Raw genomic sequence first — 57,671 nt, 5'->3', positions numbered from 1 at the left:
AATATGAAAACAGAGACCGCAATAAGCATACTTGAGAAAACAATAGGTAATCCTTTAACGAGGAGTGTGCTGAGGCCAATGAGTAAATTCTGCAAAAAAGATGGCAAAAACAGTATAGAAGTGGCGGTTGAGCTATATGTTGGCAAAAGAGAAAAGGCTTGTTTTTCTTGCAGATTAGCGGAAAAAATGATAAGGAAAGTAATAAAGAAAGGTGGCGAGGCATTTGGAGTAAGCGAGAAGGAGATAAAAGAAAAATTCAGCCATTCATACTGGGCAAAAGCCCTCGCCTCAACAGTAAGGGGCATAGCAATTTTTGGAGTGCGCAGGCCATTCACCGCGGGCGCCCCCTTTCAGGTTGTTTGGGATGTGACAAAGGCTTGTAATCTTAAATGCAAGCACTGCTATTCTGCTTCTGGGAAAAAGGGAGAGGATGAGATGGATACAGAGCAAGCGAAGAGGGCGATTGATATACTTGCAAATGCGGGAGTTACAATTCTTGCTTTCTCTGGAGGGGAGCCACTTGTCAGGAAAGATATATTTGAGCTTGCAAAATATGCATCTGATAAGGGAATGTATGTTGCAATGGCGACAAATGCAACTCTTATAACAAAAGAAGTTGCGAGAAAAATGAAGGAAAGTGGAATAAGCTTTGTTCAGATAAGCTTAGATGGCTCAACTGAAGAGATTCATGATGATTTTAGAGGTGTAAAGGGAGCATTTAAGAAAACTGTAGAAGGAATAAAGAATTGTGTTGAAGAAGGATTTTTTGTTGAAGTATCCACGACTGCCACACATTTCAATTATAAGCAAATTCCAGATATAATTGATTTATGTGAGAAGCTTCATGTGAATTGGTTCATGGTCTTTAATTTTATTCCAACCGGGAGAGGACAATTTATTTTTGAAAATGATTTAACTCCTGAAGAAAGAGAAGAGTTGCTGAAAATGCTATGGGAGAGAGGAAAAAATTCGAGCATAGAAATTTTATCCACCGCCCCTCAATTTGCAAGAATTGCACTTGAACAGGAAAGCAAGGAAGAAATAGTTATGCCAACTCATTTTTACAATCCCAAGTTAAAAGGTAAGCTTGTTAATCTGGCGGAGTTCATCGGAGGATGTGGGGCGGGGCGCTTCTATCTTGCAATGGAGGCAAATGGTGATTTACAGCCTTGCGTATTCTTTCCATTGAAAATAGGGAATATATTTGAAGATGATTTTGAGAAATTATGGATTAAGAATAAGGTTTTGGAGGATTTGAGAAATAAGGATAAGATTGAAAAATGCAGGAAATGTGATTATCGCTATTATTGCGGTGGCTGTAGGGCAAGGGCTTATGCATATTTCAAAAATTATCTAAAACCTGATCCTGGATGCATAAATAACAGGCAGGAATATGAGGAAGCAATACGACGTTTTACTCACATGTGATGAAACATTAATGAGCAATCATAGAGGAAAGGAATTCCTCGGGTTTGCAACTTCGGCTCCTCCAAACTGGATACCAGAATTTATATTCAAAAGGCTTTTTTTCCCGAGAATGAAAAAAATAAATGGGTTTCCATGGCAGGCTCCTTATGGACTCAGAAAAATTGAAGCAAAATTAGTGGATGAGGGAATAAATGCTGTGGTTGTTTCTCCTGAAGATTTAGGAAAATTCAGGGCAAAAGCAATTGGAATATATGTAATGGATGCATTTGGATGGGGGCCATCATCAACAACTTTTGCTGGGCTAATGAAAACTGGAGAACCCTATAATGCAAAATATTTTCGAAAGCTTTTGGAAAGCAATGGCTATAGGAAATTAAAAAAAGAAGGAGCAAAAACAATAGTTGGCGGCCCCTCCGCTTGGCAGTTCCGCCACAGGCAGGAGTTTATGGAAAAATATGGGATAGATTGTGTTTTTGATGGAGAGGGTGAGATTGCAATAGAGATTTTAAGGAGAGCAATTAAAGGAGAAAAAATTGAGAGATTTTATGAAAGCGATGCATCTCCTTCACTGGAAGAGATATCCGAAATAAAGAGGGCGAGCATAAATGGGCTTGTTGAAATTGGGAGAGGTTGTCCTAGAGGATGCAAATTTTGCAGTGTGACTTTGCGTCCATTGAGATGGTATTCATATGAGAAAATTGAGAAGGAAATGGAAGTAAATGAAAAATGCGGGGTTAGAAGTTGCGTAATTCATGCGGAAGATGTTTTGCTTTATGGGCAGAATGGAGTTATTCCTGATGAAGAGAAAGTCTTGAAAATTAATGAAATTGCAAAAAAACATGCAAAGTTTGTTACCTGGAGTCATGCATCTTTTGCAGCTGTTTCAGCAAATCCAAAAATTATAGAGAAATGCTCAGAAATAATTATAGATGATAGCCAAAGATGGTGGGGAGCGGAAATGGGTATAGAAACTGGCTCTCCAGAGCTCGTTAAAAAAGTAATGCCAGCAAAAGCAAAGCCATTTAAGCCAGAAGAATATACGGAGATTGTTAAAAAAGCAATGGGGATAATGCACGATAATGGCCTGATTCCCGCATGCACGCTTGTTGTTGGCCTGCCAGAAGAAAGAGAGGAGGATGTAATAAAAACAATAGAGCTTATTGAAGAGCTGAGAGAATTCAAAAGTCTAATTGTTCCATTGTTTTTTGTTCCTCTTGGAAAATTGAAAAAAGAGGACTGGTTTAAGAGCGAGGAGATGAGTTATTTGCATAAAGAATTGCTTATAAAATGCATGACGCATGATTTAAAATGGGGGAAAGAAATATCAAATGAATATTTCCAGGAAAAATATTCATTGCTTAAGCCATTATATATCCTTTTCATGAAATTAATTGAATGGCAGGCAAAGAAGAGGGGAGTGGTTAGCTAATTCATCAATTTTATAATCTCAAAATCATTTATCTTCATGTATTTTCTTGTAATAACCACATGCAAAAAAGAAGATGAAGAGAAAATAAAGAATGCACTGCTAAACGAAAGGTCTGCAGCTTGCATAAGCTCATTTGAAGTGAAATCAAAATATATATGGGAAGGCAAGATCGAGGAAGAGAATGAAATAATGCTTTTTATAAAAACAAATGATTACAAGAGGGTAGAGGAGATAATAAGAAAAAATCATTCATATGAAATTCCTGAAATAATATCTATTGAAATTAATGGATATGAAAAGTATCTCAGCTGGATAGATAGTGTGGTCAAATGATAATCACTTTAACTACTGATATAGGTTGGGAATATGCTGCTGAAATGAAGGGAAAGATATATTCAATAAATCCAGATGCAAAAATTGTTGATGTTACCCATGAGATAAAGCCCCAGAGGATAGTGGAGGGAGCATTTATAATTTATTCCATCTCTCCTTACTTTAAAAATGCGATACATGTTGGAGTTGTTGACCCTGGAGTTGGAACAGAGAGGAGGCCAATTATAATTGATTGCGGAAACTGCTATTTTGTTGGTCCAGATAATGGATTGCTAATTCCTTCCGCCAAAAGAATGGGCATAAAAAATATATATGAGATAATTATAAATGAAAGGGTTTCAAGCGTCTTTCACGGAAGGGATGTTTTTGCTCCAGCCGCCGCCCGCCTTTCCAAGGGGGAGGATGCAGGCAAGTTGGGGAGGAAGGTGGATGAGTATGTTGATTTTGATTTCGGGGAGCCACTTGAGGAGGGAAATAAAATAAAGGGTAAAATTTTATTCATTGATCGATTTGGGAATATAATAACGAATATTAAGCTTGAAGAGGAAAAATTTGTTGTTAAGATTGGGAAAATTGAGAGGGAAGTAAAACTTTATCCTTCATATGGATATGCAAAAGTTGGGGAAGTAATAGCGGTTTGTTCAAGCAGTGGTTTTCTTGAAATTGCAATTAATCAGGGAAATGCGGGCAAATATTTTAATGCAAGGGAGGGAGGGGAAATAGAAATATTTTTGTAAAAGTTCTGTATTTCTCATCATGAAGAAAATAATAATTATTATTCTATCTGCTTTTTTAGTGACGAGCGCATTTGCAAGTATAAGCAATGAAAGGAAAATATCAACTGAAATGAAATTTGAAGAGCCAGTTATAGTGCAAGGAGAGGAAACAAGAATTTTAATGGAAGGAAAGGAATATATAATGCAAGCGGGGGAGCCAATTCTTCCATATGAAAATAAAGTTTTGGTTTTGCCAATAAATGCAAAAATAGAAAAAATAGATTTCACTGTTTCTGGAAAAAAGGAAATTAAGATTAGCTCACCAGTTGCAATTTTTGAGCCAATTTGGAGCAATGGAAAATATGAGGAAAAAATTGAAAAAATATATCCAGAAAACTGGATTTCATATAATATAGGAGTGGGGCTGAATGGCGAGAGTAGAGCTATATTTGTTTCAATAAATGCTTATCCAGTTCGCTATTTACCAGAGGAAAAGAAAATAATATATGCAGAAAAAATAAAGATTGAAGTTTCATATAGCTTGGGAAAGAGCATATTTACAAATGATGTATATGATTTACTCATAATAACTCATAAAAATTTTGTCGAAGAATTGGAGCCATTGGTTGAGCATAAGGAGAGCTTTGGTATAAAGACAAAGATGGTAACAACAGATGAAGTTTATGCTCATCCATCAGCTATGCAGGGAAGAGATGATGCAGAAAAAGTGAAGTATTTCATAAAGAATGCAATTGAAGAATGGGGAATAAAATATGTAATGCTTGTAGGTGGTTTATCTTCTCCTATAAAAAGTGAAACATGGCTTGTTCCAACAAGAGATTCAAATCTTGATGATGGAAGTGAGAGCAATTATACAACTGATTTATATTTTGCGGATATATATAAATATGAAAATGGCTCACTTGTCTTTGATGACTGGGATAGCAATGGAAATGGAATATTTGCGGAATGGAAGGGAATGAGAGTTGATAAAAGAGATTTTTATCCAGATGTATATGTTGGCAGATTAGCTTGCAGAAGTGAAAAAGAAGTGAGGGATGTGGTAAATAAAATAATCAACTATGAAAAGAATACTTATGGAAAGGATTGGTTCAAAAGAGTTGTTTTGGTTGGTGGTGATACATTCAATGATATAAGTGGAAATAATTATTATGAAGGAGAAATAGCAAATCAAAAAGTTGCAGAAATTTTGAGTGATTTTGAAGCAATCAAAATATGGTGGTCTCAAGGAAATGTTAATCAGAGAAATGTTTTAAATGCTCTTAGCCAGGGATGCGGATTTGTTCATTTATCGGGACATGGAAGTCCTGAAGCATGGTTTGTTAAAGATTTTGTCCAGAATCCTCATGGAAAATACATATGGGCACTTGATGTATATCATATTCCGATGATTAAGAACGGGGAGAAATTGCCAGTGGTAATAATAGGAGGATGTCACAACAGCATGATAAATACCTCTCTTTATAAGAGTACAACAGATGTCATAAAAACAATAATAATTAAATACATTCTTGGCAAGCCATATCAGACATGGTATTGGTTGCCCTCGCCAGAATGCATGGGCTGGTGGTTTGTCAAGGAGCCGAGCGGAGGGGCAATAGCAACTTTTGGATGCACTGGTCTGGGTTATGGGACAATTGGAGATAGTGATAAAGATGGCATACCTGATTGCATACAATATTTGCTCACATGGCTTGAATTGCGCTTCTTTGAAGTTTATAAGAATGGAGATGAGATTCTCGGTAGGGCATGGGGAAATGCAATAAAGGATTATATAAATAAATTCATGAGTGGAAAGATTGGTCAAACAGATGCAAAGACTGTTGAAGAATGGATTTTACTCGGCGACCCAACTCTTAAGATAGGAGGCTATGTGTGAAATATGGTCCGCTAACTCTTGCAAAAATTCCATTACTATACATCTCAGATATTGATAGGCTGTTTGAAAGTGAGGAGAAGATAGAGAAATACAGGAGTAAATGCTTTAAAAAAATAATAAAATATGCAATGAAAATTCCATTATATAAGGAAAAATATAAGGGAATTGACATAAATTCAATATCTCTTGAAAACATTGAAAATTTACCAATACTAAAAAAAGAAGATATAAGAAAAAATTTTCCAGATAAAATTATTCCAGATAAAAGAAAAAAATACAGCATTGTAAGCACATCAGGCTCAACAGGAAAACCGGTTAGCATATATGTTGATTTCTATACAATAATAAAGGCATTGATGGGCTTTTTAAGGGAGCTAAGGGAATATGATGTAAATTGGATGAAGGACAGGATGAGCATAATTGCGGATCTAGCCCCTGATGCAATTGAAGAATTTTATTTGAGGAGATGCTTGCCATTTAAATTAAATAATCTCCAGATTCTTCATGTGGGCGAGGAAGTGGAAAAGATGGCTGAAAAAATTGAAAAATTTGATCCAAAATTCCTAGGTGGATATCCATCCTCGCTTAGGGCTCTTGCAATAATTAAAAATAAGAAAGGGCTTAAAATAGAGCCAGAAGTTATGGCATCATCAGGTGCGGTGCTGGATGAATATACAAAGAAGTATATTGAAGAAGCATTCAATGCAAGAGTATATGATGTATATGGCTCAACAGAAGGCGGGCCTATTGCCTATGAATGCAAGAGAGGAAAATATCACTTGCATTATGATATGGTCCATGTTGAAGTAGTTGATGAAAATAATGAGCCAACAGATAAAACAGGAAGAATAGTTGTTACAAAGCTATATGGAAATGCAACTCCTATAATAAGATATGATGGCTTAAATGATTTCATAACTCCCATCAAGAGTAAATGTGGATGTGGAATAAACTCTCCAATTATAGAGAGAATAGAGGGAAGAAAAGCAGATTCAATTATATTGCCAAGTGGAAAAATAATTCCACCTTTTACAATAACTGGAATTCCAGCAAAAGTAATGTATTCATTTCAAAGATTTTCAATTGATCAATTCCAGATTGTTCAGGTTAGCGAGGATGAGATAATAATAAATCTTGTAATTGATAAAAGCGAAGACAGAAAGGAAATTTTAAAGAAAAAAATAAAGGAAGAATTTGAGAAAAAATTGCAGGGAATGAAAATAGAAGTAAGGGAAGTAAATGAAATAGAAAAAAATAAACCAGTTGTAATATCCAATTTAGCATGAAAGCAATCGCATTTACCGGCATGCCGGGCGCAGGGAAAACAGAAGCAATAAATGTTGCTAAGGAGATGAGGATAAAGGTAATAAGCATGGGTGATGAGGTAAGGGAAGAAGTAATTAAAAGAAATTTGCCTTTGAGTGATGAAATCACTGGAAATATTGCGGATGAAATGAGAAAGAAATATGGGCTAGATTATTGGGCAAAAAGGTGCTTATCCAAAATTAAGGAAGATTTTTTTGTTATAGATGGAATAAGAAGCATGGAGGAAGTCAATGCCTTCAAAGAAAAAATAGATGAGCTAATAGTTGTTGCAATACATGCCTCCCCAGCTACAAGATATGAAAGGATTTGTAAAAGGAAAAGATATGGAGATGAGATGAGCATTGAAAAATTCAGGGAAAGGGAGAAAAAAGAACTTGCATGGGGGCTTGGGGAGGTGATTGCTATGGCGGATATTGTTATAATCAATGAAGGAAGTTTGGAGGAATTTAGGGAGAGGGTTAGGGATATTCTGCGTAATTAGGGAGAAGTATACAATTCTGGAGTGAATTAAAATTTCTTCTTCATTCTTTCAGAGTCTCGCTTTTTAAATCTTTATTATTCCATGAAAGAAATACAATATTTTTGCTTACTTTATCTCTCTTTCCAAGAGTTTAAGATTGGGTTATAAGGACAGAGGATAGCTCTGATTCTATTTCATTATAAAAACAGCAGTCAATGACATCGCTTCAGCAAAATGCACCTACCAAATTTTTATAGAGAATGGAATTTATCACTATCATTTTATTATTAGCGAATTAACGAATAGTTGAATATTACATCCATCTTTCTCATAAACCTCACAATCTTCTACTCTATAAAATTAGCTATGAGAATATGCCCCTCTTTGCAAGGAAAGCATATGCCCATAAGAATTCATTTAGGGATTGCGCAGGCAAATGCGAATTTTTCCATTTGTTAGATGAGAGATATATGATGCTCTCCACCCTAGATACATTTCCTTATATGCATCTGTATTTTCAATAAAGTATCGCCTTTGTTCCTGAGCTGCTTGCCCCCTTCAGACTTAAATTGCTCATTTCCATTTATATGGATTGGGGAGAGTATATGCATTTACCTTGCTAAAAAGAATATCACTACTAGCCCCATAGAGTTAGATCTTTTTCATCAATCTTATTTCCTTATATTTTTTATGACTTTAACTTTATCTTATAAACATATATTGCTTCAAAGAAAAATCTTTTTTCAGAGATTTTCTCAAATTCATATTCCCTGAATTTTCCTATAATTTTTTCTATTTTATTAAAACTGCTCATAACCATATATATCACTCCTCCCTTATTCAAATAATTTTTTGCTTCTTTCAAAAATTTTTCTATTATTTCCTTTCCATCCTTTCCCCCATCCCATGCAACATCCTCCTTTTTTGTTGGCAGATAGGGAGGATTAAATGTTATCATATCAAATTTCTCATTTATATCCTCAAATAAATCGCTTTTAAAACATCTCAAATTTATTCCATTAATTTTTGCATTTCTGATTGTATTTTCAACAGCTTTTTCATTTATATCCACCGCAACAACATCACAACCATTTTTTGCAAGATGAAGGGCAATTATTCCGCAACCACATCCCATATCAAGAGCCTTCCTCCCGCTTATTTCTATGCTCCTTAACAGCAAATAGCTATCCTCCTCTGGCTTATACACTCCTTCCATAAATTCAATTTTTATTTCATCGCTTATTTCCACAATAGAAAAATTTTTCTTATTTTTCTATTTTATCCTCATGAAAATCAAATGGCTCGGTCATTCCTGCTTTATAATAGAAGGGAGGGACAGGATTATAGTTGACCCATTTATAGAAGGAAATCCTCTCTGCAAGGAGAAAGTGAGCAATATAAAAGTTGATATAGTTGCGGTTACACACAGCCATGATGACCATTTAGGAAATGCAATTGAGATATCAAAAATGAATAATGCAAAGATTGTCGCAATTCATGAAATCGCATGCTATGCCCAGAGCAAGGGGGCGGAGGCGGAGGGAATAAATATAGGAGGAGGAATCAAAATTAAGAATACTGAAATTTATATGGTTCCCGCTTTTCATTCATCTGGTAATACTTGCCCCGCTGGCTTGATAATAGATACTGAAAGGCCTGTTTATCATGCGGGCGATACTTCAATTTTTTCAGATATGAAAATTATAGGTGAGATATATAAGCCATATGTTGCCCTTTTACCGATAGGGGGACGCTATACGATGGATGCAAGGCAGGCTGGGATTGCGGTCTCGCTTTTAAAGCCAAAGATAGCAATTCCAATGCATTACAATACCTTTGATTTAATAAGATGCGATCCAGAGGAGTTTAAAAAATCGGTAAGGGAAGCGGAAGTAATAATAATGAAGCCAAATGAGGAGATAGAAATCAAATAATTTTTCTTCTCTTTATTTCTTCTAAGCATTCATTCACTATTTCATCTATGCTTTTTTCCGCATTTATCAAAAAAAACCTCTCCTCCTTTGCCATCTCCAGATAATTTTTCTGAACTTTTTCCAAAAACTCCTCATTTTCAAAAAAAACTTTTTTCCTCTTTATCCTTTCCATTGCCTTTTTTGGCTCTATTTTTAGCAAAATAGTTAAATCTGGTTTTATTAAAAACGGTTGCAAGTTTAAAAGCCATTTCTCCGCATTTTCAAATTTCAATTGCTCTTTCTGATATGCAAGGGTTGAGTCAAAGTAGCGATCGCATATAACAATTTTTCCCTCACCAAGCCATTTTCTTATTTCTTTTAAATGCTCATTTCTATCCGCACAGAAAAGAAGGGAAATTGTTATTCCATCTACATCCTTACTTATTGCTCCTTTTATCATTTTTCCAATCCATCCATCTGTTGGCTCATATGTTAAAACACTATTGGGAATTTTTTCATGCAAAATTTTTGCAATTGTTGTCTTTCCAGAACCATCTATTCCTTCAATTGTTATAAATTTTCCTTTCATGAAGTAAAATAAAAATGCTTTTATATTTTATCGCAATTTTCTTGTCTCAAGCTCAACAATTTTTTGCTTTCCGCTTATTTTTTTTCCATTTAAAAAAATCTCTGCATCTTTATATCTCTTTTTTATCCTTTCTATTTCCTCTTCTGGCAAATTCCCATTTATCTCCACCACTGTTTTATCTCCAATCTGCTTTATTGAAATGCTGTATCCTTTCATTTTCTCACTTCAGCATTTCCTTTTCTAATTTTTGCAGATATGCAACAGATTGCTTCACATCAACAAACAGCTGTGAAGCTCTTTTAACATCTTCTCTTGTTATCTTTTTCCTCTTTGCCTCTTTTGCTATTTCATATGAGGGTGCAAGCAACTGGATGCAATGCCTCAATGATGTTTTAGTGCCAAGCTCTGTAAGGAAATCTAAAGCTTCCTCATCCATTTCTATTTTTTCAATTTTTGCTCTCTCCTTTATTATTAGTCTTATTTCCTCCGCAGAATATGGTTTTGTATTTACTATTAAAACTCTATCAAGCAAATCAAGAGGCATTCCATGAGCCTCTTTTATTGTTGTCCCTCTTATTTCTGTTATTCCCCTATTTGTTGCAAAAATTATTATAGGAGCAAGCTCCTGCTCCATTGCTCTGTTAAGAAAAGCAAAGGTTTCTATATCAAGCATACTGCATTCATCTATAAAAACAACGCCTGGCAATATTTCCGCTCTTCCTTCCTCAACCACTTTTTTAACATTTTCATCTATAGCCCTTCTCAATTCTGAATCTATTTCCTTCTCTCTTTCTCCAAAAAATAAGCTGAAAATATCCCCGCTTCGCCTTGAGTTTATCATATCCATGTGATGCAGGCTTAATGTATAGACAAATTCTTTATTTTTTACAACAGGCCCATCTGGTACTGGCAAAGCTTTTGTTGAAGATAAATCAAGACCTTCCTTTTTTACATATTCCTCCGCCTTTCCCAGTTTAGCTACTCTCACTCCATCAACATCAATTTGAATAATATCTCCCTCTCCTATGTTCTGCTGGATAAATTGAAGGGCAAAATCTTCATCCATTGATAGCTTCTTCTCTTCTTCAGTTGTTGCTATTGTTACAATTGCGGAAGAGGGTATTCTCTGATAAGGATTATAGGGATGTGGTTGAGTTTTTATATCAATTCCCTTAACAACTCCTTCATAAACCTTCCTCATCTCCCTTATTTTTACACCTATTGCCTTCCTCAGCACCTGAGTTAAAAACTCCGTCTTCTTCATTTCCGCAGAATAGATTTCTGAAGCAGCAAGCGGAACAAATGGAACATCCTTCCCAAGCTCCTTTGCTACAGCAAGTGCCAGCGCAGTTTTTCCAGTCCCAGGTGGCCCCGCAATTAAAACCGCCCTCCCCGCAAATTTCCCTCCTTTTACAAGTTTAACCAGTATTCCAGCAGCTTCCCTTGCCTCTTCTTGTCCAATCATTCCATCAGCGACAGGAAGTGCTTTTCCATTTTTTAAACCAAGACCCTGAATGTGTGAATGAGAGGAAATTCTTTCCCACTCTCTCAGAGCCACTTCCCTTATTTCAGGCATATTTTTATTTATAGAACTACTATAAAAATTTTATTCCAATGGCTAGCACTTCTTTAAAAGAGAGCAAAAACAAGTTTTTAGATTATCAGTTAAGAAGACTTGCGGAAACAGGAGTGTTTTGCCAGAGATTAAAAACATTCTATTCACCCATGTGGGAAGGGATTCTAAAAAAACAAGCTTATAATTTGGTTGATGGAAAAATTAAAAGGGTATCTGAGAGAATAACAGAATTACCCATTCAAATCTTCTTATTTAAACATTCGGAAATTCTCAGAAGTTAATTTTTAATATTAAAATTTTATTCCCAAATAATGGCGATGCGGGATAAAATATTGGCACATTTTAAAAAATATCTGGCAAGAGCAAAAGTAGCCAGAAAATTGCTTGATTATGGTTTAAGAGTAGAGAAAGGAAATATCTACTGTGGGGAAATAAAGATATCTAAATTAGGAATTGCGAAATCAGCGGGTGTAAATATAAAGAGTGTGGATGTGACAATAAAAATGATAGAAGAAGATCCCTATCTTCAAAAAATATTTAGTAAAATAAAGCCAAAATGTGATTTGAAATCCTTGGCATCACTTATTGATAATTGGAATGTACTGGAAATATATGTAGATGACCCTCATAGACCGGGAATATTAGCTCCAATTGCCAAGCTAATTGCGGAAGAAGGGGTTAGCATAGCGGAAGTGATTATAGAAGAAAAAGATGAGAAAAATTGCGCCTATATAATTACTGAAAACCCATTATCCCCTGCAACAATTAAAAAAATAGCAAAATTAGATGGAGTTAAGGAAGTGCATCATCTTTATTTATAGTCCGCACAAATTTTTCAGAAATGTTTTATTTCTCCTGTAAAATTTTCTGATATAAGAATAAAGTAAAAATTGGAAATATTTTACCTACATTGAAAAAAAATTGCCATTTTCTCCTATATTTTCCCAATAAAACTTATATATTTTTTTGTTAATTTATCCTAACGGAGGCAGATAAAATGAAAGGAAAAAAAGCAGGAATAAGCGTATGTGTTGTGTTGGCGTTAGTAATGAGCTCTATGGCATTGCCAATAAATGCGATTGAGCCACCAAAAGAAGGCACAGTAATAACAAAACCAGAGCCAGCAAATGCAATAAGAATGCAATTTGAATTTACAAAACCAAAATTGGAAGCTGTATCTATTGATGGACAGGAATATGTAAATATTGCTATGGATTTGCCAATTGTAGGTAATGCTGGCGAACCCGCAATTCCTGTAAAGCCAGTGAATGTATTGCTACCCTATGGAGCAGAAGTAAAGGAAATAAAGGTTGCTGCGAGGGAAGCGGTTTTAATAGGAAAGGCAAGGATTGCTCCAAGGTCAATGCCTGTTCCGCTTGGAATTGATATTTGCGAGGAACAGGCAATAAAGGAAAAAGAGGAAATATATGGCTCAAGTGAAATATATCCAGGTCGCCTTTATGAAGAAGTAACAACTCAATATGTAAAAGGCTTTCCAGTAGTAACTCTAAACCTGTATCCCGTACATTGGAATCCATCAACAAAATATATCTATATACAACGATGGAGCTGATTGTTGAATTGAAAGAAGGGGAGATAAATGAATTATATAGAGGTATAGAAGCGGATAGAGAATTAGTTACAAAAATAGTTAATAATCCAAAAGAAATTTTAACATACCCAAAATATGCCACCCATACATGTGAATATGTTATTATAACAAATGAAGAATTAAAAAATGCACCTGGCCCTTATAACTTTACCACATTGATGAATTCAAAGATTGCAAAGGGAATGAATGCAACAATTGTAACAGTTGAATATATTTATTCAAACTTTGCTGGCAGGGATAATCCAGAAAAGATAAGAAATTTCATAAAGTGGGCATATCAGGAATGGCATACTCAATATGTATTGCTTGGAGGAGATGTAAGTGTTGTTCCTCATAGGGCGTTATATGTTGAGGTACGCCCGGGAGATCCTACAAGTAGCCGTGCAGATATAGAGTCGGATTTATACTATGCCTGCCTTGATGGAGACTATAACAGCGATGGAGATAGCTACTGGGGAGAGCCAAATGATGGGCCAGGAGGAAGAGACGTCGACTTAGTAGCAGAGGTATATGTTGGAAGGGCACCAGTTGAAAATGCGGAAGAGCTTTCAAACTTTGTTAGGAAAACGCTTGAATATGATGCTTCCCAGGATCCATATCTTAACAATGTATTGCTTTGCGGAGAATACCTTGGATTTGGAGGAATTGCCCGATATGCATCTAGTTATAAAGAAGAGATAAGAAATGGCTCAAATGCAAATGGCTACTATACAGTGGGTATTCCAGGGGATGAATATAATATAAGCACATTGTATGATGCGTATGGCTATAGTTGGGGTGTAGCGGATTTAGCGGTCAATATTAATAGAGGAGTTCATATAATAAACCATTTGGGACATGGACAAGTTGATAGAGTAATGAGATTCACTGATAGAGATCTGCATCTTTTGAGAAATACAAATTATTTCTTTGTATATTCACAGGCCTGCCTTGCGGGACACTTCACAATCGATGATTGTATTGCGGAAAAACTTGTTAATCATCCAAACGGGCCATTTGCAGTTATAATGAATGCCAACTATGGATGGGGACGACACCATTCCACAGACGGCCCGAGCCAGGCATATGACAGGGCGTTCTTCCATGTAATATTTGGAGAAAATATAAGGGAGTTAGGAAAGGCGAACCAGCTTTCAAAAGAATATAATTTATATCGCTTGCAAGAAGATTGTATGAGATGGTGCTATTATGAGATAAATCTACTTGGTGATCCAGAGATTGCGGTAAAGCCAGGAACAATACGCGATAATGATGTGAGGGTAAAAAGCATAAATGAGCCAAAACCAGGACAAATTATTGCACCTGGAACTTATAGAGTAAATGCAACAATTGAAAATACAGGATTAAATGACCAAAGCAATTTCAGTGTAGAGCTTTCAATATATAAGCTAACAAAAGTAATTCATTTCTTTGATGATATGGAAAGTGGCTCCACCAACTGGACAGCAGTGGATGGAAATGGTGATGGAGATACATGGACAATTTCAACTGCAAGATATAATAGTCAAAATCATTCATTTAAGTGCACGTCTCAACTGCAGTATGGTAGAAATGCAAATGATAGTTTGATTTCAAAACCAATTAATTTGTTAGGCAGGGATCATGCAATTCTTGAAGCATGGATCTGGGCGGATGGAGAATGGAGATCAACTGCTTATGACCCTTCAGGATATATGGATTATGGAACAATATATCTCAGCGATGATAATGGTTTAACATGGAATGAGGTTAAAACAAACATCTCATACTGTATTGGAAGAGGAGGATGGGTCAGAATTCCGATAGAAAAATATATAGATTTAACACACCAGGTAAGAATTAAATTTACATGGGTATCAGATGCTAACAATGAATATGAAGGAATGTATGTTGACGATGTAATTGTTTATTCATGGAATGCAGAATTGGTTCATTATGATGAGAAAACAATAAGCTTAGAGTCAGGAAAGCAAACATATGTTGAATTTGATCCATGGAACGCAAGCAATGGATTTTATGCAATAAATGTTACAACAAAACTTGAGGGAGATGAGTATCAAGACAATGACTGGCAAAATTTAACATTCGAAGTAAGAAAGGTAATAGATGTTGGAGTAAGCTCAGTAAATTCTCCAACAGGAGTTAAGCCAACAGGCTCATATTCGGTAAATGCAACTGTAGCAAATTACGGAAATACATACCAAACAAATTTGTCGGTCCATCTCTCAGTGTACAATTTCAGCTTCAAAGAACAACCGTTGCTAAATGAGAATTTTGATTCAGGATCTGCGCCAGGGTGGGCGGTTGAAGACACAAACAGAGACCTCGTAACTTGGAGTTTATCCACAGGCGGGCGCAGTCCTCCTTATTGTGTTAATTATCCTGGATCTGGTGCAGTCATTGATGCGAATGATTGGCTTTTCACTCCTGGTTTGAATTTGAAAGCGGGTTATGTTTACAATCTATCATTCTGGTGGGTAACAGCCTATCCAATGGGCTTGGAGAGCATGGATATCTGGTTTGGAAGTGCTCAAAATTCTTCAAGCATGACAACAAGGATTTGGAATGGTTATCGCATGGCCGTCCCTTCTTATAGACAGACAAATGTTTGGTTTACTGTTCCGAGTGATGGAATTTATTATATCGGTTTCCACTGCTACAGTGTTAAAGAAACAGCTTGGAGCCTGTCCGTAGATGATGTGATGTTAAAGGAGAGCAGTGAGCTTACCCTGATTTTTGAAGACGAGAAGCAAGTTAATTTGAACTCCAGGGAATATAAATATGTTGAATTCAGTCCATTTAACTTTGAGCAAGAAGGGTATTATGCGATAAATGTTTCAACAAACTTAGCGGAAGATGAAGATGCAAGAAATAACTACAAGAATACTTCATTTAATGTACAGAATATATATGATGTTGGTGTTGTTTCAATCAATTATCCACCTGATGCAATATCACCTGGCTATCATACATTGAATGCAACAATAAAGAACTTTGGAAATGTTCCTATTGACAATGTTCCAATAAATTGCACGGTTTATAAATTTGATATATTCCTTAATGAAAGCTTCGAACATATTCAATTCCCGCCGCCTGGATGGACAAGAGGAGTCATCAGCGGTACAACTCAGTGGTGGTGGAGTGGCTCTTCTTACGCTGATGGAGGATACTCCGCGGTATCAAATTCTACTTTAGGAGATAGATATCTCCAATCACCCCCAATAAGTTTGCCACCTGGAACGCTAACAACTCTTGAATTCTATTTGCGAAGATCCGGCACTCCAAATGCCAGTGAAGTTTTAAATGTGGAAGTTCAGCCATCTGGAGGTAATTGGGAAACTGTGCTAACCATTAACAGCACTGTATTAGGTGCGATGTCGACAGCATGGTATATAATTACTGTTGATTTATCTTCATATGAGGGGCAGGGCATTTCAATAAGATTCCGCAACTATAAACCAGGAACTGGTGCCTTCATTTATATAGATGGAGTAACTGTTAAATCAAAATCATTAGCTCTTGCGGGTGATACAAATATTGGTCCAATAGCTCCTGGGGAAATAAAATATGTTGAGTTTGGCCCAGTGCCAATTAATGTTGAGAGCCTTTATTTAGTAAGGCTGGAGACAAGATTCAGCCTAGATGAAGACGCAGGAAATAACTACAAAGAAAAATTTGTTGAAGTAAGGAATATATATGACGGAGGAGTAAAAGAAATAAATTATCCACCAGCAGGCATAATAATATCATCTGGCCCACATATAATAAATGCAACAGTAAAGAATTATGGAACTGTATCTACCTATATTCCAGTAAATTGCTCATTATACAAGATTGACTCCACAATATTAAATGAAGGATTTGTTAACACTACATTCCCACCACCGGGATGGTTAACAGGAAGAATCAGTGGTAGTGTTAATTGGGGAAGAGTCGCAATACCCTATTTCTCTACCCCTGGCTCTGCACAGGGCTATCAAGCAGCTGGAGAAAGATACCTAACAACTCCTCAGATAACATTGACGAGCGGGAAAGGTTATATCCTTGAATTTGGGCTTTATAATTATAATCAAAAGCGTAAGATTGGTGAATTCCTCAATATAAGCATTAGCACAACAAGTCAGAATGGGCCATGGGAGAATTTGTTGGTTCTCGGTGCCAGTGAGCTAAATAAATTGGGGACTAATGTATGGTATTTAGTAACACTCGATTTATCCAAATATGCAGGAAATAATACATGGATAAGATTCAACTGGCTATCAGGAAATACAGGAAATATCCTCATTGATGATGTGAGTGTATACTCCGCGGATTTAGTATTTGGAGAAGATAAATCAGTTTACCTGAATGCGGGTGAAGAAAATTATGTTGAATTTGGCCCACACAACTTTGCGGAAGGAATCCACTATATAAGGATAAAGACAAGATTGGAAGGAGATACAAATATTGTAAATGATGTATATGAGAGAGCGATAAAAGTAAAGGATATTCATGACGTCGGAGCGATATCAATCAATTATCCAACTGGCTCAATTCTACTGCCAGAATCGCTGAAAGTAAATGCAACAATAAAGAACTTCGGAAACATTCCACAATCAAATATTCCAGTAAACTGCACAATATACAAGATTATTACACCTTCAATAGTGTTATTCGCAGATTTTTCAAATGGCTTGCCAACTGGCTGGACAATTGTTAATGGTGGCTCTCCAGGAAACTACCCAGGAACAGATATTCCCGCAACCTGGACACACTTGAACCCAGGATTGAAACAACCAGAAGGAGGATGCCTGCCGCCATTCATGATTGTTGATAGTGATTACTTCGGCCCACCAAATCCAGCATTACCGGAATCAGATAAAGAAATGTTTGAGCAATTGATTACCCCAGAGATGACCTTTACTGGTGCACAAAAAGTTTTGCTTGAATTTGATCACTCTTATAAGCATATTCCTTTGGGCCATGGAAAAGTTAAGATATTGGAGAAACCAGTGGAGCCAGGTGACCCATGGAACGAAGTCACATTGGTAACTTATACCTCAGATACCGAGGGACACATGGCATATGATATTACTCCATATGCAGCAGGAAAAACAATAAAGATAATGTGGGAATACTGGGACTTTGGACTCTGGGGATGGTACTGGATGATAGATAATGTAAAAGTATCAGTAAATTACACACTTGAAGAAGTATTCTCTGCCGAGGAAGATTCACCAATTACACTCCCACCTGGAAGTGAGGAATTTGTTGAATTTGAGTGGATTATTAAAAGCGGGGCGGGCGTTTACCTGATAAATGTGACAACAATGCTGAGCCAGGATGAAAACCAAACAAACAATTATACAACAAAAATAATAGCCCTGCAAGGTGTGAGTGATGTGGGAGTTAAAGCAATAAATTCACCATTAACTGGAATTTATAACTTAAACACATCATTCAGAGTGAATGCAACAATAGCAAATGAAGGAATAGCGAATTTATCAGATATAAAAGTAAATTGTACAATAAAGAATTCAACGGGTGGGATAGTATTCACAGAGGAGCAAATTATTCCAGGCTTATCTCCAGGCGAAGAAATATATGTTGAATTTGGTGAATGGATAGGAGAAATTGAAGATACATATAGGATAAATGTTACCGCATTCGTAGAGGACGATGCCAACCCACATAATGATTACCAGGAAATAACAATTGAATTGAAAGACTTTTATGACATTGCGGTTGTTTCAATTAACTATCCAACTGGAACACAATTCACTGGAACATATGAAGTAAATGCAACAGTTTCAAACTATGGAAATATGCCAGCAGGAGAATTCATTGTAAATTGCACAATAAGGAATTTATCAGATAATATAGTATTTACAGATGAAAAAGTTTTCAGTGGCTTGGCTGTTGGAGAGCAAATATATGTAATATTTGACCCATGGACAGTAACTATTGAGGATACATATGCAATAAACATAACTGCGGAATTAATTAATCAATCTGATGAATATCCAAATAATGATTACAGAGAAATAAACCTTATAATAAATGACATAGATGATGTTGGAGCAACCGCAATTAATTATCCATCCTATGTTGAGCCAGTTGGCTCATATGCGGTGAATGCAACTGTAACAAACTTTGGAAATATTGGAAAGACAAATGTTCCAGTAAATTGCTCAATATATCGCGTTGTTTCCAAAATATTTAGCGAAGGATTTGAGGGTACAGTTCCACCAGATGGGTGGATATTTGGAATAGAAAGTGGAACCAAATATTGGGTACAAGTCAGCGCTTATAAGCACAGCGGAAATTACTCAGTATATTCAACACAAGCTTACGAGGGAGAAAGATATATGATAACTCCTGGAATAAACATTCCAAGTGGAGCCCTGCTTGAATTCTGGCTGATGAGATATCCTTCTGCAAAAAAGGGTGATTTCTTCAATGTGAGCGTTTCCACAAGTCAGAGCGGGCCATGGACATTATTGCTCAGCATGGATTACAATATGATAAATTCATTAATCTATCAGCAATGGTATGAATTTGTTCTTGATTTATCTCAATATGCTGGACAAACCATTTATATAAAATTCAATCATAAAGTAAATCTTGCGGGTGCTCACATATTCATAGATGATGTAGCGGTTTATAATTCTACATTCCTACAAGGAGAAGAAAAGATAATTGATTACCTGAATGCATACACCTCAACATATGTTGAATTCAGCCCGTACAACTTTGAGCAGGAAGGAAAATATGTTTTGTCTGTAAAAACATTGATGGAAGGAGATGAAAATAGTGGAAACAATGAAAAAACAATGATTTTGGATATAGACAATATATATGATGCAGGGGCAATATCAATTAATTATCCATATGAAATTGTATGCACTGGCTATCACGCGGTAAATGCAACAATAAAGAACTTCGGAAATTTTGATTTAACAAATATTCCAGTTAATTTATTAATAGGAAAGAAAGATATTAAATTAAATGAGAGCTTCGAAACTTCATGGCCACCTGCAGGATGGAAACTGGGTTACTGGGGATCGCAGGTAACCCAATGGGTAAGGAATTCAACTTATGCTCACAGTGGAATGTATTCCGCATCTACAATTCCAACATATCCGGCAGGAAGCTACATGGCATCCCCAGTTATCTCCATACCAAGCGGAACCATTGTTTTGGAGTTCTGGCTACTCAGAAAAGGTACCTTCTCCTCTGGAGAGTACTTCAATGTAAGCGTTGCTCCAACCCAGGAGGCTGAAGAGTGGACGGTATTAATGCAACTAAATCAAACAGAAGCTAATGAATTAGCAGACAGCGCTTGGTATAGATTCACCATTGATTTATCTTCATATGCGGGGCAGAGCATTTCAATAAGATTTAATTACTATAAGACCCAGTGGGGAGAAAGGGGAGTTTGTCTTGATGACGTAATTTTATATTCTCCAACCTGGTTGTTTGAAGAAAATAAAACAATTCCAGGCATATCTGCTGGAGAAACCGTATATGTAACATTTAGCCCGTTTAACTTTGCGGAAGAAGGAGTTTATTACATAATTAATGTGGAAACACGCTTGCCAGTAGATGAAAACAATACAAACAATGCAACAGAGGCTTTAATTCAGATATTGAACATAAGGGATGTTGGAGTTAAATCAGTAGATTATCCACCACGCACCATAGCCCTGCTAGATGAAAAATTTGAAGGAACATTCCCGCCCGCTGGCTGGAGAGTTGTAGAAAATGGAGATCCTGGAGGAAGATGGAAGAGAAATGATGAATGGGGCAGAACAAACTATGCGGGAGGAGATGGCTATTGCGCTCTTGCTGATAAATATAAATTTGGCGCAGGAAAGACAATGGACACAGAGCTATGGTCCCCGCCAATTAACTTAACTGGATATAAATCCGCATTTTTAGAATTTGTAACCGCATATAATGACGCATCAGATACTGTAGTAGGTCCAGGAAAGGACTATGCAGATGTAGATATAAGCACAAACGGTGGATTAACATGGACTAACTTGTTGCACTGGGATGAAAGCCACTCGCCCTATGGACCAGGAGAACTCGTAACAATTGATTTAACACCATACCTCGGCCAGACTGTAATAATAAGATGGCATTATTATGGCCCCGCTATGCAGTGGAATTGCTACTACTGGGAAATAGACAATGTTAAAGTTACCGCAGAACTCCTTTACGAGCCAGGTAACTATCCAATTAAGGCAACAGTAAAGAACTATGGAACAACAACAGAAACATTTGATGTCAGATGCAAGATTTATACAACAAAAACAACCACAGTTTTCAGTGATGATGTTGAAAGTGGGGAAGATGGATGGTTCCATCTTGATGCCTATGGAAATCCACAATATGATTTGTGGCATATAAGCACAAGAAGGTATGCAAGCCCAAGCCATTCATGGTATTGTGGAAATGAAACACTTGGAAGATATCTACCTAGTATGTTTAACTGGTTGGTATCACCTATGATAAATGTGGGCGGAGCAGTGCAGGTGATATTGAAATGGAAGCAATGGTACGAGATAGAGGACAACAAAGATTATGGAATATTGGCGGTAAGCGCAGATGGCTATCGCTTCACCCTCATCAGGTATTATACAGGCAGAAGCATTGGCGGCGGATGGGAGGAGGAAAAAATTGATATAACGCGCTATGTAAATAAGACAACAGGAAGGATAGCAATTGCATTCTTATTTGTCAGTGATGATACTGGAAATTATGAAGGATGGTATATTGATGATGTTGAAATAATAAAAATCACAAAGGAAGATATTGTTTACCAGGAAACTTTGAGAGTAAATGATTTAGAGGCAGGAGAAGAAAGACAGATCACATTCCCGCCATTTACCGCTTTGGTTGAGAGAGTTTATTCAATAGAAGTAACAACATTGCTCACAGGAGATATAAACTCAACGAACGATTATAAAGATAGCACCATATCAACAAAAACAGGCTTCCCACCAGTAACAACTTGCTCATGCTTTGGACCACTTGGATGCAATAACTGGTATATTGGACCAGTTACAATTTATCTGGATGCAACAGATGCGGATGGAGTTGCATATACAAGATATAGAATAAATGGAGGAGAATGGCAAAATTACACTGGGCCAGTAACTGTTTCAACAGAAGGGCTTTACACAGTTGAATACTATTCAGTTGATACCTTAGGAGCAACAGAATCAATTAAATCCTGCAGCTTTGGAATCGCATATTCAATGCCAGTAACAACTTGCATAATAGATGGAACAATGGGTGAAAATGGATGGTACACAAGCAATGTGCAAATTAAACTGGTAGCAAATGCTTACATATGCGGAGTTAAAGAAACATATTATCGCATTGATGGAGGAGAATGGCAGAATTATGTTGGACCATTTACATTTACATCAGAAGGAACACATACAATAGAATATTATTCAGTGAGCAACTCATGCATTGTTGAAACACCAGCAAAGATAACTGTCTTCAAGATAGATAAAACAGCGCCAACAGTTAAAGTAGTATATCCAAATGGTGGCGAGGTATTAGGAGGAATAATAACAATAAGATGGACAGCAAGCGATAATATAGGAATTGCAAGCATTGATTTGCTATATAGCAATGATGCGGGCTTAACCTGGAATGTAATAGCAAGCAATATTCCAAATACTGGATCATATAATTGGAATACCACAGGTTTACCATATGGAAGCAACTATATGGTTAAAATAATTGCAAAAGATAGTGCTGGAAATAAGGCAAGTGATACAAGTGATGGAACATTTACAATAACAGCACCAACCCCACCAACAGTAAGCATAGTTAAACCAAGAAATGCATTGTATATCTTTGATAGAGAAATAATTCCATTGCCGATTCCAGTAATAATAGGAGGAATAACAATTGAAGCAACTGCAACCTCAACAACAGGCATAGCTAAAGTAGAATTCTATATTGATAATGTTCTTAAATTCACAGATACAAGTGAGCCATATTCATGGACATGGGATGAAAGAGCAATAGGAATGCATGAAATAAAAGCGATTGCATATGATAGCAGTGGCCAGACAACGACAGATAGAATAAGCGTATTCATAATAAACTTCTAACCCTCTTCCCTTTTTATATTTTTAAAAATTTTTTATTCTATATAAATAGCGGGTCTGTATGGCATTGATTGCTTTCTTTTATCTCCTTTATCAACTCCTTCATTTTCTCCATATATTTCCACTTTTGCATCCAGCTCTTTTTCAATGAAATCTTTTGCATTCTCAAAATACTCTTTTTCATCTATGTAAAAGAATTCCTCTTTTTTTACTTCTTCAACAATTTTTGATATGAATTTACTCGCTTCTTTCATATCAACATTCATTTCCCTTGCCTTTTCAAACAATTTTTTAATATCTAATTTACCTTCTCTACTCATTTCTGTGGCCATTTCTGCAATTTTCCATTTCCATTTTGGAGCAATATAAATATATATTTTTTCTCCTTTAATTAGAGTAACTTTCCTTATTTCCTCAATATCCTCAATCGTTTTAATCAAAATTTCCTCCGCCTTTATTATTCTTTCATCAATTTCTTCATGCTCTGGAAATTTTTGAAGAGAAACTAAGCCATTGCCAATTTTTTCCCACATCTCCTCTGCCAAATGGGGGGTAAAAGGAGCCATTGTTGCGACCCATTTCCTCAAGAATTTAACCATATTCGCTTTTCCCCCTCTCCTAACATACCAGGTAAAAATATTTGGAATATCAAAAAATATTATCATTGATGCCCTCCTCAAATCAAATTCATTCATTGAATCAATAATTTCCTTCAATTTTTTATTAAAAGAAGACGCAAGCCATTTATCAACCTCACTTTCTTTTCCATTTAAATTAATAAGCTCATTGAACTGCTGATACAACCTTATCAACCTCTTTTTATACTGCTCAACCTGGCTACCATTCCATTCTAAATCCGCAAATGGCGAGCTTGCATTTGCATAGTATAGTCGCATCGCATCCACTCCATAAATTTTTGCAGCATCAGGAATCGGCTCCGCCCCCCCTTTTGATTTTGAAATCTTTCCCTGCTTTTGGGTGATCCACCAGTTTACAAATATTCCCTTTGGATAAAATTCTGGAGGAAATATTGCAACATGGTTCATTATAAAAACAGGGAAATGCACTGTCTTATGCTCCTTTCCTCCAAGATTTATATCAACAGGATACCAGTAAATGAAATCCTCCCTTATTTTCCTCCATATTTCATTTTTTTCCTTTCCTATACCGAGAAAAACATAATCAAAGAATTCATCATTTATCTCTTCCTCTCTTATTTTTCCCTCATTTACATACTTTGAGATGATGTAGTAAGCGGGATATATTGTTGAATCTGAAATTGGCTCAATAATCCATCTCTCATCAAAAGGAAATGGCGTACCCAGCCAGGAGCCCTGCCTCACACAAGCCCTGTCCCCAAACCATTCAAGAATTTTTGGCAATTCTTCCTTATATTCATTTGGATATATATTCATATTTTCCACGCATTTCTTGCTTTTTTCAGTTAGCTCAGAATCGCTATACCTTATAAACCACTGTTCGGGTATATTTTTTATCATTACTTCCTCCCCGCATCTGCATATCACTCTTTTTGAAAATTCCCTCATTATCTCCGCATCACCATTTGCCAGCATTTCCTCCTTTATTTCATCCTTCGCATCATTTATTTTTCTTCCCGCATAAGCCCCGCAATTCTCATTTAAAAAACCCTTATGAAATTCTTCCTTGTATATTATCTGAGTTGCTTCATCAAGCTTTTCTTTTTCCATCTGATTCTTTATATCCATTTTTTCAACAATATCTTTTGCAGGAATTTCATATCCATGGAGATCAATTATTTTAATTGGTTCAATCCTCATACCCGCATCAAGCAATGCAATATAGTCATAAGGAGCATGAGCGGGAACACTCATTACAACACCTGTTGCAATGTCCACATCAACAAAACTTGCATCTAGAATTGGAATTTCTCTATTCACTATGGGGGCAATGCATTTTTTCCCGACAATTTCCTTGCCATCTATCTCACCAATTTTTTCAACATTTTCAAACTGGAAAGATATTTTCTTAAAACCTTTCTCAGATAAAATCCATTCTTCTTTCCCAACTTTTGCAATCACATATTTCTCATTTCCATTTATCCACATATTTGTTACTCCAAAAATTGTCTCAGGGCGAAGTGTTGCTGCGGGCAGTATTTTTCCATCCATCTTAAATTTTATAACAATAAATTCGAGAATTTCCGCATCTCCTCCCTCCGCTATATCTGTTTCTGATCTATCAACTGCAACTGGCCCGCAATTCGGACAAAATGGAGCGAAATGGGGCTTTTGAACAAGGAGATTTTTTTCCATAAGCTTCCTGAACTGCCATTGAATAAATTTTTTGTAACCTTCAGATATTGTATTCATAAGGCGGGTGTAATCAATTAAAAAACCAAACCTTTTCCAGTAATTTTCAACATATACATTGCTGAAATATTTAACAACTTCCCTCGCATCAGAAAGCTTTTCTATCACTTCTTCAGGGCAACCATTCCTTCGCAGATATTCAATTGTTCTCTCATCTCCCTGCGCAACCTTCTTCGCCAGGCTTACCGCGGGCAGGCCAGTCGCATGAAATCCAGCGGGAAAAATTACATCATATCCCTGCATTCTCTTATATCTCGCTATTATATCCGCATAAGTGAAGCCCCTCATATGTCCTACATGCAAGTAGCCAGAGATTCCAGGATATGCAAAATGTATGAAAAATTTTTTATTTTCCTCCCTTTTTGCCTCATAAATCTTTTCTTCATACCATTTCTTTTGCCATTTAGCTTCTATTTCTTTAAAATCCATCAAAAAGGAAAAAAAGCGTATTATATAATTTTATTCCCATTTTTTTATCCCCATTTTAAAAAGATGAAAGAAGAAGTGATCGGCTCCCACTATATAATTTACTTTTCCAAAATAGTGCTCTCTTTCTATAAAAAGTGAAGAAATGCTTAAATGCATGATCAATGGAATTATTCCCAGTCGAGCAATCTCTTCTCCCCTTCTATCTTTTTAATATCAGTAATATCCTGAGTAACTTCTATTGTTCCAACATATTCTCCATTTCTCCTTACCGCAAAATATCTTATCAATATTTTCCTTCCATTCATATCAATCCAGAAGCTTGCTTCATTTCTTTTTCCTTTCTTGAATTCATCAATTATTTTATTTACAATATGAATGCTCTTGCTCGGATGGCAATTCTGCACTTTTCTTCCAATTATAGCTTTTGTCCTCACAAAAATTCTATCCTTTGATTGGTTGAAATATTTTACCGTATCATCTTTATCAACAAAAGTAATATCAAAAGGAACATTATTTAAGATTGCCTCAATTTCCTCAATTTTCATTTCCCCTGTTTCAAAATTTATAAATCCTTCTTTGATTTCCTTCCTCATTTCTCCTCTTATTTTTTCTGGCTCAAAAGCAAAATATCCGATTTCATCAAACTGAAGCCTTATCTCCTTCCATTCTTCCTCACTTATAACATCAATTGCGGTCGGGAATAACACCTTATTTTCCTTATAAAAATGGCTCTTTAAAATTTCCTCAAGCTCCTCGATTTTATCCTTTCCTCTAAAAATCTCCTTTTCTATCTCCCTTATTCTGTCATGCTCCCGCCACATTATTGCGGATGGCTCAACTATCCCATATTTTTCTAAATATGGGAAGAGAACATTTTCCTCCCTTAAATAATGCCTTCCTGAGTTTTTTATTAGCTCTAAATCACCATTTTTTACCGCTTCCTCTATTTTTTCATGCTCTTTCATAAGGATTTTTACTGGATGCCAATCTGGCAAATGGATTTCTTTTTCAAGTTTTTCTTTAAAAAGAGAGAGATGCACATCGCATAACTTATGAATTTCTTCTCTTGGTATTCCTTCTTTTATCAATTCCTGTTCAACTTCAGCAATCTCACTCGCCTTTAAATCCTTCATAACTTCCTTTAACTTTTCTCTAACTTCTTCAATGCTCGCTCCTTCATGAATTTGCTTAATTATGCTTTTCAAAATACCTTTCTTATTTCCAATTGCTTCCATGAATAAAAATTAAAAAGAGGTATAAAATCTTGATCAAAAAAAATTTATATGGTATTACAATAAACAAGTATGAAAATATGGATTGCTTTATTTATTGTGCTTGCCCTGCCCCTTGCGACCGCAATTGATGCGCCGAGATGGAGTGTAGGCGATTCGTGGAATTATAAGGGGGACATGAGCTATTCTGTAAAAATGACTGATGAATCAATTAATCTTAGCATAGATGGTGAGGTAACAATATCTATAAATGTTGAAGCAAAGATAAATGATACTGTTTTGAGATTTTTCAACAATACACCCGTTGTTTGCTATTTAGTTGGTGTAAATAGTTATATAAATGGAGGTGGCTTGTTAAGCTTAAAATTGCCTTATGAGGATAAGGTTTATAGGATATATGTAAATCTTAATATGAATGTAACTGCAAATGGTGAAACATATATTACAACTAAAGAAATTGCGGTATCAGAGAGCAATTTGCTAACTGATGTAAAGATAGATATCATTTTAGATGCGCCAGGTGTGCCGGATTTTGTTTTAGCGTTCTTTGGATTAAAAAATCAGACAATAAGGGCGAGAAATGAAACAAAAGTTTCATACACTCCTCCTCTAGACTTTTTGAATTTCCCCATAAATGAGGGCGAGGAATGGTGGGCAAATTGCTCCGCAAAATATGTCAGTGATGGCTCTGAAGAAAGTGTTCCTGTTGAATTAAAATTTAAATGCCCGGATGCTGGAAGAAACACCGCAACAATATTATCTGATTATATTCCATTTATAGGAGAAATAACAATAGATATAATGGGTTATCCTGTCCCGATAATGAATTTTGAAAATACAACATTGCTCTGGAATTCAGATAAGGGAATGATTGAGAAAATGGTAAATAGAGATGTTATAGATGATGAAGGCTTTAAGATATCAACAAACCTGGTTATTAATCTTACAAACTTTAATTACAATCCCCGCATAAATAAAGCGGGTAAGGCAAGTATAATCTGCAACAATACTTCAAAGGTTAAAGAAAGCATTTCATTCAAGGCGGATGCAAGCGATGAAGATGGTATTATTTGTTATTACTGGGACTTTGGGGATGGAACAACAAGCAATAAGACAAATCCAACCCATGCATATAATAAGGCGGGTAAATATACTGTGAAGCTAACAGTTATAGATAAATATGGAGAAGAAACTGTAGCAACAAAAACAATAGAAGTAAAAGGCGAGGAAAAAACACCGGGCTTTGAGATTCTATTCCTCCTTATTGCATTTTTAATTGCAATTAAAAAAAGATTTTAAATAGAAAAATAGGATAATGGTATCGATGCTATATGAATACCTATTTAAAAGACCAAAAACTGTAGTTGCTTTATTTACACTCATTACTATAATCATTTCAATTAATGGATTAAGAGTAGCGATTACTCCAGATATTGAAGTATATATGCCTTCTGATCAGCCAAGTGTTAAATTGCTCGAAGAAATAAGAAAAGAGTGGCCAATTGATTCCCTTATGATATATATAAATTCAACAAATATAACAGAGATATCTTCACTTAAAGAAATTTATGCGGTTGAAAAGGCATTAAATCCAAAAGAAGGTTTAGAAGATGGAGTTTTTTATACATCAAGCATTTCATCTCTTTTAAAATCAACAAATGCATATCTTCCAATTTTTGGCAAGGATGAAATACCGCAGAGTCAGCTTGCGGTAAATTTTTTACTCAATTTTATACCAGATGAAATAAAAAAAATGCTAATTTCTCAGGACAATAAAAATGGTGTCATAATAGTTACAACACAGAAAGGAATAGATGTGAATTCATTGCTTGATGAAAGGGTTTATCCAATAACCAGCTCAACAACAAATACAAAATTTTACCCAACAGGAATGCTTACTTTATATGCGGAAACAATAAATTGGATAATGGAAAGAATATATCCCATCTCTATCTTTTCTCTTTTGTTCATAACAATAGTTCTCTTTTCCTTTCATAGGGATTTGAAAATAGTAATCATTTCAATTTTACCAGTGCTATATTGCATTGGCTTAACTTTTGGAACAATGGGGCTGATGCCAATAAAATTCGCTCCAACTGTAATAGCGGTTATTCCACTCCTTGCAGCATATGGTATTTCCTATTCATTGCATGTAATAAATCACTATCTCGAGCTAATAGAAACAAAGAGCGAGGAAGAAAGCATTAAAAAAATGATCTCCACAACAGGAATGGCAACATTTCTCTCCGCAGTAACAACTGTAATAGGCTTCGCCTCCCTGCTCACATCGAGCATGCCGCCCATCGCGAATATGGGGCTTGCATTTTTCATAGGTGTTGTTTATTGCTTTATTGCGACAATTGTACTAGTGCCATGTCTTTTGCTTATTTTTAAGCCGAGAAAGGCAATGAAAGTTGAGTTTGGAAGGTTTGCGAATTTGACAAAATACAGGAAGCATATCTTCTTGATTATTTTAATAATTTCAATAATTTCAATTGTTTCTCTTCCAAATGTTGAGACAAGGAATTCTGTATGGGAAATGATGCCCGAGAAAATGGGGAGTATGCAAGTAATGATGGAATATTCAGAGAAGTTTAATAGCGGGCAGAGTGGGGTAATTCTTATAGAAAGCAAAGAGGAAGGGCTGCTTGAGCCATCTTTCCTCAAAAAAATAGATGAGATGGAAAAAATAATTAATAGTGGGGTTGTAAATGTATCTGTTTATTCAGTGGTGGATGTAATAAAAAGATTGAATAGTAATAAAATTCCAAATACAAAAGAAGAAGTTAAAGATATTGTTGAAAGAATGCCAGAGCAATATAAGGTAATGATGTTTAATAAAAATTATAGCAAATCTTTAATGTATGTGGAAATGCCAGTAATGTCAGTTGAAGAAACAAAAAGAGTTGTTGCAACAGTGAATCAGATAATAAAGCAGATAAATGAAGATGTTAAAGATTATGGGGAAATAAGCAATCTTGCTGGCTTATCCGCAATTACTGTTGAAATAAATGAAATGCTGATGAACCAGCAATTCAAATTCATGTTTATTTCATTAATTGCAGTATATCTTACCCTCCTTATCATATATCGCTCCTTCAGATATGCTTCATTTACCGTTTTGCCCATAGTTTTTCTTATATTTTGGCAACCAATTTTACTTTTCTCCTTTAATATACCTTTAAATGTCTCAACAGTTACAGTTGCATCGATTGCAATTGGCTCCGGGATAGATTTTGCATGCCATATTACGGAAAGAGTTAGGGATGAAGTAAAAAGCAAAAGTGGTTTGCAAGCAATAAAGACCGCTCTTTCTAAAAAAACACCATCGCTTGTAGAAGCTACAATAGCACTTGTTGGGGGAGGAATTCCTATATTATTGATGGAATATAAGATGATAAGTCAGTTCATAATTCTTGTTCTATCGATGCTCGTATTTGCATGCATTGCGTCAATATTCACCCTCGCTTCCTTCTATTCATTGAGAGACGGGAAATTAATTGAAGAATGGAAATAAAGCAGGCGCCCCGGCCGAGATTTTCATGCATTTGCAATTTGAACTCGGGTCGTGGGCTCGACAGGCCCACATGATAACCGCTACACCACCGGGGCTAAATGTATATGCAATCAAATTAAAAAATTTTGCCAAAAAATTATTTTATATGAATCTCTTTATTTTCATGAAAAAATTAATAACTTTCTTCCTTTCCTTAGCATTAATTCCTGTAAATTTGCCCTTAAAAAGTGGAAACGATGATTTTTTCCATGACTGTATGCGAGAATGGTGGAATGTTGATGCATTCATAAAAGCGGATAAAAATTATAGCATAACCGCATCTTTTGAATATGAAAAAGAGACACCCGCAGCAAATCTTTTCTTCACAATATTTGATCATGACGATAAAATAGTTTATAATCTCAGCAGCTATGAAGATGATATAGATGAAATAAAGTTTGGAGAAGGGCTGAATATAACATATAAAAATTCCTCTCTTCATGGTGAATATCCCTACTATATATTTCATCTTGAAAATAAGGGTGTTGCGGTTAGAATATATCTGGAAGCAATTTCTCCAAAGAAAATTGTATCTGATGGAGCAATTCCTATTGGGTTTGGCTCCTATTATTATCTTTTTGTGCCCGAATGCAGGGCCTGGGGCTGGATAGAATTTTATGGGAGCAAGAAGGAGTTTGAGGGAATTGCCTATTTTGAGCATGTATGGGGAAACTGGAGCTATAATAAGCCATTATCAAATTTTTCAATTGAAACAATTAAAAATTATGTAAGAATATTTAGATGGTGGGCGGGAAATGCAAATTTATCATTTTCATCTTTTAGCATTTCTTCAGATAATCCCTTTGGTTATGATTGGAGCTGGGGATGGCTTTATGATGGAAGAGCAATTTTCTTTGGAAATATTCCTTTCTGGATAAATGAGCTGAATTTTGGAGTGCTGTATATTTATGATGGTGAGATAAGGGAAGTAAAAAATTTAAAAATTGAATATTTAGATGGGATTTATTTTGAAGGAGCTTTTATACCAAAAAAGATAAAAATCAGCAATGAGAATTTTTCCATTGTGCTTGAGATGGGAGATATTTGTCATGTATATTTAGATAATCTTCCCTCTTTTTATTGGAAGAAATTAATTCTTTATGAAGCCCCTGGAAAAATTTATGAGAATGGCAAGGAGATAGGGAAATGTGAAATAGAAATAGAGAGGCAAGTAAGTATTTTTGAATATTTCCTACTGAAACTATATTTTTCAAATTCTTCACTAAACTTTATCTTTATTTCATATCTCTTGAATTTAATTTTTGGAATAAATATAAGCATAAATCCTTTTAGCTTCTCAATTTACCTTTCAAAAATAAGAAAAGATTTAATGGGTTAAGATTTTTACATTATGGGCATTATAGTTGTGAATACAAAGGCATATGAGGAGGCAATAGGCAAAGAAGCTCTGGAAATCGCAAAAATAATGGAGAAAATAGGGGAGAAATATGGCATAGAGATGGTTATAGCGGTTCAGCCAACAGATATATATTTAATAAGCTCAAATAGCTCAATAAAGGTTTTCTCCCAGCATATGGATGCAATTGAAAGCGGTGCATATACTGGCTTCATCTCTCCTTTAGCAATTAAGCGGGCGGGAGGAAAGGGGAGCATCCTCAATCATTCAGAGCATAGAATGAAAATTGAGGATGTTGCTAAATGCATTGAAATAGGAAAAAAAACAGGCTTAACAACCATTGCCTGCGCGGGCAATCTAGCGGTTACAAAATCAATTGCATGCCTTACTCCAGATTATGTTGCAATTGAGCCACCCGAGCTTATTGGAGGAGATGTTTCTGTAAGTGAGGCAAAGCCGGAAATTGTAAGAAAGGCGGTTGAAATTGTAAAAGGATTTGGATGCAAAATTTTATGCGGGGCGGGGATAAAAAAAGAGGGGGATGTTGAAAAGGCAGTTGAGCTTGGAGTTGATGGGATTCTTGTTGCGAGCGGGGTTGTTAAAGCAAGAAATAGGGAAAAGGTTCTGGAAGAATTTGCCAGGGCGATGATATGAGGCCTTATGTAATAATAAATTGTGCCTCCTCTTTAGATGGAAAGATATCTCTTGCAGAAAAAAAGCCCTTGAAAATATCAAATGAGGAAGATGAAAAAAGGGTTCATCATTTGAGGAATGAATGTGATGCAATTTTGGTTGGAATTGAAACTGTTTTGGCTGATGACCCAAAGCTTACAGTAAAAGAGAAATATGTAAAAAATCCAAAAAATCCGATAAGAGTAGTGCTTGATAGCAAATTCCGCTTGCCTGAAAATGCCAGCCTGCTGAAGCAGGAAGGAAAGACAATTGTTGCCACAACCTGCAAGGAATTTAAGAAAGGAAATTTGGAAGTAATAAAATGTGGAAATGATAGAGTAGATATAGTAAAGCTTATGGAGATTTTATATGAAAAAGGAGTAAGAAAGTTACTTGTTGAAGGAGGGGCGAGGGTAATAACAGAATTTTTGAAAAAAGGAATTGTTGATGAAATGCAAATATTTTTTTCACCGATATTTATCGGTAAAAATGCGACTTCATTAATAGATGAAATTCAGGAAATAATTAGAATGGAAATAAAAGAAATTAAAAGGATAGGGGATGGTTTTCTTGTTATTCTCCAAAGACATGGACAATAATCTTCCTTTCCCTTCTCCTTACATCGCATTCAACAAAAACTATTTGTTGCCATGTTCCAAGAACAATTTTTCCATTTTCCACTGGTATGGCTAAGCTTGGCCCTATTATGCTTGCCCTTATATGGCTGTGACCATTTCCATCATGCCATCTTTCCTCATGCTTATAATATGCATTTTTTGGAGCAATTCTTTCCATGGCATTTTTTAAGTCATATATCAATCCATCCTCATATTCTATTGTTGTTATTGCCCCTGTTGAACCAGGACAAAAAATGCAAACAATACCATCTTTTATACCGCTTTTCTCAACTATTTTTTCAATCTCGCCTGTTATATCAACTATTTCATCGCTCTCTGTCCTTAGATAAATTTTATCTTTATAAATCATTCATAGCCTCCTATTCTCAAGCTCGGGTCTCCCAGCAAAATCCATTCCTGAACTGTTTTGCAGTCAATTGAAGAGAAGCTTCCCGCTGGCTGGCTCCAGTCAATGGGATATTCTTTTAGGAAATTAGCTATTACCTTTCCCCATATCTCTCCAAGATATTTTGTTCCATTCATTCCATATTCCCAGAAGAAGTTGGTGTCGAGCCATTCAGTTGCCTCTCCAGTAAAATTCTTATCTTCTTTTGTATAGCCAAGCCCGGAATAGCCAAGAGTAGCTATAGCCCCGCCATTTATTTTACGGGTAAGCCACCAGCTCCAGCATTCATAACCAGTTTCCCCCTTCCATATGTATTCAATCCATTTACTGAAGCCTTCAAATATTCTAAGCCAGTTAAATATTGTTATATTGAATTGACTGTTATGGCATCCTCCAACAACGCAAACAGGATACATTCCTTTATTTCTCAGAAATATCATATTTCTCGTATTCAGCCCATCAATCCACTCCTCGCTGTTTGGTGCATGAGTCGCCCAGCTCATCGGGGAGCCATGCCCGTCAAAGAAAAGGAAGCCAGCGCCGCCATTTATTGCATTTATAACATCTTTCGGGCCAGTGAATGTGCCAAGGGAAGCGTATAGTTTAATTGGCTCGAAGCCAGGCATCCACTGGATTGCTCTGTCGCATCCTTCCTCTCCTTCATATCCCTTCCATTCAGGATTGAATATTTCTGGATATGTATCTCCCGCAATGCATATGAATTTTTTAAACCATTCCTTTCCATAAGTATTTGTTTCATATTCTATTGTTTTTGATACCATTATCTCTACTTCAAAAGCATTTTGAGCTGTCCATCTTCCAACATAAACATCTGGAATCAGATCTATTCCATAATCTTCAGCAGAGCTTCCTTTCCATTCTCCATATATTCCATTTCCATTTGTATCCCATGAGGAAAATGAGCCATTTGAATCATATATATCCGCAAAATATAGGTCGCTTAGATAGCGGTTTTCCCAATTGCTTTTATCATCAAGATATACATATCTAACTGGCATATACCAATCCTCTTTCAGCCCAGCTTTTCTTCCTCCAATAAGTAATACATACTTTATATTCCATTCATCATAAGCATTTTTTATGAAATACTTCACCTTTTCCGCATCATCCCTTCCCTGCACAGCGGATGGATGAGCATAAACTTCATTTAGCCCCACCGCAATTGTTTTTATTCCCTTGCTTTCTTTATGGGAAATAAATGGAATTAAGGGAGCATAGAATTCTTCAGGATATATTATAAGGAGGTCATATTTTCCATAATTTCCATATTTTGCACTGCTTTTTATTCCTGCAAGCGCAGAAGCTAAAAATATTCCCACAATCAATATAGCAACAATTTTCTTCATGATGTTAATATAATCGGGTTATAAATTTTTGTTGCTGAAGGAGGAGAGAATTTAAATACATAAAATAATTTCTACTCATGAAGAGATTAATAGCTTTTGCAGTAATTTTCCTTTTCATATTTCCAAATTTTTCAATATCAGAAGCACATGATATAATAACAGAAGCCCGGGATGGCATAATTGAAGAAATAACAGAGGAAATGATGGGTGAGTATATCCTTGCTTTGCAGAATTTCGGGCCGAGAGTAACTGGCACAAAAGCTTGTTTTGATGCGGGAAATTATATCCTAAATGAATTTCAAAAATATTCTTCTGCTAGCAAAATTGAATGGGAGTATTCAAGCTATAAAGATTATAATATTGAAGGCGAAATCAAGGGCGATGAACAAATTTTCATAGTCTGTGCCCACTATGACACCGTGCCAAACTCACCGGGCGCGGACGACAATGCGGGAGGGGTTGCAGCTGTGATGTGTGCAATTAGGGTTTTAAGTAAATATAGTTTTGAACATACTATAAGATTTGTTGCTTTTTCTGGAGAGGAAGAGGGTCTGCTTGGCTCTCATGAATATGCTAAAAATGCCAGGGAGAAAAATGAAAGCATAATTGGAGTTTTAAATGCGGATATGATAGGATATGCAAGAAGCGAGGAAGGGAGAAAAAAGGTAATTATACAAGAGACAAGCTCCTCAATGTGGATCACGAATATATCAATAAATGTGAGCATGAAATATGATATTGGATTGGAAATAGAAAGGGAGAAAAGCCAGCCATATAGTGATCATCATTCCTTTATAAGATATGGATACAATGCTACATTTTTCTTTGAATATGAATTTAATGATTATTATCATAGCCCCCAGGATACAATAGACAAGATGGATTTGAATTATGCAACCCGTGTGGCAAGGTTAATTGTTGCAACATTAGTTGAGCTTGCAAAACTTAAAGAAGATTACATCAAGCCAAGCATAACCATAGAGAAGCCAAAGGCGGGATTGCTATATATAAATAATAGAGAAATTATACCCCTGAAAATAAATCACTCAATTATAATAGGAAGGATAACAGTTGAAGCAATTGCATTTGATAATGAAAGCGGGATAGAAAGAGTTGAATTTTATATAGATGGAGAAATGAAAAATGTTGATTATACCTCACCCTACAATTTTTCAATGGAAAAGATGCTGTTTTTCCATGAAATAGAGGCAAAAGCATATGATTTTTATAAAAATGAAAATTCAAGCAAGGTCAAGATTATCATTTTCTCAATTTAAGGAATTATCTCTGTAGTATTATTGTACTCAGGATATCTTATTTCCGGAATTCTTTCAATATTTTCATAAATTTGATCTATCAAAAATTTTGTTAAATTGCATACTTCATTGAAGCCATCATTGCCCCAAAGCCTTTCCTTATAAAAAAATAAACATCTCCCTCCACAAATTCTGTAATATTTACAACTCTTGCAGGGCTCACCTATCTCAACTTTTTTAAATTTTCTGAAGTCTCCTAAAATATTCCAGTCAAATTCAGGAGCAATAGGGCATGCAAGAATTTTTCCATCTGTTGTTATAGTTATTGCTTCTTTGCCCGCTCCGCATGGCGGGCAGATGCCATTATTTAAAATTCTGGTTGCGATGCCGAGAAATGGAATTATGCCAGGCAATTTTCCTTTATCTATTTCATTTAGCCAGAAATTGAGCAATTTTTTAATTCCTTTTTTATATGATATGCTCCATTTTTTAAATTCATTTAGCTCCCATAAATTGCTCCATATTACATCAAGTTGCCAATGGACGAGAGGAAAAAAATTTAGTAAATGAATTACATCTTCATATATATCTGTTTTATATGATACAGCCATTCTTGCAATTATCTCTCCTTTATATTCAGATTTTTTTAAAAAAGATAAAGCTTTCATAACTTTTTCATAGCAGGCTTCAAAGCGATAAAAATCCGTTACCTCTTTTCTTCCATCTATTGAAAGCAGAATTGAATCAAATTTATGGATATAGATACCTAATTTCTCAATTAGCAGGCCATTTGTCTGCAGAACAAATCTTTTTGCGGGCAGAATATCGAGAAACTCCTTGATTTTCTCTGATTTAAGCAGTGGTTCACCTCCATAAAAAGCAACTATTGCCTCCTTATCTTTAGATATAAGCTCTAGGATTTCTTCATTGCTATAGCTTATTTCATCTGGCATTCCATGTAGGCTACCACCACAATATCTGCAATTATAGTTGCATAAAGGAGTTACAATCACAATATAAAGCACAAATAGAAAAGCTAAGGGAGTTAAAAAATTTTTATCCTTGCTTTTTAATTTTTATTCTTGTTTTTAAATATTTTTTATTTTATCTTCAAAATAATAAAAGTCATCTCAGCTATTTTTTAAATTTTCATAGACAATTTCATCATCAACTTTTGGTATATCTATGAATTAAAACATTTCTAAAACCCCTCATTTTCTTTGCTTTTTCACACATGTTTTTATCCAAAATTTTGTTTTTATATAGTAAATCAAAAATGTTTTCTTCTTCAGTAGAAATCCAAGCTTTTCTGCTGAAACGATCAATGCCCCAACATCTATCATTGCTTCAATTGCAATCTCTATTGTTTTTTCACATGCCCTTCTTTTAATTAAATCATTCATGTATCCCTCTTTTGATGGGAGCATTAATTTAAGTTCCTCTATATAATTTATCATCTCATTTAACTTATTCAGAATTCTTTTCCTTTCTTCCTTCATTTCATACCTCTATACTTTCATAAAATATTTTCAGGCGAGGTTTAAAACATTCAAATTCCTTCAAAGTTCTTAGAAAAATTGAGAAAGTTTCATTGAAATCCTTTTAATATAATATATTCCCCTTGCTGATTACTTCCTTTTTTATATAGATAGGTAAATCTTGAAAAATTTGGATATCAACATTTTCGCTAATATTTCCCAGCACTTCTATTCTAAATTTAAACCTTTCCTCTCTTATATCATCATAATAAACTGAAATATCGATATCCGATAAAGGTGTATTTTTTTCCCTTCGCCATTGAGCCATAAATTGAAATAAATTTTACCTTATTCCCCCTATTTTGAGTATTTTATCCACTATTGATTTAATGTTTTTCATAACATAAAAGTAATCATATTTTTTAAAACTATCCAAATAATATTTTTAGATTATGAAAATAAATACTATTCTTATGGGGATACTTCATGGCTTAATTTTTAATTCCAAAAATTTGTTATCAATGAATTTGTCTTCCGTTACTTATATATAGAGAAAAATTTATCTCGTTTAATGAAGATTATTGTTGGGGTTCCTATAAATTCAAAAACAGCTTATATTATAGATGAGTTTATAAAAAATCAGAAAGAGATCCAAGAAAGCACAAAAAGTGGCGAAGTAAAGACGATATTTGCGACTGAAGAAATTGATTTTATGTGGACACTAAATGATAAAATTAAGAAAGCGAAAATGAACGGGGATGCAATATTTTTTTCCATAGAAAAACCCGAGAATGCAAAAGATAGAATATGGACAATTGTTGCTGCAAGAAATTCTATAAGAGAATATTTTTTGTCTCATGAAAGCGATTACTTGGTTTTTATAGATGGAGATATGGTATATAACCCAAAAATAATTGATAAAATGGTAGAAAAAGTTGATGAAGGATATGATATTGTGGTGCATTTATATGAAGCGAGACAAGGTGTTGGCTTACTTCATGGTGCTTTTGGCGGAATTTTAATAAAGAGATGGATAATGGAAAAAATTAAGTTTAGATGTTTTGAAACAGAAGATGGTTTGGTGGGTAATGAAGGTTGGTGTTTTTGGTATGATTTAAAGAGATATAAAATAAAAGCAAAGATTTTTAGAGGTATAATAGCAGAAACCTTGCATTATAACTCAAAAAATGAATTCACTATTACTCCTGAAAGAAGCTTAAAGACAAGAGAGAGAATAAGAGAATGGGGTAAAAATTTGCTATCTCTTCTTTCTATTTTTCCAGAGGAGAAAGCTCTTAGATTGGCTCTTCTATTGAGAATCATAGCTAGAGACCCTGCTGCAAGAGGAGAATTAGGTAAAAAATTAATATAAAGGCAATGCTCTCTTCCCTCAGTCGTGTTTGAGAAGAATTAACACTCTCTGGATAAAATAAATTTTAATTTATATTTTTGTTCAATATCCACAAAAAGGAAAGATATGAAATTTAAGAAAAATGCAAAATTTGTGAAATGTGCTTTGCTGAAAATTATTGAAGAATGCTTCTTTGATAATAAAAAAATAGATTTTACAACCCCAACAGCCTGTTATAGAGTAAAAATTTAGATTTTTTTAACCCTCTAACCCTCTTATCCGCTAATTAGGGAATCTTTTTCCAAGTTTCATAACTTTTTGTTTTTCATGGCTTCAGGAAGAGAAGATTTTCTCTCTATATTGCAAAAATTCTGGCATTCCATGTAGGCTACCACCACAATATCTGCAATTATAGTTGCATAAAGGAGTTACAATCACAATATAAAGCACAATTAAAAAGGCGAAGGAATTAAAAAATTTAGCTTTTAGAAAAATTTTAAAAGTGAAATAAATTTTCTTTCATGGAATTGGAATTTGACCCAAATAAAAATATTGGTAAATTGGATTTTATTCATATCGTTTACTCCTACCTGAGAACTCTTTTGACAACTTTCTTACATGGTTATAACATTGTAAAAAATTGGTACGATGTTATTCTATTTAAATTTAAGCTGAAAAAAAATATAGTTGTAAATTTTAGAAATGGAGAAAAATTTGAAATCAATTCCTTTGGAGACCATCAAAATTCTTGGAATAATATATCAAAAGCTGTCTTAAAAGAAAAAATTAAATCCTACGGAATTAAATTAAATTTTGAGGAAGAAAAGATTTCTTTTGAATGGAATGGAAATAAGTTAATATTTTTAGAAACTTTTGACACATTATATTTGATCTTTGAACAATTTGTTGAGGATCACCTTTCACGGCTTGATGTTAAAGATAAAATAGTTATTGATATAGGCGCTAACATTGGAGATAGTGCTATCTATTTTGCTTTAAAGGGTGCTAAACATATTTACGCATTTGAACCATATCCTTATTCTTATCAGTTTGCCAGAAAAAACATAGAATTAAACAAATTGCAGAATAAGATTACTTTGCTGAATGAAGGAATAGGAAAAAAAGAAAAATATATCAAAATTCCTCCAGATTTTGAGAGCAAAGGAGGAGAGGATTTAAAAGAATTTAAAGAAGGAAAAGAAGTCAAGATTACTACATTAGAAGAAGTTATAAATCGTTTTAATATAAATTCTGCTGTTTTAAAAATGGATTGTGAAGGTTGTGAGTATTCCTCTATTTTGAATTGCGATGTATTGAAACATTTTAACCAAATAATGATAGACTATCATTATGGTTATAAAAATTTGGTTGAAAAGTTAAAAAAAGAGGGATTTAAAGTTGAATATACTCTCCCAAAATTCTCTTATAATCCTTCTTCCACCAATCCAAAAATGTATGTTGGTTGGATCTATGCTTCATTATAGTAGTTAAGCAACCTCTTCATAAACCTCTTTTGCTTCTTTTGCTGATTTTTCCCAATTGAATTTTTTAGCATAACTTATCAATTCTTTCTCTGGTTTTTTATTTTCAATTGCTTTTCTTATTGCTTTTGCAAAATCCTCTGAATTGTTAAAAGAATAAAACGCTTTATCCTGCAAAATTTCTCTATTTATTTCATTATCTAAACAAACAACATTTGTTCCGCAAGCCATTGCTTCAAGAGGAGGTAACCCTAATCCCTCATATAAAGAAGGCCATACAAATATCTCAACATTGCTGTAATATTTTCTTAATAATTCATCATCAATTTCTTTAAGCCATTCAACATTCAAATTATTTTTTGAAATAAATTCGCTATATTTATTCCACCATTTCAAGCTCGCTTTACTTTCTTTTCCTATTATAATGAATTTATATTCCTCTTCGTACTTTTCTTTTAAAATTTTCATTGCCCTCAAAACAAGTTGAGCATTTTTATAAATTCTTAATTCCCCTACAAAGAGAAGAGAATTTGAGAGCTTTTCTTTAAAATCCTTATCCTTAACTGGATAGAATTTTTCATCAACATCACGATATATAACTCTTATTTTATTTTCCCTTATTTTTGCGATATTAATCAAATCATTTTTTGTTGTTTCACTTATTGCTATAATTCTTTTTGCTCTTCTTATTAAAGGCAAGCAGGAAAGCCATAGACCTTTTTCAAAAACACTAATGGTTTCCTTTATTTCTGGAATATCTTTCAACCCAATAACATCATGAGCAGTTACAACATCTGCATATTTTGTTGCTGTAAATTGAGAAGATGCATGAAATAAATCATATCCATCTGGCTTTTTGCTGAAATATTGCAATACCAAAACCCATACTCTATTTGGAATAGGATGAATACCTATTTCCTTTTTATTAATTGCAACTTTCTCAATATCTATATCATAATTTTTTAATCCAGAAATGAGCGAATTTTCATATCTTTCAACACCAACATATTTTATATATTTTGAACTTTGAAAAGTGAGTAATCCAACTCTCATCATCTCATCCCCTTTAAATATCCTAGGCCCCAGGCAATATGTGCAACTGGAATTAAAAATGCTGATTTTATTATTCTCCTTGCATTTTTATATTTTGAATGGGAAGTTGCAGAGCCATAAACGCAAAGAAGGAAGTAGGATAAAATGAAGGCAAGAAGTAAATATATAAATATAGGAGAAAATAAAATCCAAAAAATTATTGAGAAAATTAAAAAAATTGGAAAGAATAATATTGCAAGAGAAGGTAAAATATGGAATATGCTTTTCAGCTCTTTATATTTTTTATTTGCAATTGCTCTTCCTAAGCCATATCTATATATTTGCTTCCATAAGCCCTTCAAACTATTTCTCCTCTTATGAGGCATTCCCAATTCTGGATCAAAAAGAATTTTTCCCCCTTTTTTCCTTATTTCATAATCAAAAACAACATCCTCAGCAGTTGGCAGACTTTCAGCTCCTTTATTTACCGACTTTGCAAAACTAAATTCTGGACCACTTGACTCAACCGCAGAAACAATCACATCCATCTCTAAATCTTCTGCATTTTCATGTATGCTCTTCATTAAATTTTTAAAAAGAAGGTTTCCCTCCACTGACTTTGTTGGAACTACAATATTTAGTAACTCATCATAATTTTCATTTTTTACATTGAAATGAATTATCCTCATCAAAATAAGTAAATTCTAAAAGGTATTTTAGCATTTTTACCAAATTTTACCTCCTAAACAAAATATATTTTATCCCTAATCTTCTTGCCATTTCTCCATCTATATCATCTCTATCGCCTACTACTATGGAGTTTTTTAAGTCAATGTTGAAGTCCTTGAGGGCTTGCTCTATTAAGCCTGTTTTTGGCTTCCTGCAATTGCAGTTGTCCTCTGGCTTGTGGGGGCAGAAGTAGATGGCGTCTATTCTTACTCCTCGCTTTTCTAATTCTTGTCTTAGGAGGGAATTGAAATGATGCATCTGTTGCTCTGTGAAGTAGCCTCTTCCTATGCCACTCTGATTTGTGATAATGATGAGGAGATAGCCTTTTTGCTGATATTCTCTCATCAGTTCTACTGCATCTTCATATATTTTGAGGTGCTCGGGCTTGTGAGGATATTCTGGTTCATTTGCATTTATCGTGCCATCACGATCAATAAAGAGAGCGGGAGACATTGATTTGATAATTCCAAGAATATTTTAAATTATCGAAAAAAATTTATCATACCTTTATTTTTATTGGTGATGCAGACAATTCGCTCTCGCTCTCCAATGCGAATTTCATTTGCCGGAGGAGGGACAGATATAAAAGCATATTTTGAGAAATATGGAGGAGTAGTTATCTCCGCAACAATTGGAATATATGCTTATAGTAGCCTAACACCAAGAAATGATAAAATAGTTTTTATCAAAGAGCCCGCTTTTAATATTGATTATAGCATTGATTTGAAAAACGGGAATGTTAGAGGAAAAGCTTCTCAATTTTTTGATGCAATAATAAAGCATTTTAAACCAGAGAATGGCTTCTATTTAATTTCTCACATTGATACTGAATATGGCTCTGGCCTTGGCTCTTCTTCCGCCATGATGGTTTCATTGGTAGGGGTATTCAATAAATGGCTGAATTTGAATTTGAATGAATATGAAATTGCAAATCTTGCATGTAAAATAGAAAGAGAGGATTTGGCAATAGCTGGCGGATTTCAAGATCAATACGCAAGCACATTCGGTGGATTCAATTTCATAGAATTTAAAAAAGATGATATAATAGTAAATAGAATGAAAATAAAGCAGGATGTAATAAATGAATTGCAATTCCGCTTATTGCTTGTAAATCTTCATGCCCCTCGCTTTTCTGGAATAATTCATAAACAAATGCAGAAAACATTGAATGAGCCCGAAGTTTTGGAGCATTATGAAGCAATAAAAAAATTGGCGATAGAGATAAAAAATAGAATTTATAAAGGTAATTTTGATGATTTTGGCCACTTGCTTAAAGAAGAATGGGGACATAAAAAAAAGTTGAGTGAGGGAATAACAAATCCTCAAATAGATGCATTCTTTGAGCATTGTGAAAAAAATGGTGCATTAGGATATAAATTGCTTGGAGCGGGAGGAGGAGGATATGCCTTACTTTTTACTGATGCAGAGCATAAGCATGATTTAATAAAATCTCTCGCTGGATACGAAATAAGGAATGTTGAATTTGTTAAAAATGGTCTCGAGGTATGGAGCATATGAACATCTCCTCATACATTAACGAAGGTGTCAAAGCCCGTCAAAGCATAAATCCTCAAGAAATAGAAGAAATAGCAAATATTATTGTCTCTGCCTTAAAGAATGGCAAAAAAGTAATAGCTTTTGGAAATGGTGGTTCAGCAGCAGATGCCCAGCATTTTGTAGCAGAGCTAGTTGGCAAATTCCTCATTTCAAGAAAGCCATACAAAGCAATAGCCCTAACTACTAACACTTCCATTCTCACTGCAATAGGAAATGATTATGGCTTTGAAGAAGTATTCTCCCGCCAGATTCAAGCATTAGCAGACAAGGGAGATGTTGTCATCGGCATAAGCACCTCTGGCTCATCAGAAAATGTGGTAAATGCCGTTATTGAAGCAAATAAGAGAGGAGCATATACCATTGCTTTAACTGGAAAAAGTGGTGGAAAATTGAAGGGATATGCAAATAAAACAATATTTGTAAATTCTGAATTAACTCCAATAATTCAAGAAACTCATATTACAATTCTTCATTTGATATGTATGCTCGTTGAGAGAAAATTAGAATAATTATTTTATTAATTTATTTACCGCATCTATATGCTTACAACTTTTTTTAAGAATATATTCCTTACAAGTGCAGGCTAAACCATTTCCCTTATCATAAACAAAAGCATCATTTACTTTATAAAGCATGTATCCTATTTTTTCAATTTTCATAATATTTCCTCATAAACTTCTTTTGTTTCTTTTGCTGATTTTTCCCAATTGAATTTTTTAGCATAACTTATCAATTCTTTCTCTGGTTTTTTATTTTCAATTGCTTTTCTTATTGCTTTTGCAAAATCCTCTGAATTGTTAAAAGAATAAAACGCTTTATCCTGCAAAATTTCTCTATTTATTTCATTATCTAAACAAACAACATTTGTTCCGCAAGCCATTGCTTCAAGAGGAGGTAACCCTAATCCCTCATATAAAGAAGGCCATACAAATATCTCAACATTGCTGTAATATTTTCTTAATAATTCATCATCAATTTCTTTAAGCCATTCAACATTCAAATTATTTTTTGAAATAAATTCGCTATATTTATTCCACCATTTCAAGCTCGCTTTACTTTCTTTTCCTATTATAATGAATTTATATTCCTCTTCGTACTTTTCTTTTAAAATTTTCATTGCCCTCAAAACAAGTTGAGCATTTTTATAAATTCTTAATTCCCCTACAAAGAGAAGAGAATTTGAGAGCTTTTCTTTAAAATCCTTATCCTTAACTGGATAGAATTTTTCATCAACATCACGATATATAACTCTTATTTTATTTTCCCTTATTTTTGCGATATTAATCAAATCATTTTTTGTTGTTTCACTTATTGCTATAATTCTTTTTGCTCTTCTTATTAAAGGCAAGCAGGAAAGCCATAGACCTTTTTCAAAAACACTAATGGTTTCCTTTATTTCTGGAATATCTTTCAACCCAATAACATCATGAGCAGTTACAACATCTGCATATTTTGTTGCTGTAAATTGAGAAGATGCATGAAATAAATCATATCCATCTGGCTTTTTGCTGAAATATTGCAATACCAAAACCCATACTCTATTTGGAATAGGATGAATACCTATTTCCTTTTTATTAATTGCAACTTTCTCAATATCTATATCATAATTTTTTAATCCAGAAATGAGCGAATTTTCATATCTTTCAACACCAACATATTTTATATATTTTGAACTTTGAAAAGTGAGTAATCCAACTCTCATCATCTCATCCCCTTTAAATATCCTAGGCCCCAGGCAATATGTGCAACTGGAATTAAAAATGCTGATTTTATTATTCTCCTTGCATTTTTATATTTTGAATGGGAAGTTGCAGAGCCATAAACGCAAAGAAGGAAGTAGGATAAAATGAAGGCAAGAAGTAAATATATAAATATAGGAGAAAATAAAATCCAAAAAATTATTGAGAAAATTAAAAAAATTGGAAAGAATAATATTGCAAGAGAAGGTAAAATATGGAATATGCTTTTCAGCTCTTTATATTTTTTATTTGCAATTGCTCTTCCTAAGCCATATCTATATATTTGCTTCCATAAGCCCTTCAAACTATTTCTCCTCTTATGAGGCATTCCCAATTCTGGATCAAAAAGAATTTTTCCCCCTTTTTTCCTTATTTCATAATCAAAAACAACATCCTCAGCAGTTGGCAGACTTTCATCAAATCTTATTCCTTTAATAAATTTTATACTATATGCAGAATTGCATCCTGGATTATGCTCTACTTCAGTAATCTCATTATAAACCTTTCCATATCTTGCGCTACCTGTAACAAACCTTGAAGAATAAACAATATCAACACATTTTGCAAAATCATTATCACTTTCTGGACTAAAATTTGCTCCTCCAATGCTTGCAACATCATATTTTTCAAAATCCTCAATTATTTTTTCAAGCCAATCCTCCGGTGGCAGGCAATCTGCATCTGTAAATGCTATATATGGAGTTGATACATTTTCCAGAGCTTTATTGCAAGCACTAGCCCTTGTTTTTCCATCGTCAAAAATAACCTTTGCTCCATATTTTTTAGCAATAGCAACGGTATTATCTTTTGAATGACCATCTACAACAAGAACATCGAAATTTTTAAATTTTTGATTTTTTAAAGCGAGCATGCATTCCTCTAGATCTTTTTCACAGTTCATTGTTGGTATGATAACTGTTATCTTCTTCATTGCGATTATATACCCAAAATATAAAAATTTATTTATTCTTTATCTCATCTTTAACATATCCAATCATTTTCATAGGATTTAAAGCATCCGCAAAGAAAACAAAATCCTCTTTCTTAAATTCTCTCAGAATGAAGAGAACAAAAAAGTAAATTATAAAGCCAAGAAAAGAAAATGCCAAAAGATGGTACCATCTCGCTACTGTAAAAAATCTCAAAACATAGGTAAGCAAAAAATATGATATAAGCGAAGAAATGGCATGTAAAGCTATCCTATAGCTTCCTCCAGTTTTTGCGACTCTAAATGCGATAAACCTTATATAAATCAAGCCCGCCAGATAGGAAAAAACTATTGCAACCGCTCCGCCTGCCAGCCCGATCCTCGGGAGCAATATGATATTCAATAAAACATTTAAAAATGCTATTATTGCCAACCTATTTCTCTCATATTTTGGCATATTCATTCCAGATAACATTGTTGAATAAGGCATGCTCAATGCTTCCAATATTAAAAAAATCGGGAAAATCTGCAGAACCATTATTGCGGGCATATATTGATCACTTATCAGGATATGAATTACTGCCTGAGACAGAGCAATCATCGTAACCACTATTGGAAAAACAATCATGCTCAGATATCTTTCAGAAATTTTTGTGACTCTCTTCATTTCCTCCAAATTATTTTTTGAATAAAGCTCTGATGTAATCGGAAACAGTAAGCTTGTGACCGCTGAAATGAAAAGCACAAGAAAGCGGGATAGATTTGAAACCGCAAAATATTGCCCGACTTCTTCCGCTCCATAAAAAATTTGAATTGCAACCCTGTCAAAATTCATTATTATAAGCGAGGATGCGCTTCCTATGGCAACAGGAATTGCAAATGAATAATAATATTTAAAATATTCCCGAGACCATTTTCCAAATTTATAATTAAAAAGAGATATTGCGGTTAAAAATTCAAATATTGAGCCAATAAGATAGGTATATGAAAGAAGCATTACACCCAGCCCGTAATAAGCAACAAATATTGTTGCTATGCATCTTGAGAGAGTTGAGGCAAAATTGGGGATTTGGTTTTTTGCAATTTCTTTTTTTGCATTAAATGTTACTGTAAATATTTGAGCTAAAACACTCAAAATGAAGGAACAGAGAATGATATACAGGGCTTTTTCATGCAGATCACTTTCAAATCCCCTTCCATTTATCTTCCATAATTCAATTGTTAAAAAAACAAGGAAAACCATTGAAAAAGAGAGAAATATTTTTGTCAATGCAAAAGTAGAAATGCATTTCTCTATATCTTTTCCTTCAGAAATTCTTTTTATATGAGCGGAATTAAATCCCAAATCTCCAAAAATAGAGAAAATTGAAATAAAACCATAGGCAAAACCAATAATTCCATATTCCCATGGTTGCATATATACCGCAATGAATTTAAGAGCAACATAGCCAAGAAATGCATTTGTAAGTTGCATCAATACAATTAATGCGGATTTTCTTGCAATTGATTTTTCCCCGATCACAAAAGTAATCTCTAACCCTTATATTTTCTTTATTCCTATAATTATTCTTTCATCATCTATATCCCATTCTTTAATATAACCATCCTGGGGCAAGCAATATTTTATTTCTTTGCTTCTTGTTTCATTCTTTACATAATCTTCCCATCCATCTATTCTATCCCTGCTTATATTTATTTCAACAATTATCTTTTCCTCCATTTCTAAATTCATTTCCTTCCTCATTTGCTGGATCCTCCTCACTATTTCTCTTGCAAATCCCTCCACAATAAGCTCCTCACTCTTAGTTATATTGAGCAAAACCTTTATACCATCTTTTTCACCAAAAATATATCCTTCCTTTTCCTTTATCTCAATTCTATAATCTTCTTCGCTTATTTCATATTCCTTTCCGTTGCAAATTATTTTTCCTTCTTTTAGCTTTTCAACCGAGCAATTCTCTATCAAATTTGCTATATTGCCCGCATCTTTTTTATATTTTTTACCAAGAGATGCAAGATTTGCCTTAACCTTCTTTTCCATATATTCCTCAATATTCTCAACAAAAATTATATTCTTAACATTTGTCTCTTCTTTTATCAAATTTATTACCTCCTCTAATTCACCCCCCTCCTCCATGCTTATAATTGCTTCCTTAAGCGGATATCTCACTTTTATATTCTTTTTCGCCCTTAGTCCTCTGATAATTTCAGTTATTTCTCTTGCCAATCTCATTTTTTCCTCGAGTTTTTCATCTATCAGGCTTTCCTCCACTACAGGAAAATCACATAAATGCACACTCTCCCCTTTCATTTCCAAATATATTTTTTCTCCTATAAATGGTACAAATGGAGCGATTATTCTAGCCAGTGTTGAAAGAATTTCATATAAAGTTGAATAGCCAGATAATTTATCAAAATTCTGCTCTTCCGTCCAGAATCTCTTTCTGCAAAGCCTTATATACCAGTTGCTGAGCTCATCAACAACAAAATCCTCTATAGCCCTGCATGCCTTGTGTATCTCAAACTCCTCCATTCTTTTATCTACTTCCATTATAACTTTTTGCAATCTTGAAAGAATCCATCTATCAATCAGCTTTCTTTCCTTAACAAAATCTCTTTCATAATCAAATTTATCCAGGTTTGAGTATGTTTTATAGAAAGAATAGACATTCCACAGAGTAAGCAGGAATTGGCTGAGGGCATCTTTTATCGCCTTTTCATAAATTCTTTTCGGTTGCCAGGGGGGAGATGATGATAGGAGATACCATCTCAGCGCATCCGCCCCATATTTCGAGAAAATTTCGCTCGGCTCAATATAATTCCTTGCTTTTTTTGACATTTTTTGTCCTTTTTCATCCAATATTAAGCCAAGAGTTAGGACATTTTTATAGCATGTTTTATCAAATAAAAGAGTTGAAACCGCAAGCAAGGAATAGAACCATCCTCTTGTTTGGTCAATTGCCTCACAGATAAAATCTGCTGGAAAATTATTCATGAATTCTTCCTCATTTTCAAATGGATAATGCCATTGAGCAAAAAATGCACATCCAGAATCATACCATGCATCTATCACTTCCTCAACTCTCTTCATTTCTCCTCCACATTCACATTTTATTTTTATTTCATCTATAAAAGGACGGTGTAAATCGTAAGGTATTTTCCCAGCTAAATCCTTCAATTCTTTAATGCTACCTATACAAATCTCCTTTTTACATTTCTCACACACCCATATAGGCAAAGGAGTGCCCCAGTATCTTTTCCTTGATAGAGCCCAATCCCTTACATCTTTTATAAAGTCTAAAAATCTTCCATATTTCAAATTCTCTGGATACCATTTTATTTCTTCATTATTCTTCAAAAGATTGTCCCTTAGCTTTGACATTCCTATAAACCATGATTCAATTGCATAATATATTAGGGGTGAATCGCATCTCCAGCAAAATGGATATTGATGCCTATATTTTTGCTCACCTTCCAGCAATCCCCTCTCCTTCAAATTCTCTATAATTTCCTTATCCGCATCTTTAACAAATTTTCCAGAAAGCCACCCCGCCTCTTTTTTAAATTTTCCTTCATTATCAACAAGTTGAACCACTGGCAAATCATATTTAATTCCAACCTCATAGTCTTCTTCTCCAAATGCGGGAGCAATATGCACTATACCTGTTCCTTCATCCATTGTAACAAAAACAGCGGTAACAACATACCAGCATTTTTTATCTGGCTCAACAAATTTATAGAGTGGTTCATATTCTATTCCTTTTAGTTCCATTCCCTTAAATACATCTAAAACCCTATACTCTTTTAAAATAGATTTTGCCCTTGCTTCCGCCAATATAATTTTCTCTCCATTATATTCTATTTTTACATATAGCTCATCTGGATGAACTGCAAGAGCAACATTTGAAATTAAGGTCCAAGGTGTTGTTGTCCATGCGAGCAAAAACTCATCCTTTCCCTTTATTTTAAATTTTACAAAAATAGAGTCATCTTCCACTTCTTTATATCCTTGGGCAACTTCATGTGATGATAGAGTTGTTCCACATCTAGGGCAATAAGGTGTAACCCTATAACCACGATAAAGCAATCCTCTTTTCCATGCTTCTTTAAGCGACCACCAGACAGATTCTATATAAAGATTATCAAGAGTAATATAAGGATTTTCCATATCTATCCAAAATCCAACCCTTTTCGTCATTTCTTTCCATGCTTCTTCATATTTAAAAACATTTTTTTTGCATTCCTGATTAAATTTCTCAATTCCAAATTCCTCTATTTCCTGTTTGTTTTTTAGCCCTAAAATTTTTTCAACTTCAATTTCTACAGGCAAGCCGTGTGTATCCCATCCCGCTTTTCTTGCAACATAATATCCTTTCATTGTTTTATACCTCAAAACCACATCTTTAACTGTTCTTGTTAAAACATGTCCGGGATGGGGCATGCCATTTGCGGTTGGGGGGCCTTCAAGGAAAACAAATTTCTTTTCCCCTTTTCTTTTTTCAATGCTTTTTTTAAATATCTCATGCTCATTCCAGTATTTAAGTATTTCTTCTTCCATTTTTGGGTAATTCATGTTCAGAGGAAATAAAAGAATGATTAAAATATTTTTTTATGCTACTTCTGGTCCGCTTGGTCCGCTACCTCTTTTCCCTTTACTATCAAACCTTATCTGTGGCAATGGTATAGGGGGTGGTAACCTTAGCTCACGTGCTATTGCAACCGCCTCAGGGAGACAATAATGCATTATTGCGGTATGAATCTGAGAAGCTACTTCATCTGGCATATTTTTCTTATTTCTCCAATTATCCGCTATTTCTTCAGCATCCTCTCCTTCATATGAAAGTTCTCCTTCAAATCTTATTACACCCATTCCTCCATAGCTTGCAATATATTCAAATTCAATATATGCCTCATTTTTCTGTATAACAGAAAATAGTGTTATATTGCTGTTGTGATCTATTCTCACATTAACTGGATGAGAGAAATCCTTAATAAATCTTCTTGCTTCTATAGCCTTTATTCCTATGTTTTTGATTTTCATATATATTCATATCTCAATCACTATTTAAATTTTGGCAAAGAAAATCATAAGCTTTCCTCAGAACTTTTTTATCATTTTCATAAGTTATTCTATTAATAGCTTCATCATATTCAAGCCAACCAAAATCAGTATGCTCATAAGAAAGCTTGACATCAAAAGTATTGCTTTCCGCCAGCAAATAAATTACTTCCTTATAAATTGTCTCTCCTTCCTTTTTGTAAAAATAACTTATCTTCTCCTTAAATCCTTCTATTATCCTTAAATTCTCCCTTTTCAGGCCCGCCTCCTCCTCCGCCTCCCTGAAAAATGTCTCCTCAATTTTTTCTCCTTTCTCAATTTTCCCCTTTACAAAGCCCCAGTGCCCCCATCCATATTTCATCAATAAAAATTTCCTCTCTTTGAATATTATTCCCCCGCAGGATAATTCAAATGCCATTAGCCTACCTCTCTTACAAATTCTTCTAGAATTTTTTTATAATTTTCTCCTTCCGCATCAATCAATCTTTTAGCATATGAGGAAAGATGAATTCCAAAATCCTTTTCCATTCTGCTGTATTTCCACTCTTCACTTTTTATATCAAGAGAAAAAATAAATGCGTAAGATATAGCTTTTTCTTTAACATTCATTTTTCTCGCCTTTATCTCTCTCAGCAAGCCCTCCTTTCCATACAATTTATATGCTCTTGCAATGTTATCTATAAAATTTGCTATTTCCTTCGCCTCAATTTCTGGCAAACCTTTAATTATCTTCTCTTTCTCCTTTCTTTCATATTTCTCCTTTAAATCTTTTGTTGAGATACCATATTTTTCCAGCAATTTTGCTGATGAGGGTGAGGAAAGAATTATTCCTCTCTTTTCCTCTTTTAGAATTCTTTCTATTTCACTCTTTTCCCATTCTTTTGGGTCAATTTTTTCAATGAAAGCCTGAGCATTGTCTCCATAGCATTCATCTCCTATAACAAAAACTTTCTTGTCCTCAATTCTTGATAAAATCTCTCTTTTTGAAATATCTATAAATTCCTTATCACTTATCTCTCCTTCCCTGTATTTTCTATCATCGATTTTAAGCTCATCTTTCATGTAGCATTCTTTGCATTCATTTTTACAATTTATAAAATCATTTTCCAGCTCTATTTCTATTTCATTTTCAAAGGGGGGATAATAAAAATACTCGCTAATCTTCTTTAAAGAATTAAAATCATTACAAACTTTCATAATCTTTTCTTTCCATTTTATTAAAATACCTCTATCGCAACCAAATTTTTTTGAAATGAAATCAAAAAATTCATCTGGCATTTCCTTTGAGCAAATTAATCTATCTGGCAAAGAGAATAGATATATTTTATTCTTTTTTGCAATTTCTTCATAAGCAAGCAATCTTACATTTGGTTTATCCCAGTTCTGCAGGCCCGCAAGCAATTCATCTTTAACTTTCCCCCTTTTCGCATAATATATATTTTCATTTCCCGCCTTTATAAATGCAACATAAGGTATTTTTTGCTCATTCAGCATTATTGTTAGGGCAATTGCTGAAATAAATCCCTTCTTTTTGCACATTTTCTTTAAAAATTTTTCATCATCAATTTTTTCTATTTTATCTTTTATTTTCCTGAAATAGCATTTTGAGCATTTTCCCCCGCATTCTGGAATCAATTTTGCAGGATTTTCTTTTATTTCCTTTGCTATCCTTTTTATCCTTTCTTCCATTTGCTTTGTTGCTATCCTTAAATGCATAAAATTAATAGAAATAGATTATATCTTTTTTACCAAAAAAATTTTTTATTCTAAACTGTATTAAAGCAATGAAGTTTGATAAAATAAAAGATGCTCTTGAAAAAAATGAGGGAGAAGAAGCGAGCTTAAGGGGATGGATATATCGTAAAAGAAGCAGCGGAAAAATTATATTCCTAATTATAAGAGATACAACTGGCATTATGCAAGTAATTATTGAGAAAGAAAAAATAGGAGAAGAAGATTTTAAGAAAGCAGAGAAGGCATTGATTGAATCATCAATTGAAGTAGAAGGAGTCATTCATTTAGATGAGCGTGCGCCTGGGGGAAAAGAAATTCATGCAAAAAAAGTTAGAATAAAGGGCTTTGCGGAAGAATTTCCTATAACTGAATATCAGAGTGTTGAATTTTTGATGGATAAAAGGCATTTATGGATAAGGTCAAGAAAGCTAACAGAAGTTATGAAGTTGAAGGCAAAAATTCTTAAATTCATTCGCCAATGGTTTGATGAAAATGATTTTTATGAAGTAACCCCGAGCGTAATAACATTGAATGCCGCAGAGGGAGGTGCAACAGTTTTTTCCATTGATTATTTTGGTGAGCCAGCTTATTTAAGTCAAACCGCGCAGATGTATCTCGAGGCACTGATTTTCTCTCTCGAAAGAGTATGGAGCTTAACCCCTTCCTTCAGGGCGGAGAAATCCAAAACAAGGAAGCATTTAATAGAATTCTGGCACCTGGAGGCGGAGGAGGCGTGGGTGAATAATGAGGAAAATATGAGATTGCAAGAAGATTTAATAAGCTATGTCTGCCAGAGAGTTGCTAAGGAATGCAAAAATGAGCTTGATTTTCTTGGAAGAAATGCGGAAGATTTGAAGAAAGTTGAGCCACCTTTCAGGAGAATAAAATATGAAGAGGCAATCAGAATTTTGCAGGATAAGGGTTTTGATATAAAATGGGGAGATGACTTTGGTGCGGTGCATGAAAGAGCGATTGTTGAAGGTGAAGAAAAACCAATCTTCATAAAAAATTTTCCAGTTGAGGCAAAGGCATTTTATATGAAAATATCTCCAGATAAAAAAACTGTTGAATGCGCGGATATGCTTGCTCCAGAGGGTTATGGAGAAATTATAGGGGGATCAGAAAGAGAGGAAAATATAGAGAGCATGATTGAAAGGCTTAAGAAGGATGGAGCTAAAATTGAGAATTATGAGTGGTATTTTGATTTGAGGAGATATGGCTCAGTTCCTCACTCAGGTTTTGGCTTAGGTATGGAGAGGCTTGTCTGCTGGATTGCAAAGCTGGAGCATATAAGAGATGCAACACCTTTCCCACGCCTTTTAGGAAGGGCATATCCATGAAGGAAAAATATATGGAAAATAAAGGGAAATGGCTTGAAAAATTAAAGGATAGCAGGGGGAGGAAAAATATAAATTTTGATATTGAAAAATCCGCTCTCCTTATAATAGATATGCAGAATTATTTTCTAGATAAAAAATCGCACGCATATGTTCCCGCCAGTGAGGAAATCTTTGAAAATGTAATAGCGCTATCAAATTTATTTGAAAATGTAATCAAAACAAGGCATATTGATTCAATTGAAGAAAATAATTGCATGCTTAAATGGTGGGGTAAGAGAATAGACAGAGAGTTTGCAGAAATAGATCCAAGGATAAAAAAGGGAATTATGATTGAGAAGAACAGATATTCCGCTTTTTTCAATACAAATTTAAATGAAATATTGGAAAAAATGAATGTAAGGAGGGTTTATATCTCAGGTCTTTTAACAAATCTATGTTGTGAGAGCACCGCAAGAGATGCATTTTGTTATAACTATGATGTTTATCTCATCTGTGATGCAACCTGCACATATAAGGAAGAATATCATTTTGCGACATTGCTAAATCTATCGCATGGATTTGCAAAAATAGTAGCAACTGAAGAGGTATTAAAAAATGAAAAATGTTTTTGATTGCATAATTATCGGGGGCGGGCCCGCGGGATGTATGGCGGGCATTCATTTGCAGAGAAGTGGTTTTAATATCGTTTTAATTGAGAAGGAAAGGATAGGTGGATCATTGCATGATGCAAACATAATAGAAAATTATCCTGGATTTCCAGCTGGAATAAAAGGCCTAACTCTTGCAAAAAAATTGGAAGAGCATTTGTTTAGCATTGGAGTAAAAGTTATTTTTGATGAAGTTTTGAAAATTAAATTCAGAGGAAAATTTTTTGATTTAGTTTGTAAGAAAGGGAATTACAGAGCCAGGAGTTTAATTGTTGCAATAGGGCTGGTTAATAGGGAAAAATGGAAAAATAAAAGAATAAAAAATATTTATACAAGGGCGAGAGATTTGAAAAGCTGGAGAAATAAAGTTATTGCAATTCTTGGGTTAGGTGATACCGCTTTTGATGCTTCCCTGAGATTTTCATCCGCTTCAAAAATATATCTGATAGGAAGAAAAATAAAGGCAATTAAAGCTCTTGTTGAAAAAGTGAAAGAAATGGAAAATGTAAAAATTTTAAATAAAGATGTTTTAGGAATAAGCGAAAGTAAAAATAAAATTATAATCAGACTTTCTTCCAAAAAGAAAATTGAAGTGGATAAGGTTTTAATATGCTACGGAAAGAAAAGAAATAATGCAATATTTCCGGAGAATATAAAATCAAAATTAAGGAAAAAATTAATTGAAATTTATCCTGGATTATTCATTGCGGGTGACTTTGCAATGCCAGAAAAAAGATATATATCAATTGCATTTGCAACTGGAATTATGGCGGCGGAGGGCGCCATTAAATATTTAAGAGGTGAAAAATGAAGATAATATCAAAACACGGCAGGGAAGAGCACGCTCTCATATACACCGCAATGCTTAGGGAGGATCATTTTGTGGAGTTTGTTGATTCTGTTGAGCCAGGATTGGCAAGGGAGAAAAAATGGTGTATAATAGTTTCAACACAATTTGGATGCCCTGTAAATTGCAAGATTTGTGATGCGGGTGGGAAATTCATGGGAAATCTTACCGCTGGCGAAATTCTTTCTCAAATAAGATTTGTTATAAATTCAAGAAATGGTTTAAAAACAGAGAAATTGAAGGTTCATTTTGCTAGGATGGGAGAACCACTTTTAAATCCAAATATATTGGATGCACTAACTTTACTAAGAGAAGAGATAAAAGATGATTCTCTGATGCCCTGCATTGCGACTGTTGCACCAAAATTTAGCAAGGATATACTTTATAAAATTGCAGAAATAAAAAATGAATTATATAAAAATGGAAAATTCCAGATGCAATTTTCAATAAATACCACTGATGAAAAAATAAGGGATGAAATTATGCCAATTCCAAAAATGAGTTTTGAAGAAATTTCTGAATTTGGAGAATTTTATTTCAGGAAGGGTGATAGAAAAATAAATCTAAATTTTGCACTCGCAAAAGAATTTCCAGTGAATACAAAAATTATATCCAGATATTTTGATCCTGATAAATTTTTAATAAAAATTACTCCCCTTAATCCAACAGAAAATGCAATAAAGCATGGTTTTCATACATTAATTTCTTATGAAAAAAGAGAAAAACCGGGCATTGTTGATGAATTGATGGAGGAAGGATTTGATGTAATAATAAGTATAGGGGCAAAAGAAGAAATAGAGATAGGGAGTAATTGCGGGCAGTACATTAAAAAATTATCGGAATAGTTTTTTAAAGCAATAATTTATTCAAAGCATGAAGAAATTAATCTTTGCTCTAATTGTTTTCTTATTTCAGATGCCCTTTTACTCCGCAATAAATTATGAAAGCAATGAAAATATTTTCTATGGCTATACAAATTTTATTTACAGAGAAGGTTATCCTATCCTGCCATATAAATATGAAACATACATATTTCCATTTGGAACAGAAATAAAGGAAATAGAAGTAATGGAAAAAAATGTTGAAAAAATAAAAATAAGTGGAAAGATAGAGCCCGCTCCAGCACCTTA

At 34.4% G+C, this 57,671-nt stretch carries 50 protein-coding genes and 1 tRNA gene (1 of these 51 running past the window's edge); 28 read left to right on the top strand and 23 right to left on the bottom strand.

The features are described from left to right. The 8 genes in view from H5T44_05515 to fliE are tightly spaced (at most 36 nt apart) and all read left to right on the top strand, a layout consistent with a single transcriptional unit that may run on beyond the window. Positions 1-7: the 3' portion of a BlaI/MecI/CopY family transcriptional regulator gene (locus H5T44_05515; GenBank protein MBC7081681.1), read on the top strand. It extends 392 nt beyond the left edge of the window; the window shows 7 of its 399 coding nt (coding positions 393-399); its start codon lies off the left edge, out of view; it ends in the stop codon at positions 5-7. Further along, the gene (locus H5T44_05510; protein MBC7081680.1) at positions 4-1,428 is read left to right on the top strand and encodes a radical SAM protein; all 1,425 of its coding nucleotides are present in this window, start codon (positions 4-6) and stop codon (positions 1,426-1,428) included. Before H5T44_05515 ends, H5T44_05510 begins: the two co-directional genes overlap by 4 nt. Further along, entirely contained in the window at positions 1,394-2,857 is a 1,464-nt protein-coding gene (locus tag H5T44_05505) for a B12-binding domain-containing radical SAM protein (GenBank protein MBC7081679.1), read from the top strand. The genes H5T44_05510 and H5T44_05505 overlap by 35 nt, the downstream gene beginning before the upstream one ends. Positions 2,858-2,893: 36 nt before the next feature. Beyond that, positions 2,894-3,190, top strand: coding sequence for a divalent-cation tolerance protein CutA (locus tag H5T44_05500; protein ID MBC7081678.1), 297 nt, complete (start codon positions 2,894-2,896; stop codon positions 3,188-3,190). After that, on the top strand, positions 3,187-3,927 hold the full coding sequence (locus tag H5T44_05495) for an SAM-dependent chlorinase/fluorinase (protein MBC7081677.1): 741 nt from the start codon (positions 3,187-3,189) through the stop codon (positions 3,925-3,927). Before H5T44_05500 ends, H5T44_05495 begins: the two co-directional genes overlap by 4 nt. Before the next feature lie 19 nt (positions 3,928-3,946). Then, on the top strand, positions 3,947-5,806 hold the full coding sequence (locus tag H5T44_05490; protein MBC7081676.1) for a hypothetical protein: 1,860 nt from the start codon (positions 3,947-3,949) through the stop codon (positions 5,804-5,806). Further along, a complete protein-coding gene (locus tag H5T44_05485; protein MBC7081675.1) occupies positions 5,803-7,092 on the top strand; it encodes a phenylacetate--CoA ligase family protein in 1,290 nt (429 codons plus the stop codon). The genes H5T44_05490 and H5T44_05485 overlap by 4 nt, the downstream gene beginning before the upstream one ends. Next, a complete protein-coding gene (fliE, locus tag H5T44_05480; protein ID MBC7081674.1) occupies positions 7,089-7,613 on the top strand; it encodes a flagellar hook-basal body complex protein FliE in 525 nt (174 codons plus the stop codon). Before H5T44_05485 ends, fliE begins: the two co-directional genes overlap by 4 nt. Before the next feature lie 667 nt (positions 7,614-8,280). On the opposite strand, the gene H5T44_05475 is transcribed toward fliE, so the two are convergent. Further along, positions 8,281-8,841, bottom strand: a complete 561-nt coding sequence (locus tag H5T44_05475; protein MBC7081673.1) for a methyltransferase — start codon at positions 8,839-8,841, stop codon at positions 8,281-8,283. A 37-nt stretch (positions 8,842-8,878) separates the two neighbouring features. On the opposite strand from H5T44_05475, the gene H5T44_05470 reads away from it, so the two are divergent. Continuing rightward, entirely contained in the window at positions 8,879-9,526 is a 648-nt protein-coding gene (locus H5T44_05470; GenBank protein ID MBC7081672.1) for a metal-dependent hydrolase, read from the top strand. Here H5T44_05470 and tmk read toward each other — a convergent pair. The 3 genes from tmk to H5T44_05455 are packed head-to-tail and all read right to left on the bottom strand — an operon-like array spanning position 9,519 to position 11,670. After that, complete coding sequence (gene tmk / locus H5T44_05465; protein MBC7081671.1) at positions 9,519-10,094, bottom strand: dTMP kinase; 576 nt, start codon at positions 10,092-10,094, stop codon at positions 9,519-9,521. The two genes, H5T44_05470 and tmk, sit on opposite strands and share 8 nt — an antisense overlap. Before the next feature lie 27 nt (positions 10,095-10,121). Next, positions 10,122-10,310 carry a hypothetical protein gene (locus tag H5T44_05460; protein ID MBC7081670.1) on the bottom strand — a complete coding sequence of 63 codons (189 nt, stop codon included), beginning with the start codon at positions 10,308-10,310 and terminating at the stop codon, positions 10,122-10,124. A 4-nt stretch (positions 10,311-10,314) separates the two neighbouring features. Then, the gene (locus H5T44_05455; GenBank protein MBC7081669.1) at positions 10,315-11,670 is read right to left on the bottom strand and encodes a RuvB-like helicase; all 1,356 of its coding nucleotides are present in this window, start codon (positions 11,668-11,670) and stop codon (positions 10,315-10,317) included. Positions 11,671-11,708: 38 nt separating this feature from the next. Between H5T44_05455 and H5T44_05450 the strand changes: the two genes are divergently transcribed. The 4 genes from H5T44_05450 to H5T44_05435 all read left to right on the top strand — a co-directional run bounded on the left by H5T44_05450 (position 11,709) and on the right by H5T44_05435 (position 23,379). Further along, entirely contained in the window at positions 11,709-11,951 is a 243-nt protein-coding gene (locus H5T44_05450; GenBank protein MBC7081668.1) for a hypothetical protein, read from the top strand. A gap of 30 nt (positions 11,952-11,981) precedes the next feature. Beyond that, a complete protein-coding gene (locus H5T44_05445; GenBank protein ID MBC7081667.1) occupies positions 11,982-12,491 on the top strand; it encodes a hypothetical protein in 510 nt (169 codons plus the stop codon). Between the two features lie 176 nt (positions 12,492-12,667). After that, on the top strand, positions 12,668-13,243 hold the full coding sequence (locus tag H5T44_05440; GenBank protein ID MBC7081666.1) for a hypothetical protein: 576 nt from the start codon (positions 12,668-12,670) through the stop codon (positions 13,241-13,243). Continuing rightward, positions 13,234-23,379, top strand: coding sequence for a choice-of-anchor J domain-containing protein (locus H5T44_05435; protein ID MBC7081665.1), 10,146 nt, complete (start codon positions 13,234-13,236; stop codon positions 23,377-23,379). The genes H5T44_05440 and H5T44_05435 overlap by 10 nt, the downstream gene beginning before the upstream one ends. Before the next feature lie 32 nt (positions 23,380-23,411). On the opposite strand, the gene leuS is transcribed toward H5T44_05435, so the two are convergent. Both leuS and H5T44_05425 read right to left on the bottom strand, forming a co-directional pair. Continuing rightward, positions 23,412-26,156 (bottom strand): leucine--tRNA ligase, encoded by a 2,745-nt coding sequence (leuS, locus tag H5T44_05430; protein MBC7081664.1) that lies wholly within the window; start codon positions 26,154-26,156, stop codon positions 23,412-23,414. Between the two features lie 167 nt (positions 26,157-26,323). After that, positions 26,324-27,391 (bottom strand): DUF438 domain-containing protein, encoded by a 1,068-nt coding sequence (locus H5T44_05425; GenBank protein MBC7081663.1) that lies wholly within the window; start codon positions 27,389-27,391, stop codon positions 26,324-26,326. A gap of 69 nt (positions 27,392-27,460) precedes the next feature. On the opposite strand from H5T44_05425, the gene H5T44_05420 reads away from it, so the two are divergent. Further along, positions 27,461-28,687 (top strand): PKD domain-containing protein, encoded by a 1,227-nt coding sequence (locus H5T44_05420; GenBank protein MBC7081662.1) that lies wholly within the window; start codon positions 27,461-27,463, stop codon positions 28,685-28,687. A 25-nt stretch (positions 28,688-28,712) separates the two neighbouring features. Further along, positions 28,713-30,905, top strand: coding sequence for an MMPL family transporter (locus H5T44_05415; protein MBC7081661.1), 2,193 nt, complete (start codon positions 28,713-28,715; stop codon positions 30,903-30,905). 6 nt (positions 30,906-30,911) lie between these two features. Here H5T44_05415 and H5T44_05410 read toward each other — a convergent pair. Then, a tRNA-Asp gene (locus tag H5T44_05410) sits at positions 30,912-31,000 on the bottom strand. A gap of 68 nt (positions 31,001-31,068) precedes the next feature. Between H5T44_05410 and H5T44_05405 the strand changes: the two genes are divergently transcribed. Genes H5T44_05405 through H5T44_05395 form a run of 3 tightly spaced genes read left to right on the top strand, consistent with a single transcriptional unit; the run spans position 31,069 to position 33,572 of the window. Continuing rightward, complete coding sequence (locus H5T44_05405) at positions 31,069-32,283, top strand: hypothetical protein (protein ID MBC7081660.1); 1,215 nt, start codon at positions 31,069-31,071, stop codon at positions 32,281-32,283. 18 nt (positions 32,284-32,301) lie between these two features. Continuing rightward, a complete protein-coding gene (gene tpiA / locus H5T44_05400; GenBank protein ID MBC7081659.1) occupies positions 32,302-32,955 on the top strand; it encodes a triose-phosphate isomerase in 654 nt (217 codons plus the stop codon). Then, the gene (locus H5T44_05395) at positions 32,952-33,572 is read left to right on the top strand and encodes a 2,5-diamino-6-(ribosylamino)-4(3H)-pyrimidinone 5'-phosphate reductase (GenBank protein ID MBC7081658.1); all 621 of its coding nucleotides are present in this window, start codon (positions 32,952-32,954) and stop codon (positions 33,570-33,572) included. Before tpiA ends, H5T44_05395 begins: the two co-directional genes overlap by 4 nt. Here H5T44_05395 and H5T44_05390 read toward each other — a convergent pair. Further along, positions 33,547-33,960 (bottom strand): YjbQ family protein, encoded by a 414-nt coding sequence (locus tag H5T44_05390; GenBank protein ID MBC7081657.1) that lies wholly within the window; start codon positions 33,958-33,960, stop codon positions 33,547-33,549. The genes H5T44_05395 and H5T44_05390 overlap by 26 nt on opposite strands. Then, complete coding sequence (locus tag H5T44_05385) at positions 33,957-35,363, bottom strand: hypothetical protein (GenBank protein MBC7081656.1); 1,407 nt, start codon at positions 35,361-35,363, stop codon at positions 33,957-33,959. Before H5T44_05385 ends, H5T44_05390 begins: the two co-directional genes overlap by 4 nt. Positions 35,364-35,440: 77 nt before the next feature. On the opposite strand from H5T44_05385, the gene H5T44_05380 reads away from it, so the two are divergent. Continuing rightward, positions 35,441-36,640 (top strand): Zn-dependent exopeptidase M28, encoded by a 1,200-nt coding sequence (locus H5T44_05380; protein ID MBC7081655.1) that lies wholly within the window; start codon positions 35,441-35,443, stop codon positions 36,638-36,640. On the opposite strand, the gene H5T44_05375 is transcribed toward H5T44_05380, so the two are convergent. The 3 genes from H5T44_05375 to H5T44_05365 all read right to left on the bottom strand — a co-directional run bounded on the left by H5T44_05375 (position 36,637) and on the right by H5T44_05365 (position 38,425). Beyond that, entirely contained in the window at positions 36,637-37,644 is a 1,008-nt protein-coding gene (locus H5T44_05375) for a TIGR04084 family radical SAM/SPASM domain-containing protein (GenBank protein ID MBC7081654.1), read from the bottom strand. The genes H5T44_05380 and H5T44_05375 overlap by 4 nt on opposite strands. Positions 37,645-37,830: 186 nt before the next feature. Then, entirely contained in the window at positions 37,831-38,118 is a 288-nt protein-coding gene (locus H5T44_05370) for a DUF86 domain-containing protein (protein MBC7081653.1), read from the bottom strand. Between the two features lie 103 nt (positions 38,119-38,221). After that, positions 38,222-38,425 carry a nucleotidyltransferase domain-containing protein gene (locus H5T44_05365; protein ID MBC7081652.1) on the bottom strand — a complete coding sequence of 68 codons (204 nt, stop codon included), beginning with the start codon at positions 38,423-38,425 and terminating at the stop codon, positions 38,222-38,224. Between the two features lie 243 nt (positions 38,426-38,668). Between H5T44_05365 and H5T44_05360 the strand changes: the two genes are divergently transcribed. Next, on the top strand, positions 38,669-39,469 hold the full coding sequence (locus H5T44_05360) for a hypothetical protein (GenBank protein ID MBC7081651.1): 801 nt from the start codon (positions 38,669-38,671) through the stop codon (positions 39,467-39,469). Positions 39,470-39,969: 500 nt separating this feature from the next. Continuing rightward, on the top strand, positions 39,970-40,932 hold the full coding sequence (locus H5T44_05355) for an FkbM family methyltransferase (GenBank protein MBC7081650.1): 963 nt from the start codon (positions 39,970-39,972) through the stop codon (positions 40,930-40,932). A 3-nt stretch (positions 40,933-40,935) separates the two neighbouring features. Here H5T44_05355 and H5T44_05350 read toward each other — a convergent pair whose 3' ends face one another. Genes H5T44_05350 through H5T44_05340 form a run of 3 tightly spaced genes read right to left on the bottom strand, consistent with a single transcriptional unit; the run spans position 40,936 to position 43,143 of the window. Then, on the bottom strand, positions 40,936-41,985 hold the full coding sequence (locus tag H5T44_05350; protein MBC7081649.1) for a glycosyltransferase family 4 protein: 1,050 nt from the start codon (positions 41,983-41,985) through the stop codon (positions 40,936-40,938). Beyond that, positions 41,982-42,650 carry a hypothetical protein gene (locus H5T44_05345; GenBank protein ID MBC7081648.1) on the bottom strand — a complete coding sequence of 223 codons (669 nt, stop codon included), beginning with the start codon at positions 42,648-42,650 and terminating at the stop codon, positions 41,982-41,984. The genes H5T44_05350 and H5T44_05345 overlap by 4 nt, the downstream gene beginning before the upstream one ends. A gap of 46 nt (positions 42,651-42,696) precedes the next feature. After that, on the bottom strand, positions 42,697-43,143 hold the full coding sequence (locus H5T44_05340; GenBank protein ID MBC7081647.1) for an HAD family hydrolase: 447 nt from the start codon (positions 43,141-43,143) through the stop codon (positions 42,697-42,699). A gap of 69 nt (positions 43,144-43,212) precedes the next feature. On the opposite strand from H5T44_05340, the gene H5T44_05335 reads away from it, so the two are divergent. Both H5T44_05335 and H5T44_05330 read left to right on the top strand, forming a co-directional pair. Then, on the top strand, positions 43,213-44,208 hold the full coding sequence (locus H5T44_05335; protein ID MBC7081646.1) for a GHMP kinase: 996 nt from the start codon (positions 43,213-43,215) through the stop codon (positions 44,206-44,208). Continuing rightward, positions 44,205-44,756, top strand: coding sequence for a D-sedoheptulose 7-phosphate isomerase (locus H5T44_05330; GenBank protein MBC7081645.1), 552 nt, complete (start codon positions 44,205-44,207; stop codon positions 44,754-44,756). Before H5T44_05335 ends, H5T44_05330 begins: the two co-directional genes overlap by 4 nt. Here the strand turns inward: H5T44_05330 and H5T44_05325 are convergent, their stop codons facing one another. Genes H5T44_05325 through H5T44_05290 form a run of 8 tightly spaced genes read right to left on the bottom strand, consistent with a single transcriptional unit; the run spans position 44,757 to position 53,689 of the window. Continuing rightward, a complete protein-coding gene (locus H5T44_05325) occupies positions 44,757-44,906 on the bottom strand; it encodes a hypothetical protein (protein ID MBC7081644.1) in 150 nt (49 codons plus the stop codon). Continuing rightward, positions 44,903-45,952 (bottom strand): glycosyltransferase family 4 protein, encoded by a 1,050-nt coding sequence (locus H5T44_05320; protein MBC7081643.1) that lies wholly within the window; start codon positions 45,950-45,952, stop codon positions 44,903-44,905. The genes H5T44_05325 and H5T44_05320 overlap by 4 nt, the downstream gene beginning before the upstream one ends. Beyond that, on the bottom strand, positions 45,949-46,917 hold the full coding sequence (locus H5T44_05315) for a glycosyltransferase (protein MBC7081642.1): 969 nt from the start codon (positions 46,915-46,917) through the stop codon (positions 45,949-45,951). The genes H5T44_05320 and H5T44_05315 overlap by 4 nt, the downstream gene beginning before the upstream one ends. A gap of 28 nt (positions 46,918-46,945) precedes the next feature. Beyond that, positions 46,946-48,436 (bottom strand): flippase, encoded by a 1,491-nt coding sequence (locus H5T44_05310; protein ID MBC7081641.1) that lies wholly within the window; start codon positions 48,434-48,436, stop codon positions 46,946-46,948. Between the two features lie 18 nt (positions 48,437-48,454). Continuing rightward, positions 48,455-51,487: an isoleucine--tRNA ligase gene (locus tag H5T44_05305; GenBank protein MBC7081640.1), complete on the bottom strand. Its 3,033-nt coding sequence runs from the start codon at positions 51,485-51,487 to the stop codon at positions 48,455-48,457. Between the two features lie 36 nt (positions 51,488-51,523). Beyond that, a complete protein-coding gene (locus H5T44_05300) occupies positions 51,524-51,955 on the bottom strand; it encodes a hypothetical protein (GenBank protein ID MBC7081639.1) in 432 nt (143 codons plus the stop codon). Between the two features lie 13 nt (positions 51,956-51,968). Then, positions 51,969-52,391, bottom strand: a complete 423-nt coding sequence (locus tag H5T44_05295) for an NUDIX domain-containing protein (GenBank protein MBC7081638.1) — start codon at positions 52,389-52,391, stop codon at positions 51,969-51,971. Next, a complete protein-coding gene (locus H5T44_05290; protein MBC7081637.1) occupies positions 52,391-53,689 on the bottom strand; it encodes a hypothetical protein in 1,299 nt (432 codons plus the stop codon). Before H5T44_05290 ends, H5T44_05295 begins: the two co-directional genes overlap by 1 nt. A 68-nt stretch (positions 53,690-53,757) precedes the next feature. On the opposite strand from H5T44_05290, the gene asnS reads away from it, so the two are divergent. The 5 genes from asnS to H5T44_05265 form a co-directional block, all read left to right on the top strand. Then, positions 53,758-55,047 (top strand): asparagine--tRNA ligase, encoded by a 1,290-nt coding sequence (gene asnS, locus H5T44_05285; GenBank protein ID MBC7081636.1) that lies wholly within the window; start codon positions 53,758-53,760, stop codon positions 55,045-55,047. Continuing rightward, complete coding sequence (locus H5T44_05280) at positions 55,044-55,658, top strand: isochorismatase family protein (protein MBC7081635.1); 615 nt, start codon at positions 55,044-55,046, stop codon at positions 55,656-55,658. Before asnS ends, H5T44_05280 begins: the two co-directional genes overlap by 4 nt. Next, positions 55,642-56,505, top strand: a complete 864-nt coding sequence (locus H5T44_05275) for an NAD(P)/FAD-dependent oxidoreductase (GenBank protein MBC7081634.1) — start codon at positions 55,642-55,644, stop codon at positions 56,503-56,505. Before H5T44_05280 ends, H5T44_05275 begins: the two co-directional genes overlap by 17 nt. Then, complete coding sequence (locus tag H5T44_05270; protein MBC7081633.1) at positions 56,502-57,386, top strand: radical SAM protein; 885 nt, start codon at positions 56,502-56,504, stop codon at positions 57,384-57,386. Before H5T44_05275 ends, H5T44_05270 begins: the two co-directional genes overlap by 4 nt. 28 nt (positions 57,387-57,414) lie before the next feature. Further along, the coding region (locus H5T44_05265) for a hypothetical protein (protein MBC7081632.1) at positions 57,415-57,671 on the top strand (257 nt) is incomplete at its 3' end.

Source organism: Thermoplasmatales archaeon (assembly GCA_014361195.1).
In the GTDB taxonomy this organism is placed as follows: domain Archaea; phylum Thermoplasmatota; class E2; order UBA202; family JdFR-43; genus JACIWB01.
The sequence above is the reverse complement of the archived record's forward strand: the minus strand, read 5'-3'. Positions and strand labels throughout refer to the sequence as shown.

Excerpts from the sequence above, each read along its gene's own strand:
- H5T44_05280 (MBC7081635.1), top strand. The coding sequence starts at position 55,044 with ATGAAGGAAAAATATATGGAAAATAAAGGGAAATGGCTTGAAAAATTA.
- H5T44_05330 (MBC7081645.1), top strand. The coding sequence starts at position 44,205 with ATGAACATCTCCTCATACATTAACGAAGGTGTCAAAGCCCGTCAAAGC.
- H5T44_05325 (MBC7081644.1), bottom strand. The coding sequence starts at position 44,906 with ATGAAAATTGAAAAAATAGGATACATGCTTTATAAAGTAAATGATGCT.
- H5T44_05315 (MBC7081642.1), bottom strand. The coding sequence starts at position 46,917 with ATGAAGAAGATAACAGTTATCATACCAACAATGAACTGTGAAAAAGAT.
- H5T44_05345 (MBC7081648.1), bottom strand. The coding sequence starts at position 42,650 with ATGAGGATAATTCATTTCAATGTAAAAAATGAAAATTATGATGAGTTA.
- H5T44_05490 (MBC7081676.1), top strand. The coding sequence starts at position 3,947 with ATGAAGAAAATAATAATTATTATTCTATCTGCTTTTTTAGTGACGAGC.
- H5T44_05405 (MBC7081660.1), top strand. The coding sequence starts at position 31,069 with ATGAAAAAATTAATAACTTTCTTCCTTTCCTTAGCATTAATTCCTGTA.
- H5T44_05445 (MBC7081667.1), top strand. The coding sequence starts at position 11,982 with ATGGCGATGCGGGATAAAATATTGGCACATTTTAAAAAATATCTGGCA.
- H5T44_05275 (MBC7081634.1), top strand. The coding sequence starts at position 55,642 with ATGAAAAATGTTTTTGATTGCATAATTATCGGGGGCGGGCCCGCGGGA.
- H5T44_05455 (MBC7081669.1), bottom strand. The coding sequence starts at position 11,670 with ATGCCTGAAATAAGGGAAGTGGCTCTGAGAGAGTGGGAAAGAATTTCC.
- H5T44_05355 (MBC7081650.1), top strand. The coding sequence starts at position 39,970 with ATGGAATTGGAATTTGACCCAAATAAAAATATTGGTAAATTGGATTTT.
- leuS (MBC7081664.1), bottom strand. The coding sequence starts at position 26,156 with ATGGATTTTAAAGAAATAGAAGCTAAATGGCAAAAGAAATGGTATGAA.
- H5T44_05395 (MBC7081658.1), top strand. The coding sequence starts at position 32,952 with ATGAGGCCTTATGTAATAATAAATTGTGCCTCCTCTTTAGATGGAAAG.
- H5T44_05450 (MBC7081668.1), top strand. The coding sequence starts at position 11,709 with ATGGCTAGCACTTCTTTAAAAGAGAGCAAAAACAAGTTTTTAGATTAT.
- H5T44_05440 (MBC7081666.1), top strand. The coding sequence starts at position 12,668 with ATGAAAGGAAAAAAAGCAGGAATAAGCGTATGTGTTGTGTTGGCGTTA.
- H5T44_05420 (MBC7081662.1), top strand. The coding sequence starts at position 27,461 with ATGAAAATATGGATTGCTTTATTTATTGTGCTTGCCCTGCCCCTTGCG.
- H5T44_05380 (MBC7081655.1), top strand. The coding sequence starts at position 35,441 with ATGAAGAGATTAATAGCTTTTGCAGTAATTTTCCTTTTCATATTTCCA.
- H5T44_05335 (MBC7081646.1), top strand. The coding sequence starts at position 43,213 with ATGCAGACAATTCGCTCTCGCTCTCCAATGCGAATTTCATTTGCCGGA.
- H5T44_05495 (MBC7081677.1), top strand. The coding sequence starts at position 3,187 with ATGATAATCACTTTAACTACTGATATAGGTTGGGAATATGCTGCTGAA.
- H5T44_05500 (MBC7081678.1), top strand. The coding sequence starts at position 2,894 with ATGTATTTTCTTGTAATAACCACATGCAAAAAAGAAGATGAAGAGAAA.
- H5T44_05365 (MBC7081652.1), bottom strand. The coding sequence starts at position 38,425 with ATGGCTCAATGGCGAAGGGAAAAAAATACACCTTTATCGGATATCGAT.
- H5T44_05435 (MBC7081665.1), top strand. The coding sequence starts at position 13,234 with ATGGAGCTGATTGTTGAATTGAAAGAAGGGGAGATAAATGAATTATAT.
- tmk (MBC7081671.1), bottom strand. The coding sequence starts at position 10,094 with ATGAAAGGAAAATTTATAACAATTGAAGGAATAGATGGTTCTGGAAAG.
- H5T44_05505 (MBC7081679.1), top strand. The coding sequence starts at position 1,394 with ATGAGGAAGCAATACGACGTTTTACTCACATGTGATGAAACATTAATG.
- H5T44_05460 (MBC7081670.1), bottom strand. The coding sequence starts at position 10,310 with ATGAAAGGATACAGCATTTCAATAAAGCAGATTGGAGATAAAACAGTG.
- H5T44_05305 (MBC7081640.1), bottom strand. The coding sequence starts at position 51,487 with ATGAATTACCCAAAAATGGAAGAAGAAATACTTAAATACTGGAATGAG.
- H5T44_05510 (MBC7081680.1), top strand. The coding sequence starts at position 4 with ATGAAAACAGAGACCGCAATAAGCATACTTGAGAAAACAATAGGTAAT.
- H5T44_05295 (MBC7081638.1), bottom strand. The coding sequence starts at position 52,391 with ATGGCATTTGAATTATCCTGCGGGGGAATAATATTCAAAGAGAGGAAA.
- H5T44_05300 (MBC7081639.1), bottom strand. The coding sequence starts at position 51,955 with ATGAAAATCAAAAACATAGGAATAAAGGCTATAGAAGCAAGAAGATTT.
- H5T44_05270 (MBC7081633.1), top strand. The coding sequence starts at position 56,502 with ATGAAGATAATATCAAAACACGGCAGGGAAGAGCACGCTCTCATATAC.
- H5T44_05360 (MBC7081651.1), top strand. The coding sequence starts at position 38,669 with ATGAAGATTATTGTTGGGGTTCCTATAAATTCAAAAACAGCTTATATT.
- H5T44_05385 (MBC7081656.1), bottom strand. The coding sequence starts at position 35,363 with ATGAAGAAAATTGTTGCTATATTGATTGTGGGAATATTTTTAGCTTCT.
- asnS (MBC7081636.1), top strand. The coding sequence starts at position 53,758 with ATGAAGTTTGATAAAATAAAAGATGCTCTTGAAAAAAATGAGGGAGAA.
- H5T44_05340 (MBC7081647.1), bottom strand. The coding sequence starts at position 43,143 with ATGTCTCCCGCTCTCTTTATTGATCGTGATGGCACGATAAATGCAAAT.
- H5T44_05415 (MBC7081661.1), top strand. The coding sequence starts at position 28,713 with ATGCTATATGAATACCTATTTAAAAGACCAAAAACTGTAGTTGCTTTA.
- H5T44_05470 (MBC7081672.1), top strand. The coding sequence starts at position 8,879 with ATGAAAATCAAATGGCTCGGTCATTCCTGCTTTATAATAGAAGGGAGG.
- H5T44_05290 (MBC7081637.1), bottom strand. The coding sequence starts at position 53,689 with ATGCATTTAAGGATAGCAACAAAGCAAATGGAAGAAAGGATAAAAAGG.
- H5T44_05370 (MBC7081653.1), bottom strand. The coding sequence starts at position 38,118 with ATGAAGGAAGAAAGGAAAAGAATTCTGAATAAGTTAAATGAGATGATA.
- H5T44_05425 (MBC7081663.1), bottom strand. The coding sequence starts at position 27,391 with ATGGAAGCAATTGGAAATAAGAAAGGTATTTTGAAAAGCATAATTAAG.
- H5T44_05350 (MBC7081649.1), bottom strand. The coding sequence starts at position 41,985 with ATGATGAGAGTTGGATTACTCACTTTTCAAAGTTCAAAATATATAAAA.
- H5T44_05320 (MBC7081643.1), bottom strand. The coding sequence starts at position 45,952 with ATGATGAGAGTTGGATTACTCACTTTTCAAAGTTCAAAATATATAAAA.
- fliE (MBC7081674.1), top strand. The coding sequence starts at position 7,089 with ATGAAAGCAATCGCATTTACCGGCATGCCGGGCGCAGGGAAAACAGAA.
- H5T44_05390 (MBC7081657.1), bottom strand. The coding sequence starts at position 33,960 with ATGATTTATAAAGATAAAATTTATCTAAGGACAGAGAGCGATGAAATA.